Below are 54,162 nucleotides of genomic sequence, written 5' to 3' on the forward strand. Positions count from 1 at the left end.
CCTTGGACACGCCGGGCTGCGACGTGTGCAGGGCCTTCGCGGTCTCGGTGAGGTTCAGGCCGCGCCGCGCGGCCTCCTGGACGAAGCGGAACTGGTGCAGGTTCATGTGCGCACCATCGACAGGGCGTGCTCGGCCATTGCAGCCACCACGGCCGGGGCCTCGCCGGCGGCCGGATGCAGCCGCGTCTGCACCGACGGATGCCGATCCGTCACGGCCTGCACCATCGGCGGCAGGTCGCGCCGCAGGTGGCCGCCGGTGCCGAGGAACAGCGGCAGCACGTCGATGCGGGTGCAGCCGTCGGCCACCAGTGCGTCGGCGGCCTCGTCCAGGCCGGGCTGCATGAACTCCAGGAACGCCAGCCGCACCGGCAGCCCCGGGTCGCGCGCGGCCAGTGCGGCACGGACGGTCTCGAACGGCTCGGCCCAGCGCGGGTCGCGCGAGCCGTGGGCGAACAGGATCAGGCCGGTCTTCATCGGTACCTCACGAGCCAGGCAAAGGCGGCCATCGACAGCAGCAGGTAGATCAGGCTGGGCGCGGCCGCGGCGATCCAGGGTGTCCACTCGCGCAGCACGCCGAGGTGCCCGGCCACGTTGTTCAGCAGCACGAAGCTGCTGCCCAGCATGATGCCGCCGAAGACCTTGAAGCTGACGCCGCCGCGGCGCGACTGCAGGTAGGCGAACGGCAGGGCCAGCGCCACCATCACGATGCAGGCCAGCGGGTACAGGGCCTTCTTCCAGAACTGGATCGAGTGGCGCTGCGCCGCCTGCTCCTGGGCCGCCAGGTGGCGGCTGTAGCGCCACAGCTCGATCGTCGACATCGTCGATACCGGCAGCACCGCCGCGGCCACCACGCCGGCGTCCAGGCCGCTGGGCCAGCGCACCTGCGCATGCCGCTCCTCGCGCACCGAGGCCGACGGTGCCTGCGCGGCCGGGGACGCGCCCGACGGCCACTCGGTGATCACCGCGCCGTCGAGCAGCCAGAATCCGTCGCCCACGCGCGCGCTGCGCGCCGAGACGCGGGTGACGAGGCGGCTGTCGCTGTCCACCTCGAACAGGCGCACGTCCTCCAGCACGCCCTCGGGGGTGGTGCGGCGCACGTTGACCGAGACGCTGACCTCGGTGCCGTCGGCCCGCGTGCGGCGGTCCTTCAGCCAGGCGCCGGTGCGCCCGAGGGTGCGCCCGCCCTGCAGCCCGGACTTCAGCGCCACGCCCTCGCGCTCGCTCCAGGGGGCCACGTAGTCGCCGACCACGAAGTTCAGCGCCGCGAACGCCAGCGCCAGCATCGACAGCAGGCCGAGCGCGCGGCCCGGCCCGAGGCCGCCGGTGCGCAGGATGGTGAACTCCGAGGTCTGCGCCATGCGCGCCAGCGCGAAGATCGTGCCGATCAGCACCGTGATCGGGAACACCTCGTAGAAGCGCCCGGGCGTGTCCAGCAGCGACGCCAGCACGGCATGGACGACGGTGAAGCCGCCCTTGCCCACGTCCTCGAGCTCGTCGACGAAGTCGATGAAGAAGAACAGCGACAGGAACGCCAGCGTGACGAAGCCCACCGCGCCGGCGATGTCGCGGTAGAGCAGGCGGCGTACGGTCCTCATGCCGCGGCCCTGCGGCGCGGTCGCGGCAGACGCATCAGCGCCACCTGCGCATGGTCGCGCCACCAGATGAGGACGAGGGCCAGCGCCAGTGCGCCGCCATGCAGCGTCAGCAGCATGGTGCCGAGGCCGACCTTGCCGCTGGCCACCCAGGCCTGGCTCAGGTTGATGAGGTTGAAGTAGACGACGAAGCCGAGCAGGGCCAGCAGCAGGTTCCAGTTGCTGGCGCGACGCGGATTCGTCGCCGCCAGGCCGATGCCGATCAGCACCAGGTTGGCGGCGCCGAACAGCATGCCCAGCCGCCATGCGATCTCGCCCTGGTGACGTGCGGTCGGGTCGCGCAGCAGGTCGATCGTGCGCATGGCCTTGGGCGGCTGCGACGTCGCACGTCGCAGCGCCCGCTCGCCCGCCAGCACGCGGTAGGTATCGAAGCTCGACAGCAGCCGCTCTCCGTCGCTCGAGTCGATCTCGTTGCGCTGGCCGCGCTCGAGCACCAGCCAGCGCTCGTTGCCCACGTTCTGCAGCTGCCCGCCCCGGGCGGTGGTCACGGACTCGCGCGTGCCGTCCGTCGACAGGATGAAGACGTTGCGCGCGTTCACCGACTCGGGCGCCTCGCGCTCGACGAAGAACACCCGCGAGCCGTCACGCGAGGTCTGGAACACGCCGGGGGCCACGCGCGACAGGTCGGAGCGCTGCTCGTAGCGCTCGCGCAGGTTGGTGCTCTGGCGGTTGCCCCAGGGCCAGACGAACAGCACCAGCAGCGACACCACCAGCAGCACCGGCCAGCCCGTGCGCAGCACCGGCCGCACGAAGCGGCCGAGCGGCACGCCGCTGGCGAACCAGATCGCCATCTCGCTGTCGCGGTACATGCGGCCCAGGCACACCACCACCGCGATGAACAGCGACAGCGTCAGCATCGTCGGCAGGTGGCCGAGCGCGGTGTAGCCCAGCAGCAGCACCACGTCCTGGGGCGCGATCGCGCCGCCCGCCGCCTGTCCCAGCGTGCGGATCAGCATCATCGTCAGCACGATCGTCAGGATGACGACGAGCGTGCCGCCGAACGTGCGCGACAGGTCCTTCCGCAGCGTGGTATCGAATAACATCGGCAAATCACGAAACTGGTTTTCATTATGGACTTCCAATTCCAGGTTTCGCCCGCCCAAGGGCTGTCGTCCGTGGCCGCCGATGCGCTGCTGGTGGTGGTGACGGGCAGCACGCCGCCGGCCGGGCTCGACAAGGCGGTGGCCACCTTGCTGGCCGATGCCGTGGCCCAGGGCGACTTCGAGTTCAAGCCCGGGCGGGTGCTGTACGTGCATCGCCCGGCCGGGCTGAAGGCGGCACGGCTGGCCTTCGTCGGCGCAGCCAACGCGTCGCCCAAGGCGTTCAAGGCCGCCGTGGCCGCCGGCCTCGGCGCGCTCAAGGCGCTGGGCGTGACCACGCTGGCGGTCGCGCGCCCCGGCGCCGACGCCCTGGGCGACGGCCATGCCGAGGCGCTGGTGACGGCGGTGGCCGACGCGGTCTACGTGTATCGCCACACCAAGCCCAGCGCCCCGGCGGCACCCAAGCTGACGTCGGTGGCGCTGATGGGCGGCCGCAAGGAGGCTGCCGCCGCGTCGAAGGGCCTGGCCCGCGGACAGGCCCTGGCGGCCGGCGTGGCCCTGGCGCGCGAGTGCGGCAACCGCCCGGCCAACCATGCGACGCCGAGCCACCTGGCGTCGGAGGCGCGCAAGCTCGGCAAGCAGTTCGGCTTCGACGTCGACGTGCTGGACCGCAAGCAGATCGACAAGCTCGGCATGGGCTCGTTCCTCGCGGTGGCTCAGGGCTCGGCCGAGCCGCCGCGCTTCATCGTCATGCGCTACCAGGGCGCGGCCAAGTCCAAGGCACCGGTGGTGCTGGTGGGCAAGGGCATCACCTTCGACACCGGCGGCATCTCGCTCAAGCCCGGCGCCGAGATGGACGAGATGAAGTTCGACATGTGCGGCGCGGCCAGCGTGCTGGGCACGATGCGCGCCGTGGGCGAGCTCAAGCCCAAGGTCAATGTGGTCGGCCTGATCGCGGCCTGCGAGAACATGCCCGGCGGCCGCGCCGTGAAGCCCGGCGACGTGGTGACCAGCATGTCGGGGCAGACCATTGAGATCCTGAACACCGACGCCGAGGGCCGCCTGATCCTGTGCGACGCGCTCACCTATGCCGAGCGCTTCAAGCCCGCGGCCGTGGTCGACATCGCCACGCTCACCGGCGCTTGCGTCATCGCCCTGGGCAACCACCACTCGGGCCTGTTCGCCGCCGACGAGCGGCTCGGCGCCGACCTGCTGGCCGCGAGCCAGGCGGCACTGGACCCGGCCTGGCGCATGCCGCTCGACGACGAGTACGACGAGGGCCTGAAGAGCAACTTCGCCGACATGGCCAACATCGCCGGCCGCGCCGGTGGCGCCATCACCGCGGCGATGTTCCTCAGGCGCTTCGCCGGCAAGTTCCCCTGGGCGCACCTGGACATCGCCGGCACGGCTTGGAAGAGCGGGGCCGCCAAGGGCGCCACGGGTCGCCCGGTACCGCTGCTCACGCACTTCGTGCTGTCGCGCGCCGGCTGAGGCCAGAGGGCCGGGCCGGCTGCATCCGCGTCGAGGCGGCACCATGAAGGTCGAGTTCCACTCCGGCGTGCCCGACAAGCTGGAGCACGCCTGCCGCCTGCTGCGCAAGGCGCAGGCCGCCGGGGCCCGCGTGGTGGTCACGGGCGAGCCGGCCCTGCTGGACCGTCTCGACGTGGCCCTGTGGACCTTCGACGCGCTGGCCTTCGTGCCGCACGTGCGCCTGCGCGGGCAGGCCGAGCCGGGCCCGGTGGCCCGTCGCACGCCCGTGTGGCTGACCGACGCCCCGGCGCAGAGCGCCTGGCGCGACGTGCTGGTGAACCTGGGGCCGGACATGGCGGACGGCTGGCAGGACTTCGGCCGCGTCATCGAGGTGGTCCAGGAGGGCGACGCCGAGCGCGGCAGGGCGCGTCAGCGCTGGCGCACCTACGGGGGGCACGCCGGTGTCGAGCTGGTGCACCACGACCTGGGGGCGGCGCCATGACCGTTCCGCACGACAGCCTGCCGACCCTCACCGAGGTGATCGCGGTCGTGCCCGACGAGCCGACGCCGTCCGCGCCGGTGCCCCTGGCGCCCGACTCGGTGCCGCTGGATGTCGCGCCGACCGTGGCGCCGGCGCCGCCGCATGCCATCCCGCGCATGCGCCTGTGGGGCGAGCCGGACCCGGCGCAGGTGGTGGACGATGTCGTGGCGCGGCTGCAGCCGACGCTGGAGGCCTGGGTGCGCGACCGCCTGTCCGAAGGCCTGCAGCAGGCCCTGCAGGACACGGTGCGCCGGTCGGTCGAGGCGGCCCTGGCGCGGGCCGTCGCCGCCGCGGTGGACGACGCCGTGGCCCGCGCCGTGCAGGCCGGTGTCGACCAGGCCGGTGCCGACCTGGCACGCCGTTTGCGCTCAGAACTGCCGGCGCTGGCACGGGCTGCCTTCGAGTCGACGCGGTCCGATCCCCCCGCTCGCTGATACCGGTGGTTGCAGGTCATCCTGCGTCACCGGGACAGCGTTGTGGTCATTCCTGTCCAGGCGACGCAAGCCCTTACCGGGCGGCGTCCTTAGGCAGATACCCGATGCGGAATCGGCGGGCTTTTGCAGTATTGTGTCGGCCGCTGAGACAACTACCGTTTCCGCTCGCTTCTCAACATCCTCACTGGAGGCTCTCCTCATGCGAATCAAGATGCTCCCGATCGTTGCCGCCGTCGCGTTCCTCGCGGCGGGCACCGCCAGCGCCCAGGACATGGTCGTCAAGATCGGCCACGTCGGCCCCACCAGCGGCGCGATTGCCCACCTCGGCAAGGACAACGAGAACGGCGCCCGCATGGCCATCGACGAACTCAACGCCAAGGGCGTGACGATCGGCGGCAAGAAGGTGAAGTTCGAGCTGCTGGCCGAAGACGATGCGGCCGACCCGAAGCAGGGCACCGCCGCTGCGCAGAAGCTGGTCGACAGCAAGGTCAATGGCGTCATCGGCCACCTGAACTCCGGCACCTCGATCCCCGCGTCCAAGATCTACAGCGACGCCGGCATCCCCCAGATCAGCCCGTCGGCCACGAACCCCAAGTTCACCCGCAACGGCTACAAGACCACGTTCCGCGTGGTGGCTGACGACGTGCACCTGGGTGGCACACTCGGCAAGTACGCCGTCCAGAAGGTGAAGGGCAAGTCCATCGCCGTGATCGACGACCGCACCGCCTACGGCCAGGGCGTCGCCGACGAGTTCGAGAAGGGCGTCAAGGCCGCCGGCGGCAAGACCGTCGCGCGCGAGTTCACCAACGACAAGGCCACGGACTTCACCGCCATCCTGACCTCCATCAAGGCCAAGAAGCCCGACGTGGTCTTCTTCGGCGGCATGGACGCGGTGGCCGGCCCGATGCTGCGCCAGATGAAGCAGCTCGGCATCAACGCCAAGTTCATGGGCGGCGACGGCATCTGCTCCAGCGAGCTGCCCAAGCTGGCTGCGGGCACCATGGCCGACGGCCAGGTGGTGTGCGCCGAGGCCGGTGGCGTCGAAGGCGAAGCCAAGAAGTCGATGGACACCTTCTATGCGGCCTACAAGAAGAAGTACAACGATGACGTGAAGGTGTACGCGCCCTACGTGTACGACGCCGTCAACGTGATGGTGGCCGCCATGGTCAAGGCCGGTTCCGCCGACCCGAAGGTCTACCTGCCGGTGCTGGCCAAGACCTCCGGCTACAAGGGCGTGACCGGCACGATCTCCTTCGACGAGAAGGGCGACATCAAGAACGGCGCGCTGACGCTGTACACGTTCAAGGACGGCAAGCGCGACCAGATCGCCGTGGTGCGCTGATCGATCCGACGACACGGTTTACACCGTAACGAAACAAACGCCCGCATTCGCGGGCGTTTGTGTTTGGGGGCCGCGGTGCGTGGATGCGACGAACCCCCCGGGTCGTGGCGGTCCGCGACGGCGGCGACGTGGGGATCATGCAGACATCCCGATTCCGCACCGGATGTCACCATGCATACGATCAACGCGACCCGCACGCGCCAGCCCCACGAGGCCGGCGTGCTCAACGTGCCCGAGGGCTATGTGGGCCCGATGACGCTGCCCGGCAGCAACGGCCGCACGGTCTACTGGACCGGGCGCGTGGCCATCGGCCTGCGCCACCAGCCGTCACAGTCGCCCGCCGGCGCGACGCAGTCGGCGCTGTGGATCCAGGACCTGCTGCTGGCGGCCTGAGGCCGCGCAACTGGCGGAGGGAGCGGGATTCGAACCCGCGGTGGGCTGTTAACCCACACACGCTTTCCAGGCGTGCGACTTAAACCGCTCATCCATCCCTCCGGGGACAGAAGGCGGCAATTCTAGCCGCGGTCCCGGGCGCGCCCGGTCAGCGACCGGCGCCGCTGCCGCCCTGCTTGATGACGGCCATGGCGCTGGCGATCAGCGCCGACACCTCGGTCATGTTGCCCGGCACGATCATCGTGTTGTTCTTCTGTGCCAGCTGGCCGTAGGCTTCCACGGCCTTCTCGGCCACCTTGAGCTGCACCGCCTGCTCGCCGCCCGGCGACTGGATCGCCGCGGCGATCTTGCGGATGGCCTCCGCGCTGGCCTCGGCCACGGCGATGATGGCGGCGGCCTCGCCCTGGGCGGTGTTGATCTCGGCCTGCTTCTCGCCCTCGGACCGGGCGATGAAGGCCTCGCGCTCGCCCGTGGCGATGTTGATCTGCTCCTGGCGCCGGCCTTCGGACGCGGCGATCAGCGCGCGCTTCTCGCGCTCGGCGGTGATCTGCTGCTGCATCGCGTGCAGGATCGCCGCCGGAGGGGTGAGGTCCTTGATCTCGTAGCGCAGCACCTTGACGCCCCAGTTCTGCGCCGCCTCGTCGAGCGCCTGCACCACCGACGCATTGATCGCGTCGCGTTCCTCGAAGGTCTTGTCCAGTTCCATGCGGCCGATCACCGAGCGCAGCGTGGTCTGCGCCAGCTGCGTGATCGCCACGATGTAGTTCGACGAGCCGTAGCTCGCGCGCATCGGGTCGGTGACCTGGAAGTACAGGATGCCGTCCACCGTGAGCTGGGTGTTGTCCTTGGTGATGCAGACCTGGCTCGGCACGTCGAGCGGGATCTCCTTGAGCGAATGGCGGTAGGCCGCGCGGTCGACGAAGGGCACCAGGAAGTTCAGGCCCGGCGACAGCGTCGCGTGGTACTTGCCCAGTCGCTCGACGACCCAGGCGTTCTGCTGCGGCACCACCTTGACCGACCGGATCACGAAGATGATCGCGATGACAAGGATGACGATGGAGACGATTTCGCTCATGGCAGGAGGTCCGTTGAGGGGTCAGGGGGCGGTTTCGACGTGCAGGCGGTTGCCCTCGACACGGCGGATGACGTGCCAGCCGGGCGCCGGGGCGCCGGGGCCTTCGTGGCGCACCGACCAGCGGGCGCCCCGGTACATGGCGTGGCCGGTGCCGTCGGGGCGCCATTCGGTCACCTCGAGGCGCTCGCCGATGTCGAGGTTGACGTCGCGGTTCTGGTCGGCCGGGGGCGCGGCGGGTTCGCGCTGGCGCTTGAGGTGCCAGAACGTGACGGCGGCACCGCCGACGAGCGCCGCGGTGACGAGCTGCAGGCTGCCCGCGAGGCCGGCATGGGCGGCCAGCGCCGCGGCGGCGGCCCCCAGGGCCAGCATCAGCAGGTAGAACGTGCCGGTGGCCAGCTCGGCGGCCACGAGCACGCCGGTGACGATCCACCACCAGGTGGCCAGGCTCAGGTCCATCGTGTCGCTCCAGGGTCGGCGGACCAGTGTATCGGCTCTACACTGGGCGCCACATCTCCTTCTCGAGGGCACGGTTTCGATGCACAGGTTCCACTTTCCGATCGTCATCATCGACGAGGACTACCGCAGCGAGAACACCTCGGGGCTGGGCATCCGCGCGCTGGCGCAGGCCATCGAGAAGGAGGGCGTGGAGGTCGTGGGCACCACGAGCTACGGCGACCTCGCGTCCTTCGCCCAGCAGCAAAGCCGCGCCTCGGCCTTCATCCTGTCGATCGACGACGAGGAGTTCACGCCGGGGCCCGAGCTGGACCCGGCGGTGCTGAAGCTGCGCGAGTTCATCCGCGAGATCCGCTTCCGCAACGCCGACATCCCGATCTACCTGTATGGCGAGACGCGCACCAGCCAGCACATCCCGAACGACATCCTGCGCGAGCTGCACGGCTTCATCCACATGTTCGAGGACACGCCGGAGTTCGTGGCGCGTCACATCATCCGCGAGGCGCGCAGCTATCTCGACGGGCTGGCGCCGCCGTTCTTCAAGGCGCTGATGGAGTATGCGCGCGACGGCTCGTACTCCTGGCACTGCCCGGGGCATTCGGGCGGCGTGGCGTTCCTGAAGAGCCCGGTCGGGCACATGTTCCACCAGTTCTTCGGCGAGAACATGCTGCGCGCCGACGTGTGCAACTCGGTGGAGGAGCTGGGCCAGCTGCTCGACCACACCGGCCCGGTGGCGCAGAGCGAGCGCAATGCGGCGCGCATCTTCAATGCCGACCACTGCTTCTTCGTCACCAACGGCACCAGCACCAGCAACAAGATGGTGTGGCACCACACGGTGGCGCCGGGCGACGTGGTGGTGGTGGACCGCAACTGCCACAAGTCGATCCTGCACAGCATCATCATGACCGGCGCGGTGCCGGTGTTCCTGCCGCCCACGCGCAACCACCTGGGCATCATCGGGCCGATTCCCGAGTCGGAGTTCGCGCCCGAATCGATCCGGCGCAGGATCGCGGCCAACCCGCTGCTGGCCGGGATGGACCCCGACAAGGTGCGCCCGCGCATCATGACGCTGACGCAGAGCACCTACGACGGCGTGCTCTACAACACCGAGACCATCAAGGCCCGGCTCGACGGCTGGATCGACAACCTGCATTTCGACGAGGCCTGGCTGCCGCACGCGGCCTTCCACCCCTTCTACGCCCAGTTCCATGCGATGGGCAAGCACACGCAGCGGCCGAAGGACGCGGTGGTGTACTCGACGCAGAGCACGCACAAGCTGCTGGCGGGCATCAGCCAGGCCTCGCAGGTGCTGGTGCAGGACTCGCAGCGGGTGGCGCTGGACCGCCACCTGTTCAACGAGGCCTACCTGATGCACACGTCGACCTCGCCGCAGTACGCGATCATCGCCAGCTGCGACGTGGCCGCCGCCATGATGGAGCCGCCCGGCGGCACCGCGCTGGTGGAAGAGAGCCTGCGCGAGGCCCTGGACTTCCGCCGCGCCATGCGCAAGGTGGACAAGGAGTTCGGCCGCGACTGGTGGTTCAAGGTCTGGGGCCCGGACAAGCTGGCCGCCGACGGCATCGGCAGCCGCGACGCCTGGATGCTGGGTGCCAACGACAAGTGGCACGGCTTCGGCGATCTGGCGCCGGGCTTCAACCTGCTCGACCCGATCAAGAGCACGATCGTCACGCCGGGCCTGGACGTGACGGGCAAGTTCGCCAAGACCGGCATCCCGGCGTCGATCGTCACCAAGTTCCTCGCCGAGCATGGCGTGGTGGTCGAGAAGACCGGCCTGTACTCGCTGTTCGTGATGTTCACGATCGGCATCACCAAGGGCCGCTGGAACACGCTGCTCACCGCGCTGCAGCAGTTCAAGGACGACTACGACCGCAACCAGCCGATGTGGCGCATCCTCCCGGAGTTCTGCGCCGCGCATCCGACCTACGAGCGCATGGGCCTGCGCGACCTGTGCCAGTCGATCCACGAGATGTACGCCAAGTCCGACGTGGCGCGCCTGGTGACCGACATGTACCTGTCGGACCTGCACCCGGCGATGAAGCCGGCCGACGCCTATGCGCGCATCGCGCACCGCGACACCGAGCGCGTGCCGATCGACCAACTCGAAGGCCGCATCACCACGTCGCTGCTGACGCCGTATCCGCCGGGCATCCCGCTGCTGATCCCGGGGGAGCGGTTCAATCGCAAGATCGTCGACTACCTGCGCTTCACGCGCGAGTTCAACGCCCGCTTCCCGGGTTTCGACACCGACGTGCACGGCCTCGTCGAGGACGAGGCCCAGGGCTACTACGTCGACTGCGTCAAGGGTTGAGCGCCGGCAGGCTCAGGCCTGCGGCGCCATTGACCCGGCCTGCGAGAAGCCGCCGTCGACGTACATCACCTCGGCGCTGACGCCGGCGCTCAGGTCCGACAGCAGGAACGCGGCGGCGTTGCCCACGTCGTCGATGGTCACGTTGCGCCGGATCGGGGCCTGGGCGGCGAAGTCGGCCAGCAGCTTGCCGATGTCCTTGATGCCCGACGCGGCCAGCGTCTTGATCGGGCCGGCCGAGATGGCGTTGACCCGCACCCCGCGCGAGCCCAGGCTCTGCGCCAGGAAGCGCACGCTGGACTCCAGCGACGCCTTGGCCAGGCCCATGGTGTTGTAGTTGGGCACGTAGCGCACCGCGCCCAGGTAGCTCAGCGTCAGCAGCGCAGAGCCCGGGCGCAGCCGGGGCAGGGCGGCCTTGGCCATGGCGGGGAAGCTGTAGGCCGAGATCTCGTGCGCCGTGCGGAAGGCGTCCCGCGACAGCCCGTCGAGGAAGTCGCCGGCGATCGCCTCGCGTGGCGCGAAGGCGATGGCGTGCACGAAGCCGTCGAACTGGTCCCAGTGCTCGCCGAGCTGGGCGAACAGGCGCTCGATCTGGGCGTCCTCGCTGACGTCGCAGTCGAACACCAGGCTGGAGCCGAACTCGGCGGCGAACTCGACGATCCGCTCCCGGAAGCGCTCGCCCTGGTAGCTGAAGGCCAGTTCGGCGCCTTCGCGGTGGCAGGCGCGGGCGATGCCGTAGGCCAGGGAGCGGTTGTTCAGCACGCCCGTGATCAGGAGCCGCTTGCCGGCCAGGAATCCCATTTCTTGCTCCGTGCGAGGTTCGAGGCGGCAGATTCTGTCACGAGCCACGCAGGATATTGAAGGCACGCCTCTTGCAGGGTACAATCCGCGCTTCGCTGAAACCCCTGAATAACGTCATGGGCGGATTTCAACAATCCCGCCCATTTTTTTTGGCCGATCGCTTTTTCCCACGGATGACCTGGCAGCAAGCCGTCGAACGCACCGTCACCGGTCTCGGTTACGAGATGGTCGACCTCGAACGCTCGGGGGGCGGGCTGCTGCGCGTCTACATCGACCGGGTGCCTGGTCGGGCCTACCCGACCGGCGAGTCGGAGTTCGTCACCGTCGAGGATTGCGAGGCCGTGACGCGCCAGCTGCAGCACGTGCTCGAGGTGGAGCAGTGCGACTACGCCCGGCTCGAGGTGTCCTCGCCGGGGCTGGACCGCCCGCTCAAGCGCGAGGCCGACTACGCCCGCTTCGCCGGCAACGCCATCGACCTGACACTCAAGCTGCCGCTGGCCGGCCGCAAGAAGTTCAAGGGCGTGCTGGGTGCGCGCGACGGCGGCTGGCGCCTCGCGCTGGAGCCCGCGGCCAAGGGTGCGCCCGAGCAGGCGCTGGATTTCGTTTTCGACGAGGTGCGCGAAGCGCGCCTCGTGCCGGTGGTTGATTTCAAGGGTCGCAAGGGCCGGCAAGGCGCCGTGCAGCCGACCGACGGAGAGTGACAAAAAGATGAACCGCGAAATGCTCATGCTGGTGGACGCCATCTCGCGCGAGAAGAGCGTGCCCCGCGAAACCGTGTTCGGCGCCGTCGAGTCCGCGCTGGCCCAGGCCACCAAGAAGCTGCACGGCGGCGAGGTGGACATCCGGGTGGCGATCGACCGCGAGACGGGCGAGTACGAGACCTTCCGCCGCTGGCACGTCGTGGCCAACGAGGCCGGCCTGCAGATCCCGGACGCCGAGATCCTGCTGTTCGAGGCCCAGGAGCAGATCCCGGACATCGAGGTCGACGACCACATCGAGGAGCCGGTGGACTCGGTGCCGATCGGCCGCATCGGCGCCATGGCCGCCAAGCAGGTGATCCTGCAGAAGATCCGCGACGCCGAGCGCGAACAGCTGCTCAACGACTTCCTCTCGCGCGGCGAGAAGATCATGGTCGGCAGCGTCAAGCGGCTGGACAAGGGCGACCTGATCGTCGAGTCGGGCCGCGTCGAGGGCCGCCTCAAGCGCACCGAGATGATCCCGAAGGAGAACCTGCGCAGCGGCGATCGCGTGCGGGCCTACATCCTGGGCGTCGACCAGACCATCCGCGGCCCGCAGATCATGTTGTCGCGCAGCTCGCCCGAGTTCATGAAGGAGCTCTTCGCCCAGGAAGTGCCCGAGATGGAACAGGGCCTGCTGGAGATCAAGAGCTGCGCCCGCGACCCGGGCAGCCGCGCCAAGATCGCCGTGGTGTCGCACGACAAGCGGGTCGATCCAATCGGCACCTGCGTCGGCGTGCGCGGCTCGCGCGTCACCGCCGTCACCAACGAGCTCGCCGGCGAGCGCGTGGACATCGTGCTGTGGTCCGACGACCCGGCGCAGTTCGTCATCGGCGCGCTGGCCCCGGCCAACGTCTCGTCGATCGTGGTCGACGAGGAGCGTCACGCGATGGACGTGGTGGTGGACGAGGAGAATCTCGCCATCGCCATCGGCCGCGGCGGCCAGAACGTGCGCCTCGCGTCCGAGCTGACGGGCTGGCGCATCAACATCATGACGGCCGAGGAGTCCGAGGCCAAGCAGGCCAAGGAGAGCGAGTCGGTGCGGCGCCTGTTCGTCGACAAGCTCGACGTCGACGAGGAAGTGGCCGACATCCTGATCGCCGAGGGCTTCAACAGCCTCGAGGAAGTGGCCTACGTGCCGATGCAGGAGATGCTCGAGATCGAGGGCTTCGACGAGGACACCGTCAACGAGCTGCGCACCCGTGCCAAGGACGCGCTGCTGACGATGGAGATCGCCAAGGAAGAGGCCGTCGAGGAAGTCTCCCAGGACCTGCGTGACCTGGAGTTCCAGGGCCGCGGCCTCACCGCCGAGCTGATTGCCAAGCTGGCCGAAGGCGGCGTGCACACGCGCGACGACCTGGCGGACCTTGCCGTGGACGAGTTGACCGAGATGACGGGCATGGGCGAGGACGACGCCAAGGCCCTGATCATGAAGGCGCGCGAACACTGGTTCAACGACTGAGCGGAAGACAAGCACACATGGCCGTGACCACCGTCGCCCAATTCGCTGCCGAGCTCAATCGCCCGGCCACCACGCTGCTGGACCAGCTCAGCGCTGCCGGCGTGGCCAAGCAGTCGGCTGACGATCCGCTGTCCGACGCCGACAAGGCGCGGCTGCTCGATCACTTGCGCAGCTCGCACGGCGTGGCGCCGTCCGACCGCAAGAAGATCAGCATCACGCGCAAGAGCACCACCGAGATCAAGCAGGCCGACTCGTCCGGCAAGGCCCGCACGATCCAGGTCGAGGTGCGCAAGAAGCGCACCTTCGTCAAGCGCGACGACGCCCCGGCCGGTGCCGACGAGCCCGCGGCCCCGGCCGCGCCGGTGATCGACGAGGCCGAGCTCGAGCGCCGCGCCGAGGAAGCGCGTCGCCAGGCCGAGCTGCTGCGCCGCCAGGAAGAGGAACTGGCGGAGAAGCGCCGCCAGCGCGAGGAACAGGAGCAGCGTGAGCGCGAGGCCGCCGAGGCCCGTGCCCAGGCCGCCGCCGAGAAGGCTGCCAACGAGCTGGCGGCTGGCGCACCGCCGGCCGAACCGCCGGCCCCGGCGCCGGCACCTGCTGCCGACGCGCCCAAGCCCGCCGCGGTGCGCGTGGTCAAGGCGTCCGACGACGCCGCGGCCGAGAAGCAGCGCCTGGCCGACCTGGAAAAGCGCCGCAAGGCTGCCGAGGAAGAGGCCGCCGCCATCCGCGCCATGATGAGCGCGCCCAAGAAGGTGATGGTGGCCAAGAAGCCCGAGGAGCCGCCGAAGCCGGCGGTCGATCCGGCGGGCATCAAGGGCACCATCCACAAGGCGGCAGCGCGTCCGGGGGCTCCGGCGCCGGCCTCCACCGCGGCCAAGCCCGGCGAGAAGAAGTCGGTCAAGTCGGAAAAGCTGTCCTCCAGCTGGGCCGACGACGCCGCCAAGAAGCGCGCCCTCAAGACCCGTGGCGACACCGGTGGCGGCGCGCGGGCCGGCTGGCGCGCTCCGCGCGGCGGCGCGGGCCGTCGTGGCGACCGCGACAGCCATGGTGCGGACTCGGCGCCGATGTCCACCGAGTTCGTGCAGCAGGAAGTGCACGTGCCGGAGACCATCACGGTGGCCGACCTGGCGCACAAGATGAGCGTCAAGGCGGCCGAGGTGGTCAAGCAGCTGATGAAGCTGGGCCAGATGGTCACCATCAACCAGTCGCTCGACCAGGAAACCGCGATGATCCTGGTGGAGGACATGGGCCACAAGGCGGTGGCGGCCAAGCTGGACGATCCCGACGCGTTCACCGAGGAGGAGACCGCGGCGCAGACCGGCGAGCTGCTCTCGCGCGCGCCGGTGGTCACCGTCATGGGCCACGTCGACCACGGCAAGACTTCGCTGCTGGACTACATCCGCACCACCCGCGTCGCCGCGGGCGAGGCGGGCGGCATCACGCAGCACATCGGCGCGTACCACGTGCAGACGCCGCGCGGCATGATCACCTTCCTGGACACCCCGGGCCACGCCGCGTTCACGGCGATGCGCGCGCGCGGTGCCAAGGCGACGGACATCGTCATCCTGGTGGTGGCGGCCGACGACGGCGTGATGCCGCAGACCAAGGAAGCGATCCACCATGCCAAGGCGGCGGGCGTGCCCATCGTCGTGGCGATGAACAAGATCGACAAGCCCGAGGCCAACCCCGAGCGCGTCAAGAGCGAGCTGGTGGCCGAGCAGGTCGTGCCCGAGGACTTCGGCGGCGACTCGCCCTTCGTGCCCGTGTCCGCCAAGACCGGCCAGGGCATCGACGACCTGCTGGAGCAGGTGCTGCTGCAGGCCGAGGTGCTGGAGCTCAAGGCGCCCACCGAGGCGGCCGCCAAGGGTCTGGTGATCGAAGCCCAGCTCGACAAGGGCCGCGGCCCGGTGGCCACCGTGCTGGTGCAGTCCGGCACGCTGCGTCGTGGCGACGTGGTCCTGGCCGGGTCGAGCTACGGCCGCGTGCGTGCCATGCTCGACGAGAACGGCAAGGCCATCACCGAGGCCGGCCCGTCGATCCCGGTGGAGATCCAGGGCCTGACCGAGGTGCCGCAGGCCGGCGACGAGTTCATGGTGCTGGCCGACGAGCGCCGCGCGCGCGAGATCGCCACCTTCCGCCAGGGCAAGTACCGCGACGTGAAGCTGTCCAAGCAGCAGGCCGCCAAGCTCGAGAACATGTTCGACCAGATGGGCGTGGGCGCACAGACGCTGGGCCTGATCGTCAAGGCCGACGTGCAGGGCTCGCAGGAAGCACTGTCCAGTTCGCTGGCCAAGCTGTCCACCGACGAGGTCAAGGTGCAGGTGGTGCACGCGGCCGTGGGCGGCATCAGCGAGAGCGACGTCAACCTGGCCATCGCGTCCAAGGCGGTGATCATCGGCTTCAACGTGCGCGCCGATGCGCAGGCGCGCAAGCTGGCCGAGTCGTCGGGCGTCGACATCCGCTACTACAACATCATCTACGACGCGGTCGACGACGTGAAGGCGGCGATGGCCGGCATGCTGGCCCCCGAGCAGCGCGAGGAAGTCATCGGCACGGCCGAGATCCGCACCGTGTTCGTGGCCAGCAAGATCGGCACCGTGGCCGGCTCGATGGTCACCGCCGGGCGCGTCACGCGCAGCGCGCGCTTCCGCCTGCTGCGCGACAACGTCGTGATCTACACCGGCGAGGTCGATTCGCTCAAGCGCATGAAGGACGACGTCCGCGAGGTGGCCGAAGGCTTCGAGTGCGGCATCAAGCTCAAGAACGTCACCGACATCAAGGAAGGCGACCAGCTGGAGTTCTTCGAGGTCAAGGAAGTCGCCCGGACCTTGTGATTCCGGGAGGGGCGACGGCGGGCCGGCGCGTGCCGGCATCCGCCGCGTGCGCCGGTCGGACCGAAGCCTTGGAGCCCCGCCCTGCGGGGCTCCTTGCTTGAAAGAGGGCAACGTCGATGCGACACAAGAAAGCCATTCCCAACCGCAGCTTCCGCGTGGCCGACCAGATCCAGCGCGATCTGGCCGAGCTGATCCGCGAGCTGAAGGACCCCCGCGTGGGGCTGCTCACCGTCAATGGCGTGGACGTGTCGCCCGACTACGCCCATGCCAAGGTGCGCTTCTCGCTGCTCGTGGGCGACCCGCAGGACTGCGAGGACGCGCTCAACGAGGCCGCGGGCTGGCTGCGCAACGGCCTCTTCAAGCGCCTCGCGATCCACACCGTGCCGACCCTGCATTTCGAGTTCGACCGCACCACCGAGCGTGCCGCCGAACTCAACGCGCTGATCCGCCAGGCCAACGCCTCGCGCGCGAAGGACGAGTGATGGCCCGCCGCGCCCTGCATGGTGTGCTGCTGCTGGACAAGCCCCTGGGCCTGTCCAGCAACGACGCATTGCAGAAGGTGCGCCGCCTGCTCAATGCCGACAAGGCCGGCCACACCGGCACGCTCGATCCGCTGGCCACCGGGCTGCTGCCGCTGTGCTTCGGCGCGGCGACCAAGTTCTCCCAGGTGAGCCTGGACGCCGACAAGCGCTACACCGCCACGCTGGCGCTGGGCGTCACCACCACCACCGGCGACCGCGAGGGCGACGTGCTCGAGCGCCGGCCGGTGCAGGTGGACGGCGCCGCGCTGTCCGCGGTGCTGGCGCGTTTCACCGGGCCGATCGCGCAGGTGCCGCCGATGCATTCGGCGCTCAAGCACGAGGGCCGGGCGCTGTACGAGTACGCCCGCGAGGGCATCGCGGTGGACCGGCCGGCACGCCACGTCACGATTCACGCGCTCGACATGATGTCCTGGCAGGATGACCTGCTGACGCTGGACGTGCGTTGCAGCAAGGGCACCTACGTGCGCACCCTGGCCGAGGACATCGGTGCCGCGCTCGGCTGCGGCGCCCACCTGCAGGCGCTGCGCCGCACCGGCAGCGGCGCGCTGTCGGTGGACGACGCCGTCACGCTCGACGCGCTGGCCGCGATGCCCGAGGCCGCGCGCGACGCGCGCCTGCTGCCGCCCGACGTGCTGCTGGCCGACTGGCCCGAGTGGCGGCTGCCCGCGCACGAGGCGGCGCGCTTCCTGACTGGGCTGCGCCGCCGCGTGGCTGCGGCCGACTGCGAGCGCGTGCGCGTCTATGGCCCCGAGCCGCAGGCCCTGCTGGGCGCGGCCCACATCGCCGCCGGCGAACTGATCCCCGACCGACTTCTCTCGCCCGCCGAAGTGCAGGCGCTACTGCACTGAGTTACCGAGACCTTCCGCCATGAACACCCAGATCCGCAACATCGCCATCATCGCCCACGTCGATCATGGCAAGACCACGCTGGTCGACCAGCTCCTGCGCCAGAGCGGCACCTTCCGCGAGAACGAGAAGATCGCAGAGCGCGTGATGGACAACAACGACCTCGAGCGCGAGCGCGGCATCACCATCCTGGCCAAGAACTGCGCCGTCAAGTGGCAGGGCACGCACATCAACATCGTCGACACCCCGGGCCACGCCGACTTCGGCGGCGAGGTCGAGCGCGTGCTGTCGATGGTGGACAGCGTGCTGCTGCTGGTGGACGCGGTGGAAGGCCCGATGCCGCAGACCCGCTTCGTCACCAAGAAGGCGCTGGCGCTGGGCCTGAAGCCCATCGTCGTCGTCAACAAGGTGGACCGTCCGGGCGCGCGCCCCGACTACGTCATCAACGCGACCTTCGAGCTGTTCGACAAGCTCGGCGCCACCGAGGACCAGCTCGACTTCCCGGTCGTGTTCGCTTCGGGCCTGAACGGCTGGGCCTCGCGCACGCAGGGCGAGGTCGGCACCGACATGGCGCCGCTGTTCGACGCCGTGCTGGAGCACGTGCCGCCGCACGAGGGCAGCGAGGACGAGCCGCTGCAGCTGCAGATCTGCTCGCTCGACTACTCCAGCTACGTCGGCCGCATCGGCATCGGCCGCGTGCACAGCGGCGTGCTCAAGCCGGCGATGGACGTGGCCGTGTACGAGGGCCCGGACTCCACGCCGCGCAAGGCGCGCATCAACCAGGTGCTCAAGTTCGAGGGCCTGGCGCGCGTGCCCGCCGACAGCGCGGGCCCCGGCGACATCGTGCTGGTCAACGGCATCGAGGACATCGGTATCGGCATGACGCTGACCGACATCGACAACCCGCGCCCGCTGCCGATGCTCAAGGTGGACGAGCCGACGCTGACGATGAACTTCTGCGTCAACACCTCGCCGTTGGCCGGCCGCGAGGGCAAGTTCGTCACCAGCCGCCAGATCCGCGACCGCCTCGAGCGCGAGCTGCAGAGCAACGTGGCGCTGCGCGTGGTGGACACCGACGAGGACGGCATCTACGAGGTCAGCGGTCGCGGCGAGCTGCACCTGACCATCCTGCTGGAGAACATGCGTCGCGAGGGCTACGAGCTGGCCGTCAGCAAGCCGCGCGTGGTGTTCCACGAGGAGAACGGCGAGAAGCTCGAGCCGATCGAGATGGTGACCGTGGACGTGGAGGACAGCCACCAGGGCGGCGTGATGCAGGCCCTGGGCGAGCGCCGCGCCGAACTCGTCAACATGGAAGCCGACGGCATGGGTCGCGTGCGTCTGGAGTACCGCATCCCGGCCCGCGGCCTGATCGGCTTCCAGAACGAATTCATGAACCTCACCCGCGGCACCGGGCTCATCAGCAACATCTTCGACGGCTACGAGCCCTATCGCGGCGAGATCGGCGGGCGCAAGAACGGCGTGCTGATCAGCATGGACGACGGCGAGATCGTCACCTACGCGCTGGGCAAGCTCGACGACCGCGGCCGCATGTTCGTGCGCCCGGGCGACCCGGTGTACGAAGGCATGATCGTCGGGATCCACAGCCGCGACAACGACCTCGTGGTCAATGCCGTGCGCCAGAAGCAGCTGACGAACTTCCGCGTCTCCGGCAAGGAGGACGCGATCAAGATCACGCCGCCGATCGACCTCACGCTCGAATACGCGGTGGAGTTCATCGAGGACGACGAGCTGGTCGAGATCACGCCCAAGAGCATCCGCCTGCGCAAGCGCCACCTCAAGGAGCACGACCGCAAGCGCGCTTCGCGCGAAGCGGCGTGACGGCGCCGGGCTGGTCGCACGGCCGCGCAGTGGCCGTGATGCTGGCGGCCACGCTGATGTGGAGCATCGCCGGCGTGGTGACGCGCTGGCTCGACGGCACCGCCCCGTTCGAGATGACGTTCTGGCGCAGCGCGGCCAATGCGGTGGCGCTGGTGGTGCTGCTGTCGCTGTGGCGCGGGCCGGGCTGGCTGGTGCATCAGCTTCGCCAGGGCGGGCGCGCGCTGTGGCTGTCGGGCGCCTGCTGGTGCGTGATGTTCACCGCCTTCATGCTGGCGCTGACCCTCACCACCGTAGCCAATGTGCTGGTCACCATGGCGTTGGCGCCGCTGTTCACCGCGCTGGCCGCGCGTATCGCGCTCGGCCACCGGCTGGCGGCGCGCACCTGGGTCGCGATCGTGCTGGCCGGCGCGGGCATCGGCTGGATGTACGGACACGAACTTCAGGGCGGGCGCCACCTGCTGGGCACGGCGGTGGCGCTGGCCGTGCCCGTGGCCGCGGCCGTGAACTGGACGCTGATCCAGAGCCTGCGCGGCCGCGACGACGCGCCGGACATGCTGCCCGCCGTGCTGCTGGGCGCGCTGATGTCCGCGGCCGTGGCGCTGCCGCTGGCCTGGCCGCTGCAGGCCAGCGCGCACGACATCGGCTGGCTGTCGATGCTGGGCCTGGTACAGCTGGCCATTCCGTGCCTGCTGTCGGTGATGGTGGGCCGCGTGCTGTCGGCGCCCGAGATCTCGCTGCTGGGCCTGCTGGAGGTGCTGTTCGGCGTGGCCTGGGTCTGGCTCGGTGCCGGCGAGGCGCCCACGACGGCGGTGTTCGTGGGCGGCGCGCTCGTGCTGTTGGCCCTGGCAGGAAACGAAGCCCTGGCGCTGCGCGGCCGCTGAGCTTCCGGGCGCCCGCGGCGCCTAGGGTCTGCCCCCAACACGGGCGGCTGTCGCGCGGCCTAGCATGGCCGGCATGAAGCGACTGTCCGGCCTCGACGCCACCTTCCTGCACCTCGAATCGCCCGAGATGCCGATGCACGTGGGTGCGCTCCACGTGTTCGAGCTGCCCAAGGGGTTCCGGGGCCGGTTCGCGAACCGCCTGCGCCAGCATCTGGCCGAGCGGCTGCCTCTGACGCCGCCATTGCGTCGCCGCCTGTGGATGATGCCGCTGAACATCACCAACCCGGTGTGGGTGGACGCGGTGCCCGACATGAAGCTGCACGTGGTGGAGCATCGCCTGCCGGCGCGGCGCGCAGGCCGTGACACCGATCCCGACCGCGCGGCGCTTGAAGCCCTGGTCGGTCGCCTGCACGTCGAACTGCTCGACCGGCGCCGGCCGCTGTGGCGCTTCCACGTGATCGAGGGCCTGGCGCCCGGCCCGCAGGGCCAGCGCCGCGTGGCGATGTACACGCAGCTGCACCACGCGGCGGTGGACGGGCAGGCGGCCGTGGCCCTGGCCAATGCCATCCTGGACCTCGGCCCCGAGCCGCGCTCGCCCGAGATCAAGGCGTCCACGCGCGAGAAGCGCTTTCGCCTGTCGATGGTGGAGATGATCTCCGGCGCGGTGACGAGCGAGGTGCAGCAGGTGGCGCACCTGCTGCGCGCGCTGCCGGGCACGGCCGGGTCGCTGGGCGGGGCCGCGACGCAGATGGTGTCGCGCAGTGCGCTGGTGACCGGGCGCACCCGGGCCGGCAGCCTGGGCCTGGCGCCGCGCATGGCGCTCAACGTGCCGGTGACGGCCGGGCGGGCGTTCTCGGCGGTGAGCCTGCCGCTGCCCGAGCTCAAGGCCCTGGGTAAGGCCCATGACGCCACGCTCAACGACGTGGTGCTGTGGCTGGTGGGCACCGCGCTGCGCGAGCACTACCTGGCCCAGGGCGGCCTGCCGCGCAAGTCGCTGGTGGCCGCGGTGCCGGTGTCGCTGCGCGCCAAGGGCGACACCACGGCCGACAACCAGGCCTCGATGACGCTGGTGAGCCTGGGCACGCACGTGGCCGACCCGGCGCGGCGGCTGGCGCATGTGCGGGCCGCCACGCGCGCGATGAAGAGCACGCTGGCGAGCGTGAAGAACGTGCTGCCGACCGACTTTCCGTCGCTGGGCGTGTCGTGGCTCACCGAGGCCGCGTCGGCGATCTATCGCCGCGCCACCGAGTCCGAGCTGGTGCCGGCGGTGGCCAACGTGGCCATCTCCAACGTGCCCGGGCCGCCGGTGCCGCTGTACCTGGCGGGCGCGCGGATGCTGACCAACTACCCGTGCTCGATCGTCACCCATGGCATGGCGCTCAATGTCACGGTGCAGAGCTACGACCAGTCGCTCGACTTCGGCCTGATGGCCGATGCGAAGGCGCTGCCCGACGTGCGTCGCCTGGCCGACCGGCTGCCGCAGGCGCTCGAGCTGATGCGCGCGATGCCGCCCGATGCCGGCGACGACGAGGCGGTGGCGCCGGTCAAGGCCGCCAAGGGGGCGTCGGGCACAGCGACCAGGACAGTCAAAGCGAAGAAGGCGACGCAGGCGACCGTGGCGACTGCGGCGACGAAGGCGAAGAAAGCCGCCCCGCGCAAGGCCGCTGCGCGCGGCACGCTGTCGCCTGCGCGACAGTCGCGCCGCTAGGGCAAACGCCCCACGGCCGCACGGCGCGCAGCCGATACGATGCGGGCGATGAAACCGAGACGTCCCACCCGTCCCGCCCGACCCTCCGCCGCGCTGCCGCCGCTGTTCCACGAGGCCGACCTCAAGGCGCCGCACCCGCTGCTGGTGCTGCTGGAAGGCCGGGCGCCCTGGGAGGCCGCGGCGATGGTGGCGGCGATGCCGTGGCTGCGCCGCCTGCCGCGCGGCGACGGCCACCCGGTGATCGTCTACCCGGGCCTGGGTGCCACCGACCTGACCACCGCGCCGCTGCGCAGCTTCCTGCAGGACCTGGGCTACAGCGCCTACCCCTGGAAGCAGGGCTTCAACTTCGGCCCGCGGCGCGGCGTGCTGGAGGCCGTGCGCGACCACCTGCAGCGCATCGCCGCGCGCCACGACGACCAGGTCAGCCTGATCGGCTGGAGCCTGGGCGGCGTCTATGCGCGCGAGATGGCCAAGGAGTTCCCGCAGCTGGCGCGCTGCGTCATCACGCTGGGCTCGCCGTTCACTGGCCACCCGCGCGCCACCAATGCCTGGCGCTTCTACCAGTGGGTGAGCGGGCAGGACGTGCACGACCCCGAGCTGATCGAGCAGATCCGCGGCAACCCGCCGGTGCCCACCACGTCGATCTACTCGCGCACCGACGGCGTGGTGGCGTGGCAGTGCAGCCTCAACGAGGACTCGCCGCTGGCCGAGAACATCGAGGTGCACGCCAGCCATATCGGCATGGGCATGAACCCGCTGGCGCTGTACGCCATCGCCGACCGCCTGCGCCAGGATCCGGCGCGCTGGAAGCGCTTCGACGCGGCGGGCGCCCGGCGCTGGTTCTACCGCACCACCGGTATGGCGCCCTTTGCCGCGGCCCAGCCGCCGTAGGCGCCGCGCCGATGCAGATCCAGGCCAACGGCCTGCACATCGAGGTCGACGACCAGGGCCCGCCGGCCTCGCCAGGGGGCCCGCCGATCCTGATGCTGATGGGCCTGGGCATGCAGCTCACGTCATGGCCGCAGCCGCTGGTGGACCGGCTGGTGGCGCGCGGGCGCCGCGTGGTGCGCATCGACAACCGCGACGCCGGGCTGTCGCAGGGCTTCGACGCCCTTGGCGTGCCCAACCTGATGTGGGCCACCGCGCGCTACCTGATGCACCTGCCGGTGCATGCGCCCTACACCGTGGCCGACATGGCCGCCGACGCGCTCGGCGTGCTCGACGCGCTGCGCATCGAGCGGGCCGACGTGGTGGGCGCGTCGATGGGCGGCATGATCGCGCAGCACCTGGCCTGCGCGCAGCCACAGCGCGTGGCCCGCCTGACGCTGCTGATGACCACGAGCGGCGCGCGGCACCTGCCGCAGGCGTCGGCCCGCGTGCGCATGGCGCTGCTCGACGGTCGCCGCATCCCGGCCCACGACGAGGACGCACTCGTGGACCGCCTGGAGCGCGTCTTCGGCATCATCGGCAGCCCGGCCTACCGGCCGCAGCCGGGCCCCGAGCAGGACGCGCTGCGCCAGCGCCTGCGCGAATCGATCCGACGCGCCTACCGGCCGGCCGGCGTGGCGCGGCAGCTCGTGGCCATCGTGGCCGACGGCGACCGCACACCGATGCTGCGGCGCCTGACCGTGCCGACGCACATCGTGCATGGCGTGGACGACCCGCTGGTGCCCGTGGCCAGCGCGCACGACCTGCACGCGACCATCGCCGGGTCGACGCTGGAACTGATCGACGGTATGGGGCACGACCTCCCGCCGGCGCTGTGGCCCAGGCTGGCCGACGCGATGGTGGGTCCGGTGCGCTGAGCCGGCAGCCTCGCCGGGCCGCGCGAAGCCTGCGGCGACAATCGCATCCGATGTCGAGTCCCGCTGCCCTTTCGCCCTGGCGCCTGTCCGTCGCCCCGATGATGGACTGGACCGACCGCCACTGCCGGTACTTCCACCGCCTGATCACGCGCCGCACGCGGCTGTACACCGAGATGGTGACCACCGGCGCGCTGCTGCATGGCGACGTGCCGCGCCACCTGGACTTCGACGCGGCGGAGCACCCGCTGGCGCTGCAGCTCGGCGGCAGCGAGCCCGAGGACCTGGCGGCGTGCGCGAAGCTCGCGCTGCGCTGGAGCTACGACGAGGTCAACCTCAACTGCGGCTGCCCCAGCGCGCGCGTGCAGCGCGGCGCGTTCGGCGCCTGCCTGATGGCCGAGCCGGCGCTGGTGCGCGACTGCGTGGCGGCGATGCGCGACGCGGTCGGCGGCGCGCTGCCGGTGACGGTGAAGCACCGCATCGGCATCGACCGCGTCGAGAGCTACGACTTCGTGCGCGACTTCGTCGGCCGGGTGGCCGAGGCAGGTTGCACGGTGTTCGCCGTGCATGCCCGCAATGCCTGGCTCGAAGGCCTGTCGCCGAAGGAGAACCGCGAGGTGCCGCCGCTGCGCTACGGCTTCGCACACCGGCTCAAGGCCGATTTCCCGGCGCTGACGATCGTCGTCAACGGCGGCATCGCCAGCCCGGCGCAGATCGCCGAGCAGCTGGCGCAGGTGGACGGCGTGATGGTCGGCCGCGAGGCCTACCACCACCCGTGGTCGATGGCCGGCTGGGACGCCGGCTTCCTGGGCGCACCGGCGCAGCCGCTGGAGCGCGACGCGGTGGAGGACGCCCTGGTGGCCTACATGGAGCGCGAGCATGCGGCGCGCGGCACGCCATGGCACAGCGTGGCGCGGCACATGATGGGCCTGTGGAACGGCCTGCCCGGCGCGCGGCGCTGGCGACAGGTGTGGAGCGACCATCGGCTGAAGGCGCTGCCCGCGCGCGAGGTGTGGCAGCGCGCGCGCGCGGCGCGCCTGCAGACGGCCGAAATGGCCTAGCGTCTCAGGGCGTCGGTGCGCCCGTGGCTCGCTCGGGCCAGGTGGCCAACAGCAAGCCGGCCAGTGCCAGGCCGAGGGCCAGCACGTGCGCGCTGCCGAAGGTTTCGCCGAGGAACAGCACGCCCACCGCAGCGGCGGCCAGCGGCAGCATCACGGTGAACACGCCGGCCTGCGACGCCGGCACCTTCGCCAGGCCCCGCATCCACAGCCACACGCTCCACACGCTGGCGGCCAGCGCGTAGAACACGAGCAGGCCCCAGGTGCCGGGCGACACCGCGCCGAAGTCGAACGACAGCGCCTGCCACAGGCCCAGCGGCGTGACCAGCAGCAAGCCCCAAAGGTTGATCAGCGCGCTGATGCGGCGCGCCGACAGCTGGCCCGTGAGCCGCTTGCCGATCACCACGTAGCTCGCCTCGCAGAACACCGCGCCGAGCAGCAGTGCATAGCCCCACCAGGGGGCCGATGCGCCCGCGTCGCCGTGCCGCGCCAGCGCCAACCACGCGATGCCGGCCGCCGCGAAGGCGATGGCCAGCGCCACGCGCGGCCGGATGCGCTCGCCGAGGAACACGCGCGACAGCAGCGCCACCGCGGCGGGGATCGCCGCCATGACCACGCCCGCGGCCAATGCGGACGTGGCGGCGACGCCGAACAGCATGCAGATGGAGAACAGGAAGTTGCCGAGGAAGCTCTCCAGGAACACCAGCCCCCGGTCGTGCCTCGACAGCGGCGCGGCGCCGGGCTCGGCGCGCACCCAGTGCGCCATTGCCACCGCGGCGATGCCGAAGCGCATCCACGCCAGCAGGAACACCGGCAGCACCGCCACCAGCAGCTTGGACAACCCGACATAGCTGCCCACCAGCGCCATGCTGGCGGCCAGGCTGGCATAGGCCGCCAGGGGCGGTGCGGGCGGGCGCGACAACGTCAGAACGCCGTCGCGTAGCGTTCGAGTTCCCAGTCGCTCACGTGGCGGGCGTAGGCCAGGGCCTCGTCGCGCTTGAGGGCGCAGAACTCGTGCAGCAGCGAGGGGCCGAGCGCGCCGGCCACCACGGCGTCGGCCTCGAGCGCGTCCAGCGCTTCGGGCAGGCCTTGCGGCAGCAGGGCGATGCCGCGCTCGCGCACCTGCGCCAGCGTCAGCGCGAACAGGTCGTCGTCGCAGCCCGGGCCGGGGTCCAGGCCGCGATCGATGCCGTCCAGGCCGGCGGCGATGAGCCCGGCGAGCATCAGGTACGGGTTGGCCGACGCGTCGGGCGCGCGCCACTCGAAGCGCGAGTGCAGCGTGCGCACGAGCGCGGTGCGGTTGTTGAAGCCGTGCGCCACGTAGGCCGGCGCCCAGGTGGTGCCGGTGATCGACTCGCCCACCGTGAGCCGCTTGTAGGAATTGACGGTGGGCGCGGCCAGCGCGGTGAGCGCCGCCGCATGGGCCAGCACGCCGCCGACGAACTGGCGCCCGATCGGCGACAGCAGCGTGTCGGTGTCGAGCGCGCCGTCGGCGCGGTGCGGGGCAAACACGTTGCGCGCGTTGTCGCCGCGGCCTTCCCACAGGCTGGCGTGCACGTGCATGCCGCTGCCGGGCTGGTCGGCGAAGGGCTTGGCCATCATCGAGAACGCGTGACCGTGCGCCTCGGCCAGGGCATGGCCGGCCAGCTTGAACAGCATCAGGCGGTCGGCGCTGGTCAGCGCGTCGGCGTGGGCGAAGTTCACCTCGTACTGGCCGTGCGCGTCCTCGTGGTCGAGCTGCAGCACGTCCAGCCCGCAGCGCTGCAGCGCGTCGCCGAGCTGGGCCAGGAAGCCGACCTGCCGGCCCAGGCTCTTGAGGTCGTAGCTCGGGCGGGCGAGGGTGTCCTGCGGGTCGCAGGCGCGCCACCGCGTGCCGTCGCGCCGCAGCAGGAAGAACTCGGGCTCGATGCCCACCTGCAGCGTCCAGTGGCGCTCGGCCAGGCGCGCGGCCTGGCGCGCGAGCACCTGGCGCGGGCAGGCGTCGAAGGGCTGGCCGGCGACGAAGCCTTCGCCCACGATGCGCGCCACGCCGGGCATCCAGGGCAGGGCCTGGGCCGTGCTGGCGATGCCGCGGGCGTAGTACTCGGAGCGCGTGCCGGTGCGGGCCAGGCCCGTGCCCCAGATCGACGGCCCGGAGAAGCCGGCGCCGGTGGCCAGCACGTCGTCCAGGTGGGCCAGCGGCACCAGCTTGCCGCGCGCCACGCCGTGCAGGTCGGTGAACTGCACCAGCAGGCTGTGCACGCCCTGCGCAGCGAGCTGGTCGCGCAGCGCCTTCATGGCCCGGCCGCCGCCAGCAGCGACTGCGACAGGATGCCCATCGCCTCGTCGAACACCGGCTGCGGCGTCGTCAGCGGGAACAGGAACCGCACCACGTTGGCATTGACGCCGCAGGTCAGCAGGATGAGATGGCGCTTCAGCGCCTCGGCCTGCACGCGGCGGGTGAAGTCGGCGTCCGGGCTGCCGTCGGGGCGGGCGAACTCCACCGCCACCATGGCGCCCAGGCCGCGCACGTCGGCGATGGCGGGCACGCGCGGGCGCAGGCCTTCCAGCAGACCCTTGAGCTGCGCGCCGAGGGCCGCGCCGCGTTCGGGCAGGCGCTCGTCGGCCATCACGTCGATCACGGCATGGGCCGCGGCGATGGCCAGCGGATTGCCGGCGTAGGTGCCGCCGAGGCCGCCGGGGGCGGGCGCGTCCATGATCTCGGCGCGGCCGGTCACCGCCGACAGCGGCACGCCGGCAGCGAGGCTCTTGGCGATGGTCATCAGGTCGGGCACCACGCCGAAGTGCTCCATCGCGAACATGCGGCCGGTGCGGCCGAAGCCGGTCTGCACCTCGTCGGCGATCATCAGGATGCCGTGCTCGTCGCACAGCTCGCGCAGCCAGCGCACCGCCTCGGGCTGGATGACGTTGAAGCCGCCTTCGCCCTGCACCGGCTCGAAGATGATCGCGGCCACGCGCGACGGTTCGATGTCGGCCTTGAACAGGTGCTGCACGGCCTTCTGCACGTCGACCAGGCTGGCGCAGTGGCAGGGGTAGGGCGCGTGGTAGATCTCGGGCGGGAAGGGGCCGAAGCCGGCCTTGTAGGGCTGCACCTTGCCGGTCAGCGCCACCGCGAACATCGAACGGCCGTGGAACGCCCCGCCGAAGGCGATGACGCCGCTGCGACGCGTGTGGGCGCGGGCGATCTTGATGGCGTTTTCCACCGCCTCGGCGCCGGTGGAGAACAGCGCGGTCTTCTTGGCGTGGCTGCCGGGGGTGATCTGGTTGAGCTTCTCGGCCAGCGCGATGTAGCCCTCGTAGGGCACCACCTGGTAGCAGGTGTGGGTGAAGCGCTCGAGCTGGGCCTGGATCGCCGCTACCACCCTGGGGTGGCCGTGGCCGACGTTCATCACGGCGATGCCGCCGGCGAAGTCGATGAAGCGCTGGCCCTGCACGTCCCACAGTTCGGCGCCCTGGGCCCGGTCGGCGAAGAAGGTGCCCATCACGCCCACGCCGCGCGGCGTGGCCGCGGCCTTGCGGGCCATCAGTTGTTCGTTCCTCGAGTGGTTCATAGCCACTCCTTTCAGGGTGGGTTCAGGCGGCGTCGATGCGCAGCCAGGTGGTCTTGAGCTCGGTGTACTTGTCCAGCGCGTGCAGGCTCTTGTCGCGGCCGTTGCCGCTTTGCTTGTAGCCGCCGAAGGGCACCGTGATGTCGTCCTCGTCGTACTGGTTCACGTGCACGGTGCCGGCGCGCAGTGCCCGCGCCACGCGGTGGGCCCGGTTGATGTTGTCGCTCCAGACGCTGGCCTGCAGGCCATAGCTGGAGGCGTTGGCCATCGCCACGGCCTGGGCCTCGTCCTTGAAGCGGATGATGCTCATCACCGGGCCGAAGATCTCCTCGCGGGCGATCGTCATGCCGTTGTCCACGCGGTCGAAGACCGTGGGTTCGACGTAGAAGCCGCCGCTGGATTCGAGGGCACGGCCGCCGCCGGTGACGGTGCGGGCGCCCTCGGTGCGGCCGGCGTCGATGTAGCCGAGCACGGTGCGTAGCTGGGTCTCGTCGACCAGCGCGCCCATCTCGGTGCCGGCGTGCAGCGGGTCGGCCGCGGCGTACTTGGGCGCCTCGGCGGCGACGATCTCGACGAAGCGCTCGGCGATGCTCTCGTGCACCATCACGCGCGACGGCGCATTGCAGCTTTCGCCCTGGTTGAAGAACAGGCTGGCCGCGGCCGTGCGCGCGGCGCGCTCGACGTTGGAGAAGTCGTCGAACACGACGAAGGCACTCTTGCCGCCGAGCTCGTTGTACACGCGCTTGAGGTTGCTGCGCCCGGCGTAGTCGAGCATGCGGCGTCCGACGCGGGTGCTGCCGGTGAAGCCGATGGCGTCCACGTCCATGTGCAGCGCCAGGGCCTCGCCGGCCTCGTGGCCATAGCCCGGCACCACGTTGAACACGCCCGGCGGAATGCCGGCCTCCACTGCCAGTTCGGCCAGGCGCAGCGCCGTGAAGGGCGACTTCTCGCTCGGCTTGAGCACGACGGAATTGCCCGTGGCCAGGGCCGGCCCGAGCTTCCAGGCCGCCATGATCATCGGGTAGTTCCAGGGCACGATGCAGCCGATGACGCCCATCGGCTCGCGCGTGATCAGCGCCAGCGCCGAGGCCGGCGTCGGCGCGATCTCGTCGTAGACCTTGTCGATCGCCTCGGCATACCAGGCGATCGTGCGCGCGGTGGACGGCACGTCCACGGCGAGCGAGTACTGGATGGGTTTGCCCATGTCCAGCGTCTCGAGCAGGGCCAGCTCGTCCTTGGCGGCCAGGATGCGCTCGGCGAAGCGCTGCAGCGCTTTCTTGCGCGCGGCGGGCGCCTTGGCGGCCCAGCGGCCGTCGGCGAACGCCGCGCGAGCGCAGCGGACGGCCGCGTCGATGTCGGCTTCGCGGCCGCGGGCCACCGGCCCCAGGGGGCGGCCGTCGATGGGCGAGGCCTTGAGGAAGGTCTCGCCCGCCACGGCGTCCACCCGCTGGCCGTCGATCAGGGCACGGCCGTCGAAGGCCGCTTCGCGCGCCCGGGCGTGCCAGTCGACGGCGGCCATGGGTTCAGAACGCGACAACGACCGACGTGCCGAAGATCTGGTTGCTCTTGCGATAGCCACCGCTCTTCACGTCGTAGAACACCGGCAGGTTGGCGCGGTCGATGCGGTACTCGGCCTTGAAGGTCGTCTCGAGGTTGATCGCGTACGAGATGCCGAGCGACAGGGCGCTGCGGTTCGCACCCTTGTTCAGGTCGCCGTTGATGTCGGGGCCGATGCCGTTGCGGTCGTCGGCCGACGTGTAGCCCAGCAGGCCGCCGCCGTTCTTCTTGTTGTTCAGGTAGTCCACGCGCACGATGCCTTCGAGTCGCGGATCGAACTTGTAGGCCGCCAGGGCCGACAGACCCCACCAGCGGGAATCGCGCAGCGAGCCGTCGGCCGCCGGCGTGATGGACGCCTTCTTCTGCTGCCCCAGGCTCACCTGGCCCTGGACCGTGACGTCGCCGCGGATGAAGTACGCGTCGAACTCGAACAGGTCCAGGCGCGAGTTCGGCTGGCCGATGACCTCGCCCGTGCCCGGGTCGATCACGTTCTCGGTGAAGTTGGCCGCCTTGCCGTGCACGCCGGCGAAGCCGAAGCCCTGGAACTCGCCACGCGAGTAGTCCACGCGGTAAGCCAGCACGGGCGCCTTCTCGCCGGCCGCGTTCTTCGACGCGTTCATGTTGGCGATCATGGCCCGGTACCACCACTTGCCGCGCGTGATGTCGACGCCGGCGCCGGTGTAGGCGGTGGGCAGCGTGAAGTCGAACAGCAGGTTGTGGGTGATCAGCTTGTTCAGCGTGGGCTGCAGGTACTCGTAGCCGCTCCAGTCGGGCATGTGGCCGGCGATGAAGCGCGTCTGCAGGTCCGTCATCGGCACCGAGATCGTGGCCTCGTGGACGATGCCGCCGTTGCCGATCACGGAATCGGTGCCGCGGTTGGGCACCAGGGTCAGGCGGTAGCGGGTACCGGAATCGGTTTCCTTCTGGAAATCGAGTGCGACGGCGCCGAAGTACGAGTTGTCGTAGTTGTAGCCGTCGTCCGAGACGCTGTTGAGGAACTGAAAGCCGCCGCGGTTCTGGCGCCGGTTGAAGATGTAGGTCGGATCGGCGTAGCCGCTGATCGTGAGGTTCTTCATGCCCTGCGCGTCGCGCGAGTCCTCCAGCGCCTCGGCCTTGACGGTGACGCGGTTGAGCTCGCGGGCCTGTTCGGGCGTCATGCCCCACTGCCCGTCCTTCGGCTTGGCGGCTTCGGCCGCCTGCAGCTTGCGCTCGAGGTCGGCGACGCGATCCCGCAGCGCCTTGAGCTCGGCGAGCACCTCGGCATTGGTCTGCGCCAGCGCAGGGAACGCGCCGGCCAGGGCAGCGGCCAGGACGGTGAGTCGGAGGGTGCTCTTGTACATGGTGTGGGTCCTCGTGACTGGAGTGAAAGGGGTGGGCGAAGTCGGTGGGTTCCTGGCGCAGGCTGCGCTCAGCTTCGGAAGGCCGCCGCCATCTCGCGCTGTCGACGGCGCTCGGCGTTGGCAATGAGGTAGCTGGCCGCAATGACGCCGATGGCGACGATGACCACGGTGACGGTGGCTACCGCGTTGACGGTGGGATTCAGGCCGAGCTTGGCGCGCGAAAAGATCACCAGCGGCAGCGTGGTGGCGCCCGGCCCCGTGAGGAAGGCCGACAGCACCACGTCGTCGAGCGAGATCGTGAAGGTGAGCAGCCAGGCCGATGCCAGCGACTGGCCGATCATCGGCAGCGTGACGAGCCAGAACACCTGGTGCGGCCGGGCGCCGAGGTCGAGCGCGGCCTCCTCGAGCTGCGGGTTCAGGTCCTGCAGCCGGGCCTGCACCACCACGGTGGCGTAGGCCATGCCCAGCAGCAGATGGCCGATCCAGATCGTGAGCGCGCCTTTCTCGGGGATGCCGATCGCGTTCTGCACGCTCACCAGCATCAGCAGCAGCGACAGGCCCACCACCACCTCGGGCATCACCAGCGGCGCGTTGACCATGCCGGAGAACAGCGTGCGGCCGGAGAAGCGCCGGTACTTGACGAGCGCGAACGCGGCCAGCGTGCCCAGGACCACCGAGCCGCAGGCGGTGAAGAAGGCGATCTTCAGGCTGATCCAGAAGCCCTGCAGGATCTCGCGGTCCTCCAGCAGGGCGGCGTACCACTTGAGCGTGAAGCCGCGCCACACGTTGGGCAGCTGCGAGTCGTTGAACGAGAACAGCACCAGCGCCACGATGGGCAGGTACAGGAACACGAAGCCGGCCGCCAGCCAGGCCCGACCGAACCAGACACCCGACTTCATCGCCGTGTCTCCTGGGCCTCGGCCTGGTACTTGTTGAAGATCGCCAGCGGCACCAGGATCAGCAGGATCATCGACACCGCGAGCGACGACGCCAGCGGCCAGTCGTTGTTGGAGAAGAACTCGGTCCAGACCACGCTGCCGGTCATCAGCGTCTCGGGGCCGCCGAGCAGCTCGGGGATCACGTACTCGCCGACGCAGGGGATGAACACCAGCATCGAGCCGGCGATGATGCCGGCCTTGGACAGCGGCACGGTGACGGTCCAGAAGGCCACCCAGGGCGACGCGCCGAGGTCGCGCGCGGCCTCCAGCAGGCGCAGGTCCATCTTGGACAGGTTGCCGTACAGCGGCAGGATCATGAAGGGCAGGTAGGTGTAGGTCATGCCCAGCACCAGCGAGAACGGCGTGTTCATCAGCTTGCCGGGGGTGGAGATCAGGCCGGCGGCCAGCAGCAGCTGGTCCAGCCCGAGGCCGACGATCAGGTCGGACACCCAGCCGTCGGTGGTGAGCAGGCCCTTCCAGGCGTAGACGCGCAGCAGGAACGAGGTCCAGAAGGGCAGCATCACCGCCATCAGCAGCGCGGGCTGCAGCGATCGCCGCGCGCGTGCCATGAAGTAGGCGAAGGGGTAGCCGATCAGCAGGCACAGCAGGGTGGTCCACGCGGCGTACTTCAGGCTCGCCAGGTAGGACTTGTAGTACACCGCATCGGCCGCCAGGAACACGTAGTTGGCGAACTTCAGGCTGACCGTGACCACGCCGTCCTTGACGGCCACGAGGTCGTTCGGGCGCACGATGCCCATCTCGGACACGCTGATGTTCACCAGCACCAGGAACGGCGCCAGGAAGAACGCGAGCAGCCACACGTAGGGCACGCCGATGACGGCCGTGCGCCCGCGCAGGAGGGCTGCGATGCGCTTCATTGGGTCAGCACCACCTGGGCCCAGCCGTCCCAGTGGGCCCAGCACTCGTCGCCCCAGGACAGGCGCTCGGTGGGATGGCGGTCGACGTTGGCCTGGCTCACCTTGAGCGAGCCGCCGCCGGGCAGCGTGAGGTGGAACACCGTGAAGCTTCCGAAGTAGCTCATCTCGCGCACCGTGCAGCGCACCGCGTTGACGCGGGTGTCCTCGGGCGCCGCGCGCGACAGGCGGATCTTCTCGGGCCTCAGGGCCACCGTGACGGGCATGCCCTGCGTGCCGGTGATGCCGTGGCTGAGGTAGTGCCGCACGTCGGTGCAGGCGATCTCGCAGTGGTCCTCGGCATCGACGTCGAGCGTGCCGTCCATCAGGTTGACGTTGCCGATGAAGTCGGCCACGAACCGGGTGGCCGGCGTCTCGTACATGTCCGACGGCGCGCCCACCTGCAGGAAGCGGCCCTCGCTCATGACGGCGATGCGCGAGGCCATGGTCATGGCCTCTTCCTGGTCGTGCGTGACCATCACGCAGGTGACGCCCACCTGCTCGATGATGTTCACCAGCTCGATCTGGGTCTGTTCGCGCAGCTTCTTGTCGAGCGCGCCCAGCGGCTCGTCGAGCAGCAGCAGCTGCGGCCGCTTGGCCAGGCTGCGAGCCAGCGCCACGCGCTGCTGCTGGCCGCCCGACAGCTGGTGCGGCTTGCGCTTGGCGAACTTGCCGAGCTGCACCAGCTTGAGCATGGCCTCCACGCGCTCGTCGAGCTCGGGCCGGCGCACGCCTTCGCGGCGCAGGCCGAACGCGATGTTGTCCCACACCGTGAGGTGCGGGAACAGCGCGTAGCTCTGGAACATCATGTTGATCGGGCACTTGTACGACGGCACCTCGGCCAGGTCCTGCCCGTCGAGCACGATGCGGCCCGAGGTCGGCGTCTCGAAGCCGGCGAGCATGCGCAGCAAGGTGCTCTTGCCGCAGCCCGACGGCCCGAGCAGGGCGAAGATCTCGCCCTTGTCGATGTCGAGGCTGACGTTGTTGACGGCCTTGTAGCCGTCGAAGTCCTTCGTCAGCCCCTCGATGCGCAGGAAGCTCACAAGCCGGTCTTGAAGGAGGTGTAGGTGCGGGTCATCAGGCGGCGCAGGTCGTTGTTCAGCGCGTCGGGCGGCACCATCTTGGCCATCTCGGCCGCCGGCAGGAACACCGTCGGGTTGTTGGCCACTTCGGCACGGATGTGCTTGCGCGACTCCGGCACCGCGTTCGGGTAGAACACCTTGTTCGTGTTGGCCGCGGCGTTCTCCGGGCGCAGCATGAAGTTGATGAACTTGTGCGCGTTGCCGGGGCGCGCGGCGTCGGCCGGGATCACCATCGTGTCAAAGAACAGCAGGCCGCCGTTGGCCGGCACGAGGGCCTGGATGTTCTGGCCGGTCTTGCCGTCGATGGCGCGCTGGCGCGCGATGTTGATGTCGCCGGACCAGCCCAGAGCCAGGCAGATCGAGCCGTTGGCCATGTCGTTGATGTAGCCCGACGAGCTGAACAGCGTGACATGCGGCCGCACGGCCTTGAGCACGTTGGCCGCCGCGGTGTAGTCGCCCGGGTTCCTGGAGAACGGCGGCTTGCCCAGATAGTGCAGGGCGGCCGGCACCACCTCGGTGGCCGAGTCGAGGAAGGACACGCCGCAGCCCTTCATCTTGCTGATGTACTCGGGCTTGAAGACCAGGTCCCACACGTTGGCCGGCATCGGCATGCTGCCCAGCGCGGCCCTGACCTTGTCGACGTTGATGCCCACCGTGGTGAAGCCCCACAGCCAGTTGACGAGGTAGTCATTGCCCGGGTCCATCTTGGACAGCTGGGCATTGATCGCCGGGTCAACGTTGCGCAGGTTCGGGATCTTGGACTTGTCCAGCTTCTGCAGCAGGCCGCCGTCGATCTGCAGCTTGGCCCAGTTGGACGACGGCACGACGATGTCGTAGCCCGTCTTGCCGGCCACCAGCTTGGCATGGACGATCTCGTTGTTGTCGAAGTTGTCGTAGCGGACCTTGATGCCGGTCTCGGCCTCGAACTTCTTGATCAGGTCCTCGCCGATGTAGTCGGACCAGTTGTAGATGTTGAGCACCTTCTCCTCTTCCTGCGCCCGCGGGGCCGTGGCGGCGAGGGCAAGCGCCACGGCGGCGACAGCCGTGAGCAGGGACGAGAGCGGTTTGGCCATGATGCGAGGACCTCCGGGGCAGTGAAGTGGGGGAAGTGGATCGGTCAGTCGGACAGTCTAGGTGCGGGCAAGCGGCAAGCCATTGGGGGGAATGCTCAATCAGCGGTCCCAACCCTGGCGCCGGACGTCGGCCAGCGTCAGATCGAGGCAGCGGCGGATCAGTTCGACCATCTCGTCGATCTGGCTGCGCGTGATGATCAGCGGCGGGGCGATGATCATGCGGTCGCCCACGGCGCGCATGATCAGGCCTTCGCGGAAGCAGTGGCCGCGGCAGACCATGCCGATCTCCAGCGCCGGGTCGAACGGCGTGCCGCCGCGCGGTCCGGCCTTGTCCTTCACGAGCAGCAGCGCCCCCATCAGGCCGCAGGTCTGGGCCTGACCCACGAGGGGATGCTCGGCCAGCTGGGCATAGGCGTCGGCCAGATACGGGCCGACGTCGTCGTGGACGCGCTCGACGAGGCCGCGTTCACGGATCAGGCGGATGTTGGCCAGCGCCACCGCGCAGGCCACCGGATGGCCCGAATAGGTGTAGCCGTGGTTGAACTCGCCGCCCTGTTCGATCAGGACCTTGGCCACGCGGTCGCCGACCATCACGCCGCCGAGCGGGATGTAGCCGCTGGTGACGCCCTTGGCGAAGGTCATCAGGTCGGGGCGGGTGTCCATGGTCTCGCAGCCGAACCAGCGGCCGGTGCGGCCGAAACCGCAGATGACCTCGTCGCTGACCAGCAGCACGCCGTACTGGTCGCAGATGCGCTGGACTTCGGGCCAGTAGGTGGAAGGCGGCACGATCACGCCGCCCGCGCCCTGGATCGGCTCGCCGATGAAGGCGGCCACCTGGTCGGCGCCCAGTTCGAGGATCTTCGCCTCGAGCTGGCGCGCGCAGGCCAGGCCGAACTCCGCTTCGGTGAGGTCCGCACCATTTTCGAACCAGTAGGGCTGGTCGATGTGCACGATTCCGGGGATCGGCAGCCCGCCCTGGGCGTGCATGCCGGCCATGCCGCCGAGCGACGCACCGGCCATCGTGGAGCCGTGATAGGCGTTGCGGCGGCTGATGATCACCTGCCGCTGCGGCTGGCCGAGGATGTCCCAGTAGCGTCGCACCATCCGCACCACGGTGTCGTTGCCTTCCGAGCCGGACCCGGAGAAGAACACGTGCTGGAACTGCGGCGGCGTCACCTCGGCCAGCAGCTCGGCCAGCTCGATGGCCGGCGGCGTGGCGGTCTGGAAGAACGCGTTGTAGAAGGGCAGGGTCTCGAGCTGGCGCGTGGCGGCGTCGATCAGCGCGCGCTGGCCGTAGCCGACGTTGACGCACCACAGGCCACTCATCGCGTCGAGGATCTTCTTGCCCTCGGTGTCCCAGAGGTAGATGTCCTCGGCGCGGGCGATCACGCGCGAGCCCTTGCGGGCGAGCGACTGGAAGTCGGTGAAGGGGTGCAGGAAGTGGGCCGCGTCGGCGGCCTGCCACTGCTGGGTGGTGCGGCCGGTGGAGGGCAGGGGGACGGCGTTCATGGGTCGGTCCTCAGACGTGGAGCAAGAGGTGTTCCCGCTCCCAGGGCGAGATCACCTTCATGAATTCGGCGTACTCGATCTCCTTGATCTCGGTGTACACGGTGACGAACTCCTTGCCGAGCACCTCGGCCAGGTCGGTCTCGGCGCGCAGCAGGGCCAGTGCCTCGCCCAGGCTGCGCGGCAGCGCGTACTCGCCGAGGTAGGCGTCGCCCTTGCACTCGGGCGACGGATCGATGCGGTTCTGGATGCCGAGCCAGCCGCAGGCCAGCGTGGCGGCCAGCGCCACGTAGGGGTTGGCGTCGGCGCCGATGACGCGGTTCTCGATGCGGCGCGCGGCCGCGGACGCCACCGGCGAGCGGATGCCCACCGTGCGGTTGTCGGTGCCCCACTGGATGTTGATCGGCGCCGACGAGAAGCGCGCCAGGCGCCGGTAGGAGTTGACGTAGGGCGCGAACAGGGCCATGGCCGCCGGGATGTAGCGCTGCAGGCCGCCGATGTACCAGAAGAACTCCGGCGTCGGCGTGCCGTCCTCGTGGCTGAAGATGTTGCGGCCGGTGGCCTTCTCGACCACGCTCTGGTGGATGTGCATCGCGCTGCCCGGCTCGCCGGCGATCGGCTTGGCCATGAAGGTGGCGAACATGTCGTGCCGCATCGCGGCCTCGCGCACCGTGCGCTTGAACAGGAACACCTCGTCGGCCAGGCCCAGCGGATGGGCATGGAAGAAGTTGATCTCCATCTGGCCGGCACCGATCTCGTGGATCAGGGTGTCGACGTTGAGTTCCATCTTCTCGCAGTAGTCGTAGACGTCCTCGAACAGCGGGTCGAACTCGTTGACCGCGTCGATCGAGTAGGCCTGGCGCGAGGTCTCGCTGCGTCCGCTGCGGCCCACCGGCGGCTTGAGCGGCACGTCGGGGTCGGTGTTGCGGGCCACGAGATAGAACTCGAGCTCGGGCGCGACCACCGGGTCCCAGCCGCGCTTGTCGTAGAGGTCGCACACGCGGCGCAGCACCGAGCGCGGCGCGTAGGGCACCAGGCCGCCGTCGCGGTCGTAGCAGTCGTGGATGACCTGGGCGGTCGGGTCCACCGCCCAGGGCACGATGCGCACCGTGCTCGGGTCGGGCCGCAGGTGCATGTCGCGGTCGGTGGGCGAGATGACGTCGTAGTACGGCCCCTCCTCGGGGAATTCGCCGGTCACGCCCATCGCCACCACCACTTCGGGCAGGCGCATGCCGCGGTCTTCGGTGAACTTCTCGCGCGGCAGGATCTTGCCGCGTGCCACGCCGGTCAGGTCGGGCACGAGGCACTCGATCTCCGTGACGCGGCGCTGGTTGAGCCAGCTCTCGAGCTCGCTGAATGTGATCTGTTCTCTCTGGACCATGGGGTCACCTGTTCTTCTGGTTTCGGTACTCGGCACAGGCGGCGCCGAACGCGCCGAGCAGGGCCATCGAGACCGGGTTGCCCGCCGCCTGCCACTCCGGGTGCCATTGCACGGCGAGATTGAAGCCGGGCGCGCCCGGCCGGGAAAAGGCCTCCACCACGCCGTCGGGCGCCAGCGCCTCGACCTGCAGGCCGGGCGCGAGGCGGTCGACCGCCTGGCCGTGGAGCGAATTGATCTGGATGCGGCTTTGCTGCAGCAGGCGCGACAGCACGCCGCCGGGCACCACGTCGGCCGAATGGGCCGGCCCGTAGCGCACGTCCAGCGGCTGGTCGTGCGGGTCGCGATGGTCCAGGTGGCCCGCGACCTCGTGCACCGCCTGGTGCAGGCTGCCGCCCAGCGCGACATTGGTCTCCTGGGCGCCGCGGCAGATGGCCAGCAGCGGCACGCCGCGCTCCAGCACGCGCCGCACCAACGGCAGGGTCCAGGCGTCGCGGGCCTCGTCCAGGGGCAGCGACGGGTCGTGCACGTCCTGGCCGAAGTGGCCGGGATGCACGTTCGACGGCGAGCCGGTCAGCAGCACGCCGTCGGCCATGTCGAGCAGCGTGTCGATGTCGCCCACGTCGGCCCCGGGCACGACCAGCGGCAGGCCTCCCGCCAGGCGCACGGCGTCGACGTACTTGTGGCCGGCGACATGGAACGGGTGCCCGCCATGGACCCGGTTGCAGGCCGGTACCAGCACCACCGGCTTGGACGATTCGTCGTGCGACATCACAGCAGGTCCCTCAGTCGGTAGTACGCCATGCCCAGCACCAGGGCCGGCGTGCGCAGGGCCTGGCCGCCCGGGAACGGGCGGTGCTTCAGCCGCGCGAACACGTCGAAGCGCGACGCGTCGCCGGCCACCGCCTCGGCCACCAGCTGGCCCGCCAGGCCGGTGAGGGCCAGGCCGTGCCCCGAGAAGCCTTGCAAGTAGTAGACCCGGTCGCCGTGGCCGGGCAGGCGGCCGAAGTCCGGCGCCCGGCTCATCGAGATGTCGACGAAGCCGCCCCAGGCGTATTCCACCTCGCGCACGCCCAGCTGGGGGAAAGTCTCGGCCATGCGCCGGGCCATCGACCGGTCCAGGTCGTGCGGGGTGCGGGTGCTGTAGCTCACGCGGCCACCATAGAGCAGGCGGTGGTCCGGCGTGGTCCGGAAGTAATCGAGAACGAAGTTGTTGTCGCAGACGGCGGCGCCGCACGGAATGAGCGACCGCGCCAGGTCGGGCCCGAGCGGCTCGGAGCACACGATGTAGGTGCCGACCGGCATGATGCGCCCGCCCAGCGCCGGTGCCAGCGTGGGGCCGAACTCGCCGAGGTAGACGTTGCCCGCCAGCACCACGTGGCGCGCCCGCACCGTGGCGCCGCCATCGGTGGTCAGGCGCACGGCGTCCGGCTGAGACGACATCCGCGTCACGGCCGTGCCTTCATGGACGCGCACGCCGAGCGACGCGGCCGCCTGCGCCAGGCCCAGCGTGTACTTCAGCGGATGCAGATGGCCCGAGCGCGGATCGTGGACGCCGGCCACGTAGCGGGGGCTGTCGATCCAGTCACGCAGCGACCGGCCCTCGATCCAGCGCAGCTCGTGGCCATGGCGCGAGGACAGCAGATCGGCCTCGGCGCGCAGGTCGCGCGCCTTGCGCTCGCTCATCGCCACGCCCAGATAGCCGTCGCGCCATTCGCAGTCGATGCCGAAGCGCGCAATGCGCTGACGGACCAGGTCCAGCGCCTCGATCGACATGCCGAAGACCTGCTTCGCGGCGTCCTGGCCGAGCTGGGTCTCGATGGTGCCGATGTCGCAGGCCAGGCCGTAGATGGCCTGACCGCCGTTGCGGCCGCTGGCGCCGTGGCCCACCGCGTCGGCCTCGAGCAGCAGCACGTCGAAGCCGCGATCGCGCAGCTCGATCGCCGCCGACAGGCCGGCCAGCCCGGCGCCTACCACCGCCACGTCGCAGGCATGGTCGCCGGGCGCCAGCGGCGCATGGGCCGCGGCTCGGGGCGCGGTGGCGGCGTACCAGGAGCGCCGCGTCAGCTCGCGATCGGTGTCGAGGAGGGACATGCAGGTATGCGCTAGGCAGCGTCCTTCGGGTTCGGATCCGGCGGGCCTGGCCTCAGGCGTGCTTGCGGATCGCCGCGCCGAGCACGTCGATGATGCGCTCGATGTGGCCCTTCTCGATGATCAGCGGCGGCGACAGCGCCACCGTGTCGCCGGTCGTGCGCACCAGCACGCCCTGTTCCCAGCATTCGAGGAAGATGTTGAAGGCGCGCTTGGCCGGCTCGCCCGGCAGCGGCGCCAGCTCGATGCCGCCCACCAGGCCGAAGTTGCGCACGTCGATCACGTTGGGCAGGTTGCGCAGCGAGTGCACCGCGTCGGCGAAGGTGCCCGACAGTTGCTGCGCACGCGTCAGCAGCCCGAGGTCGGCATAGGTCTCCAGCGTGGCCAGGCCGGCTGCGCAGGCCAGCGGGTGGGCCGAGTAGGTGTAGCCGTGGAAGAACTCGATCAGGTGTTCCGGGCCCTGCATGAACGCGTCGTGGATGTGCTGGCGGCAGATCACCGCGCCCATCGGCACCGCGCCGTTGGTGATGCCCTTGGCGCAGGTGATCATGTCCGGCGTGACGCCGAAGGTCTGGGCCGCGAACGGGTTGCCCGTGCGGCCGAAGCCGGTGATGACCTCGTCGAAGATCAGCAGGATGCCGTGCTTGTCGCAGATGGCGCGCAGGCGCTCGAGGTAGCCCTTGGGCGGCAGCAGCACGCCGGTGGAGCCGGCGATGGGCTCGACGATGACCGCGGCGATGGTGCTCGCGTCGTGCAGCGCGACCAGGCGCTCGAGGTCGTCCGCGAACTCGGCGCCGTGCTCGGGCTGGCCCACGGTAAAGGCGTTGCGCGCCGGGTCGTGCGTGTGGCGGATATGGTCCACGCCGGCCAGCAGCGTGCCGAACATCTTGCGGTTGGCCACCATGCCGCCCACCGAGATGCCGCCGAAGTTGACGCCGTGGTAGCCGCGCTCGCGGCCGATGAGCCGCGTGCGCGACGCCTCGCCGCGCACGCGGTGGTAGGCGATGGCCATCTTCAGCGCCGTCTCCACCGCCTCGGAGCCCGAGTTGGTGAAGAACACCTTGTTCATGCCCGCGGGCGCCAGCCCGGCCACCTTCTCGGCCAGCGTGAACGCCTTGGGGTGGCCCATCTGGAACGGCGGCGCGTAGTCCAGTTCACCGGCCTGCTCGGCGATGGCCTTCACCACCTTGGACGGCGCATGGCCGGCGTTGACGCACCACAGGCCCGCCACGCCGTCGAGGATCTGGCGGCCCTCGGGCGTGTAGAAGTACATCCCTTCGCTGCGCGCCAGCAGGCGAGGTGCCTTCTTGAACTGCCGGTTGGCGGTGAAGGGCATCCAGTACGCGTCCATGCGCTCGGCCATGGGCTGTCTCCGAAGTTCGGTGGGCCGCAGTGTGCGGCGGTGGTTGGTGGTCAGTCTAGGCAACCGGATGCGCAATAGGGTTGCGCAATCGCGAGGGGCAAACCCTGTGCCATGCAATATGATGTCGAAAACAAGTCATTCGGCGGCATTTCATGCGAAACAAGAACAGGACTGCGCAACTCGATGCGATCGACGTGGCCATCCTCGAGGCGCTGCAGACCGATGGGCGGCTCTCCAACCTGGACCTGGCGCAGCGCGTGCACCTGTCGCCGTCGGCCTGCCTGCGGCGCGTGAAGCAGCTGGAGGAGTCGGGCGTCATCGCCCGTTACGTGGCGCTGCTCGATCCCAAGGCGGTGGGGCAGCCGGGCACGAGCTTCACCATCGTCAACCTCGAGACCCTGGCGGGCGATGCACTCGACGTGTTCGAGCAGGCCGTCAAGGCGCAGCCGCGCATCCTCGACTGCTACTACGTCGCCGGTGCCAACGACTACCTGATCCGCTTCACCTATCGCGACGCCGAGGACCTTGAGCGCTTTCACACCGACGTGCTGATGCGCCTGCCCGGCGTGGCGCGTTCGAACTCGATGCTGGTGCTGCGCACGGTGAAGCGCACCACCGCGATGTCGCTCGAGGACGCCTGAGGCGCGGCCGCGGCGCGGGGCGTCAGAGCGGCGCCTGGGTGCGCCGGCGCTGCGCGATCTCCGCCGCCGTCAGGCACAGGCGCGACGCGGGGTAGATCAGCGATTCCTCCAGCGCGATGTGCTCGACGTACAGCGCGGAAAACACGGTGGCCATCTGGCGCAGCGTCTGCGCGTCGTGCAGGTCGATGCCCTCGGCGATGGCCTCGAGCTGCGGGCGCAGCTCGCGCCAGTCCTCTTCCAGCCAGCTGTGGTCCTGCTGCAGGCGCCGCACGTGCTGGATCAGCTCGGCGTCGCTGCCCGACAGCAGGGGCGGAAACACCACGCGCTCCTCGTCCTCGTGATGGATGCGGGCGGTGCCGTCGAAGAACCCGCACAGCACGCGGGCCATGGCGCGCGCATCGGCATCGACATCGTCGGCATCCAGCCGGTCGAGCAGGCGTTCGAGTTCCCTCAGGGCCTGGATCACCTCGCCGTGCGTGCGATCGAGGGCTTCGAACTCGAGCAGGGTGACGGGGGCCAGGACTCGCGCCCGGTCGGCGCGCCGGACAGTGACTTGCGGCATGTGAGGCTCCTTCCTGGAGCCGCATTCTTGCCCTCGGCACCGCCGCGATGTTGCGGTGCATCAAGAGCGCCGCCGCGGATCAGGCCGGCGGCGCCAGCCGGCTGCACAGATAGGTCCAGGCGAACTGGGCCGCTGCGTAGCTGGTCAGCTCGGCGTGGTCGTAGGGCGGCGCCACCTCGACGCAGTCCATGCCGACGCAGGGCAGGCCGGCCAGCCCCTCCAGGATCGACGACACCTGGCCGGTGTTCAGGCCGCCCGGCTCGGGCGTGCCGGTGCCGGGGGCGAACGCCGGGTCGAGGCAGTCGATGTCCAGGCTGACGTACAGCGGCGGCATGCCGTGCCGTGCCATCCGGGCACGCAGGTCGTCCAGCAGCGGCGCCAGTTCGGAGGGATGGTCGCGCCCGCGCAGGTCGCGCGCGGTGTGGATGGCGCCGCCGCGCTCGCGCACGTACTCGCGCGCCGCCCGTTCGCCGGCCGAGCGGATGCCCACCTGCACGAAACACTCGTCCACGACCAGGCCTTCCTGCATCGCCTCGTAGACCCAGGTGCCGTGGCCGCTGGGCTCGCCGAAGTGGTCTTTCCAGGTGTCGCAATGGGCGTCGAAGTGCAGCACGGCCAGCGGCCGGCCGAGATGGCGGCGGTATTCGCGCAGCAACGGCAGGGTGATCGAGTGGTCGCCGCCCAGCCACACCATGTGGTGGCGCCGGATCAGCCCGGCCGCCAGCGGGCCCAGCGCCGCGCGCATCGTCTCGAGGCTGGTGTTGGGCAGGGCCAGGTCGCCGGCATCGCCGAGGTGGCCCAGCGGCGTCACGTCGAACCACGGGTGGGTGCCGTCGCACAGCATGTGGCTGGCCTCCCGGATCGCACGGGGGCCGAAGCGCGCGCCGGGACGGTTGGTCGTCGAGCCGTCCCAGGCAATGCCGGCCACGGCGAAGGGCTGGTCCGTGACAGCCGGCGCCTTGAGGAAGTGGCTGTCGGAGCGGTAGGCGAAGTCGGTCATGTCGGCGTCCGGAAAGCGGCGGCGCATCTTACGCACGCCGCTTTTGGCGCCGTGTTTTTCATGAACCCGGGCGGCTTTTCGGATGGTGGAACGGCTGCCGGGTCAGCCTGCCCGCCACGTTTTGTGCAGAGCAACACAATTCCGTATTGCGGCACAGAATGACTAACGCATTGATTTCATTGGAAAACATTTTTTGTCTTCTATAAGACATAAGTTAAAAGTTCGGGGCGACCTCCGTTAGGCTTGCGCCATTCCCAACCCCCTCAGGAGTGCACCCATGAGCCAACCCACCCGTGAACAACAGATCGCCGCCCTCGAGAAGGACTGGGCGGAGAACCCACGCTGGAAGGGCATCAAGCGCGGCTACACCGCGGCCGACGTGGTGCGCCTGCGAGGGTCGCTGCAGATCGAGCACACGCTGGCCAAGCGCGGTGCCGAGAAGCTGTGGAACCTCGTCAACACCGAGCCCTTCGTCAACACGCTCGGCGCGCTCACCGGCAACCAGGCGCTGCAACAGGTCAAGGCCGGCCTCAAGGCGATCTACCTGTCCGGCTGGCAGGTCGCGGGCGACGCCAACAGCAACGGCGAGATGTACCCCGACCAGAGCCTGTACTCGGTGGACTCGGTGCCCAAGGTCGTCAAGAAGATCAACAACACCTTCAAGCGAGCCGACGAAATCCAGTGGAGCGAGGGCAAGAACGACATCGACTTCTTCGCCCCGATCGTGGCCGACGCGGAAGCCGGCTTCGGCGGCGTGCTCAACGCGTTCGAGCTGATGAAGGCCATGATCGAGGCCGGCGCCGCCGGCGTGCACTTCGAGGACCAGCTCGCCTCGGTCAAGAAGTGCGGCCACATGGGTGGCAAGGTGCTGGTGCCGACGCGCGAGAACGTGGCCAAGCTGGTGGCGGCCCGCCTGGCCGCCGACGTGATGGGCGTGCCCACCGTGCTGCTGGCGCGCACCGACGCCGAGGCGGCCGACCTGGTCACCAGCGACGTCGACGAGAACGACCGCCCGTTCCTGACCGGCGAGCGCACCGTCGAAGGCTTCTACCGCACCCGCAAGGGCCTGGACCAGGCCGTGTCGCGTGGCCTGGCCTACGCGCCCTACGTCGACATGCTGTGGTGCGAGACCGGCACGCCCGACCTGGCCTTCGCCAAGGCCTACGCCGACGCGATCCACGCCAAGTTCCCCGGCAAGATGCTGGCCTACAACTGCTCGCCGTCGTTCAACTGGAAGAAGAACCTCGACGACGCGACGATCGCCAAGTTCCAGCGCGAGCTGGGCGCGATGGGCTACAAGTTCCAGTTCATCACGCTGGCCGGCTTCCACAGCCTGAACTACTCGATGTTCGACCTGGCCTACGGCTACGCCCGCAACAACATGTCGGCGTTCGTCGAGATGCAGGAGAAGGAGTTCGCCGCCGCCGAGCGGGGCTTCACCGCCGTGAAGCACCAGCGCGAGGTCGGCACCGGCTACTTCGACGCCGTCACCACCACGATCGAGCGCGACGCGTCGACCGCGGCGCTGAAGGGCTCGACGGAAGACGAGCAGTTCTTCGAGGCCAAGCACGGCTGAACCCGACCACGCCTGACAAGGGGGCCCGGCACTGCCGGGCCCTTTTTCGTCAGACGCTGGTGCGGCCCTCGGGGCCCTGCGCTACAGCGACTGTTCCAGCAGCGCCCGGTAGTCGTCGCGCGACGCCTCGCGCGGATTGGTCTTGTGGCAGTGATCGGCCAGCGCGCCGTCGATGACGCGATCGAACAGGTCGCGCCCGACGCCCATCGCCGCCAGCCCCGCGGGCAGGCCGAGGCGCGCGTTGAGCGCCTTCAGGGCGTCGGCCAGCTCGCGGCCGTCGTGGCCGCAGCCGGGCAGGCCGACGGCCTGCGCCATGCGCTGCAGCCGATCGTCCTGCTGAACCGACGCGGCCTGTGCGTTGAAGCGCACCACGGCGGGCAGGAACACGGCGTTGAGCGTGCCGTGGTGCAGCCCCGGGTTCACGCCGCCCAGGCTGTGCGACAGCGAATGGACGCAGCCCAGGCCCTTCTGGAAGGCCATCGCGCCCTGCATGCTGGCGCTCATCATGTTCCAGCGCGCCGTGAGGTCGTCGCCGCGGCGCGTGGCCTGCTCGATGTGCTTCCAGCCGCGCGCCAGGCCGTCCAGCGCGATCCCGTCGGCCGGCGGGTTGACGGCGGGCGCCATGAACGTCTCCATGCAGTGCGCGATCGCGTCCATGCCGGTGGCCGCCGTCAGCAGCGGCGGCAGGCCGAGCGTGAGTTCGGGGTCGAGCAGCGCGGTGCGCGGCACGAGGTGCCAGCTGTGGAAGCCGAGCTTGCGGCCGTCGTCGACGATCAGGATCGCGCCGCGGGCCACTTCGCTGCCGGTGCCGGCCGTGGTGGGCACGGCGATCAGCGGCAGCACGGCCGGGGTGATGCGCGGGCTGCCGCCCTCGATGGTGGCGTAGGTCTTCAGTGCGCCGGCGTGCGTGGCCGCGATGGCCACGCCCTTGGCCAGGTCGATGCTCGAGCCGCCGCCCACGGCCACGAGGCCGTCGCAGCGTTCGGATTCGGCCACGCGGCAAGCGGCGCGCACGGCGGCCTCGGTCGGGTTGGACGGCGTGCCGTCGAACACCGCATGGGGCAGGTCGCCGAGCGCGGCGAGGGCCTTGTCCAGCACGCCGGCGGCGCGCACGCCGGCATCGGACACCACCAGCGGTCGCGTGATGCCGCTGCGTTCGCACTCGGCGCGCAGCAACCGGACAACACCGGGGTCGAGGTGGATCTGCGTCAGGTACTGGATGTGGGCCATGGCGTGAGTATGCTTCGCGCCCGATGAGTCCCCAACGACTGCTCACGCCGGCCATGCAGGGCGTGCTCGACCGCATCCAGCGCGCGCGCCGCCCGCCGTTCCACACGCTGTCGGCGCGGGCGGCCAAGCTGGCCTACAGCAGCGGCGCCGAGGTGCTGGACCTGCCTCGGGCGGCGCTGCCCCGCGTCGAGGATCTGCAATTGCCCGGTCCGGGCGGCCCGATGGCGGCGCGGCTGTATGCCGCGGGCGCGGGCCGCCTGCCGGTGCTGCTGTACCTGCACGGCGGCGGCTTCGTCGTGGGGGGCTTGGATACGCACGACAGCCTGTGCCGCCAGCTGGCCCTGCGCAGCGACGCCGCGGTGCTGGCGCTGGACTACCGGCTCGGCCCCGAGCACCGCTTCCCCGCCGCGCAGGACGACGCCTGGGCGGCGCTGCGCTGGCTGGCCGGGCCGGGCGCGCAGGCCCTGGGCCTGGACCCGGGACGCCTCGCCGTCGGCGGCGACAGCGCGGGCGGCACGCTGGCGGCGGTGTGCGCCCTGCACGCGCGCGATGCGGGGCTGCCGCTGGCCGCGCAGCTGCTCATCACGCCCGGCACCGCGGCCGACGACTCGCATCCGTCGCGCCACCTGTTCGGCAACGGCTTCCTGCTGGACTCGGTGACGATCGACTGGTTCTTCGACCAGGTGATCGACCGCGACCAGCGCCACGACTGGCGCTTCGCGCCGTTGCTTGCCGACGATCTTTGCGGCGTGGCGCCGGCCTGCGTGGTCCTCGCCGAGTGCGACCCGGTGGCCGACGAGGGCCTGGCCTACGCCGACCGGCTGCGCATGGCGGGCGTGCCGGTCGAGCTCGACCTGGTGCGCGGCGTGACGCACGACTTCATCAAGATGGGGCGCGCGCTGCCGCAGGCCGGCGCCGCCCAGCAATTCGCCGCCGACTGGCTGCGGCAGGCCTGGAAGGACTTCGCATGAACGCACCCGCCGCTTCGACCGCAACCGCACCGGCGCCCACGCGCCGGGACTTCCGCTTCGTCGAGCGCTCGCGCGTGCGATGGGCCGAGGTGGACCTGCAGGGCATCGTCTTCAACGGCCACTACCTGATGTACTTCGACACCGCGGTGGCCGGCTACTGGCGGGCGCTGGCCATGCCGTACCACGACACGATGCAGGCGCTGGGCGGCGACCTCTACGTGCGCAAGGCCACGCTCGAGTACGAGGCGTCGGCGCGCTACGACGAGCAGCTCGAGGTGGGCGTGCGCTGCGCGTCGATCGGGCGCAGCTCGATGCGGCTGCACTGCGCGGTGTTCCGCGGCGACCGCCGGCTCGTGCACGGCGAACTGGTCTACGTGTTCGCCGACCCGGCGACGCAGACCTCGCGCCCGGTGCCGCCAGCGCTGCGCGAGTGGTTCGAAGCCTACGAGACCGGCGCGCCGATGGTGGACGTGCAGGTCGGCACCTGGGCCGCGCTGGGCGACGCGGCATCGGCCGTGCGCCACGCGGTGTTCACGCAGGAGCAGGGCATCGACGCGGCCCTCGACCACGACGGCGCCGACGCCGACGCGGTGCATGTGCTGGCGCGCAATCGGGCCGGTACGGCACTGGGCACGGGCCGGCTGCTGTGCCATGCGCCGGGGGTCGGGCGCATCGGGCGCCTCGCGGTGGTGGCGTCGATGCGCGGCACGTCGATCGGCCGGCGCCTGCTGGAGTCGCTGGTGGCTGCGGCGCGCGAGCGTGGCGACCGCGAGGCGATGCTGCACGCGCAGGTGAGCGCGCTCGACTTCTATCGCCGCCAGGGCTGGAAGCCGCGCGGCGACGTGTTCACCGAAGCGGGCATCGAACACCAGGAAATGGTGCTGCCGCTGGGCTGAGGCGGCGCACCTGCACCGCAGGGCGCGGGCCGTCGGCCGGCACCGGGACCGGCGTGTCGCCGCGCAGCGGCAGGACGACCACGACGTGGCGCTCGGTGTGCGCCTGGCCGCCGGGGTCGAAGCTGCGTTCGGTCATCGCGAGTCGCCATCCCTGCGCCCGGCGCTCGCCGAGCAGCACCGTGCTGCAGCGCGTGCCGTAGTGGCCGTCGTCCGAGCGGATGAACGCGGGCGAAAGCATCCGCTCGCGGGCCAGCCCCACGCCGGTGTCGGGCAGCTGATCGTCGGGGGCGCCGGTGCGGTCGGCGAGGGCCGCGAACAGCCGGTCGGTCAGCCCCCGGGCCTCGTCGGCGGCCTCGAGCGCGCCAGCCAGGGCCTGCCGCAGCCGCTGTACCTTGGGCCACGGCGTGCCCAGCGACGCGTTGGACACGGCATGCAGCCCCGGGGCCAGAGGCGTCGGCGCGTCCGCCCGGTCGTCGGCCCACCACCAGTGGCCCGAAAGCAGGTCGCCGCCGATCAGGTTGAACGGGTTGCAGCCCCGCGCCGCGAGCGTCGGCCAGAGCGTGTGCGCCGATCCGGACGCCTGCAGCCACTGCACCGGCAACGCGCCGCGCGAGGCGGCGTCGGGCCGGTGACGCGCCGGGTCGCGCACGTTGGTCAGCATCGCCACGCGGCCCTGCTCGGACAGCGCCATCCACGTGCCGCCGCCGTCCAGGTCGCGGCCCCCCAGCAGCCAGGGCGCCGCATCGTGCGGGCGCCACCAGTCGATACCCTCGGCCGGACGGCGGAAGTACTCGTCCCGATTCGCTGCGATCACCAGCCCGTAGCGCGGATGCGCGTCCAGGGCCAGCCCGATCAGGCACATGGCTCGAACACCTCCACGTGGCGCGAGCCGGCCAGCCACGGCGCCAGCGCGGCCGCGGCCTCGTCCTCGATGCGGCGTCGGGCCGTCACATCGAAGCCGGCGTCGCGGCGGTAGGTTTCCATCAGCGTCACGTCGGTGCCGCCGTCGTCGGTGCGGCGCAGCAGCTCGCAGCGCAGCGAGCCGTCCTGGGCCTGCCAGCGGGCCTGCAGGGCGCGCACTGCCGCCACCGCGTCGGCAAGATGCCCGCGCTGCACCCGGTAGTAGATGAACAGGCCCGGCGACGATGCGGGCAGGGATGGCGTCACGCCGCCGTGTCCAGCGGCAGGTCGTAGGGCAGCGACTCGCGCTGCAGCACGGGGCCGTCCGGCGCGCCCAGATGCAACGCGCCCTGTCCGAGGGCGGCGAGCTTCACCTCCGCCAGCAGCCGGTGGCGGTCGCCCCAGCGAGCCGCGTTGGCCACCATGCCGGCCGGCTGCCCGGGGTCGGCGTCGTGGAACACCTCCTGTCCGGGGGCCGCAGCCACCGGCGCCGTGAACAGCTGGGCGCGGCGCTTGAGCGTGCCGCGGTACTGGCTGCGCGCCACGACCTCCTGGCCCGGGTAGCAGCCCTTCTGGAAGTTGACCCCGCCCACCAGCTCGAGGTTGACCATCTGTGGCACGAACTGGTCGGCAGTGGCGGCCACGATGCGCGGCGCGCCGCTGCCTACCTCCAGCCAGGCCCAGGCGCCCGGGTCCAGCGGGGGCAGGGCCGGATCGCCCACGGCCAGCGCGCGCGCCACGCCGTCGGCGTCGGGCAGGCGGATGCGCGGGCCGGTCGGCGACTCGGCCCAGCGCCAGGCCACCGGCGGCAGGGCGGCGGCGGGCCCGGCCACGCCGAACAGCGGCAGTTCGGCGCTGGCGTCGCTGAGCTTGCACTGGGCGCGCAGCACGAACATCGACAGGCGCTTGAGCGTGGCCGGCAGCAGGTCGGCACTGCAGGCGAGCAGCACTTCGTCGCGCGAGGGCCGCCACACGACGAAGCTGGCCAGCAGCCGTCCCTTGGCCGAGCAGTAGCCGGCCATCCGTGCCACGCCGGGGTCGAGACCGACGATGTCCTGCGTGAGCTGACCGTGCAGGAAGCTGGCGGCGTCGGCGCCGGCGGCGCGGATCACGCCCCAGTCGGCCAGACGCACGGCCCCGTCGAAGGAAGCGGTAACGAGCGCGTTCATGGCCTGATTATCATGAGCCGCGATGAACCCCGAGCCTTCCAGGTGATGCCGTGATGCGCCTGCTGCGCAACCTGCTGTTGATCGTGCTGCTGGCGGGCGTGGCCGCGGGTGCGCTGGCCTGGTGGTGGCTGCAGCGGCCCCTGCCGCTGGCGTCGGCCACGGTGGAGCTGACCGTCGAGCCCGGCACGTCGCCGCGCGCCGTCGCCGAGCAATGGGCCGCTGCCGGCGTGCAGGTGGACCCCACGCTGCTGTGGCTGTGGTTCCGTGCCTCGGGCCGGGCGCACCAGATGCGCGCCGGCACCTATGCCATCGAGCAGGGCACGACGGCGCGCCAGCTGCTCGACCGCATGCTGCGCGGCGAGCAGCAGATGGAGACGGTGCGCATCATCGAGGGCTGGACCTTCGCCCAGATGCGCGAGGCCCTGGCCAAGGCGCCGGGTCTGAAGCCGGCGACGCAAGGCAAGAGCGACGCCGAGGTGATGGCGATGCTGGGCCGGCCGGGCGTGCCGGCCGAGGGGCGCTTCTTCCCCGACACCTACCACTACAGCAAGGGCGCCAGCGACTTCATCGTGCTGCGCACCGCGATGCGCACGATGCAGGCCCGGCTGGAAGCGGCCTGGGCCGAGCGCGCGCCGGACCTGCCGATCGCCACGATGGACGAGGCGCTGATCCTGGCGTCGATCATCGAGAAGGAAACCGGCATCGAGGCCGACCGGACCAAGGTCGCCGGCGTGTTCGCCAACCGGCTGCGCATCGGCATGCCGCTGCAGACTGACCCGACCGTGATCTACGGGCTGGGCAGCGCATTCGACGGCAACCTGCGCAAGCGCGACCTGCTGGCCGACACGCCCTTCAACACCTACACGCGCAAGGGCCTGCCGCCCACGCCGATCGCGCTGCCCGGCGCAGCGTCGCTGAAGGCGGCGGTGCAGCCGGAGAAGGGCAGGGCGCTGTACTTCGTGGCCCGCGGCGACGGGTCGAGCGTCTTCTCCGACAACCTGGCCGACCATAATCGCGCGGTGAACAAGTACCAGCGCGGCGGCCAGTGATCCCGCACGGCCGCTTCATCACCTTCGAAGGCATCGACGGTGCCGGCAAGTCGTCGCACATCGAGGCGCTGGCCGCCTGGCTGCGCCAGCGGGGCCATGCCGTCACGGTGACCCGCGAGCCCGGCGGCACGCCGCTGGCGGAGTCGCTGCGCGAGATGGTGCTGCAGCGCCCGATGGACGCGCTGACCGAGTCGCTGCTGGTGTTCGCGGCACGCCGCGACCACCTCGTCGGCGTGATCGAGCCGGCCCTGGCCGCCGGCGGTGTGGTGCTGTGCGACCGTTTCACCGACGCCACCTTCGCCTACCAGGGGGCGGGGCGGGGCTTCGACCTCGGCGTGCTGGCCCAGCTCGAATCCTGGGTGCAGCAGGGCCGCCAACCCGACCTGACCTGCTGGTTCGACCTGCCCGCGGCCGTGGCCGCGCAGCGGCGCGCCGCCGCGAGGGCGCCGGACCGCTTCGAGTCCGAGGACGTTGCCTTCTTTGAGCGCGTGCGCGCCGGCTATGCGCAGCGGGCCCAGGCCCGCCCGGAGCGCTTCGCCCGGCTCGACGCCGACCAGCCGCCTGACCGGGTCTGGGCCCAGGTGGTGGCGGCCGTCGAACGCCTCGTGCCTGCCGCATGAGCGACGGGCCGGCTTCGCTGCCGCCGTGGCTCGCGCCCGCGCTCGAGCGCGGGCTGTCGATGCGCTCGCATGCGCTGCTGCTGCACGGCCCCGGCCCGCTGGGCCAGCTCGAACTGGCCCTGGCCCTGGCCCATGCCGCGCTGTGCGAATCGCCCACCGGCGAAGGCCATGCCTGTGGCCGCTGCGCCGCCTGCCAGTTGCTGGCCGCCCGGGCGCACCCGGACCTGCGGCTGCTGCTGCCGGAGGCGCTGGCGGTCCGGCTCGGCTGGCTGACGATGGAGGAGGGGGCCGACGGCACGTCCAAGTCCAAGGCCAAGCCCAGCCGCGACATCAAGGTGGACGCGGTGCGCGCGGCGATCGACTGGGCCCATGTGAGCAGCTCGCGCGCCCGGGCCAAGGTGCTGGTGATCCATCCGGCCGAGGCGATGAACGACGTGGCCGCGAACGCCCTGCTCAAGACGCTGGAGGAGCCGCCGGGCTTGTTGCGCCTGCTGCTCACCGCCAGCGAACCCGACGCACTGCTGCCCACGGTACGCAGCCGCTGTCAGCGCCTGCCGATCGGCTGGCCGCGGCCCGACGAGGCGGCGGCCTGGCTCGACGCCAGCGGCGCAGGAGGTGCCGCCGGGCTGCTGCGCGCGGCCGGTGGGCTGCCGCACGCGGCCCTGGGCCTGCACCAGGACGGCATCGACGCTGCCACCTGGGCCCGGGTGCCGGCCTGGGTGCGCCGCGGCGACGCGTCGACGCTGTCCGGCTGGCCGGTGGCCCGCGTGGTCGAGGCGCTGCACAAGCTGTGTCACGACCTCATGCGCCTGGCTGCCGGCGACGAGCCGGCGTACTTCGACCCGAAGGATCTGGCGCCGGCGAGCGCCGCGCCGGCCGGCCTGCCGTCGATGGCGGCGCTGGCCGACTGGCAGCGCGAGCTGGTGCGTGCGGCGCGCCACGACGAGCATCCGTGGCACGCGCCGCTGCGGGTGGAGGCGCTGGTGGCGCAGGCCAGGGCGCTGTGGCAAACGGCACGGCCGCCGGCTCCCACCCGGGGCGGCTCCGTGGATACACTCGGCGCACGATGAGCGAAGCCACCGCGCGCCCTGCCGCCCAGACGCCCGCGACCCCCGCGGCGCCGGGAGGCCGGCCGAGCGTCATCCAGCTGGTGTTCCGCGAGAAGGGCGCGCTCTACGCGGCCTACATCCCGCTGTTCGCCGACGGCGGCCTGTTCGTGCCGACCACGCGCGACTACAAGCTCGGCGAGGACATCTACCTGCTGCTGTCGCTGCCGGACGATCCGCAGCGCTATCCGGTGGCGGGCAAGGTGGGCTGGATCACCCCGGCCAATGCCTCCGGCGGGCGCACCCAGGGCGTCGGCGTCCGCTTCCCCACGGACGAGAAGACGCGCGTGCTCAAGCAGCGCATCGAAGAGCTGCTGGGCACCAGCATCCAGTCGGCCAAGCCCACGCAGACGATCTAGGCGCCGCAGCGCACTAGACTCGCGGCGCCTTCCCGCGCGCCGCCACGATGTTCGTCGACT

At 70.6% G+C, this 54,162-nt stretch carries 53 protein-coding genes and 1 tRNA gene (2 of these 54 cut by a window edge); 26 read left to right on the forward strand and 28 right to left on the reverse strand.

The features are described from left to right. The 4 genes in view from AC2EAQ_RS01275 to lptF are tightly spaced (each overlapping or abutting the next) and all read right to left on the reverse strand, a layout consistent with a single transcriptional unit that may run on beyond the window. A protein-coding gene (locus AC2EAQ_RS01275) for a CysB family HTH-type transcriptional regulator (protein WP_484639871.1) crosses the window boundary here: on the reverse strand, nucleotides 1-106 show its start. The gene continues 848 nt to the left of window position 1, outside the view; 106 of the gene's 954 nt are visible here — the first part of the coding sequence; its start codon is at nucleotides 104-106; the stop codon falls past the left edge of the window. Next, nucleotides 103-474: a sirohydrochlorin chelatase gene (locus AC2EAQ_RS01280; protein WP_484639872.1), complete on the reverse strand. Its 372-nt coding sequence runs from the start codon at nucleotides 472-474 to the stop codon at nucleotides 103-105. The genes AC2EAQ_RS01275 and AC2EAQ_RS01280 overlap by 4 nt, the downstream gene beginning before the upstream one ends. Next, on the reverse strand, nucleotides 471-1,595 hold the full coding sequence (gene lptG / locus AC2EAQ_RS01285; RefSeq protein ID WP_484639874.1) for an LPS export ABC transporter permease LptG: 1,125 nt from the start codon (nucleotides 1,593-1,595) through the stop codon (nucleotides 471-473). The genes AC2EAQ_RS01280 and lptG overlap by 4 nt, the downstream gene beginning before the upstream one ends. Next, the gene (gene lptF, locus AC2EAQ_RS01290) at nucleotides 1,592-2,695 is read right to left on the reverse strand and encodes an LPS export ABC transporter permease LptF (protein ID WP_484639876.1); all 1,104 of its coding nucleotides are present in this window, start codon (nucleotides 2,693-2,695) and stop codon (nucleotides 1,592-1,594) included. The genes lptG and lptF overlap by 4 nt, the downstream gene beginning before the upstream one ends. 27 nt (nucleotides 2,696-2,722) lie before the next feature. Between lptF and AC2EAQ_RS01295 the strand changes: the two genes are divergently transcribed. From AC2EAQ_RS01295 to AC2EAQ_RS01315, 5 genes are all read left to right on the forward strand, one after another. After that, nucleotides 2,723-4,183 carry a leucyl aminopeptidase gene (locus tag AC2EAQ_RS01295; protein ID WP_484639877.1) on the forward strand — a complete coding sequence of 487 codons (1,461 nt, stop codon included), beginning with the start codon at nucleotides 2,723-2,725 and terminating at the stop codon, nucleotides 4,181-4,183. 43 nt (nucleotides 4,184-4,226) lie between these two features. Next, complete coding sequence (locus AC2EAQ_RS01300) at nucleotides 4,227-4,664, forward strand: DNA polymerase III subunit chi (RefSeq protein ID WP_484639878.1); 438 nt, start codon at nucleotides 4,227-4,229, stop codon at nucleotides 4,662-4,664. After that, nucleotides 4,661-5,137, forward strand: a complete 477-nt coding sequence (locus tag AC2EAQ_RS01305) for a hypothetical protein (protein ID WP_484639879.1) — start codon at nucleotides 4,661-4,663, stop codon at nucleotides 5,135-5,137. The genes AC2EAQ_RS01300 and AC2EAQ_RS01305 overlap by 4 nt, the downstream gene beginning before the upstream one ends. A 211-nt stretch (nucleotides 5,138-5,348) precedes the next feature. Further along, nucleotides 5,349-6,479 carry a branched-chain amino acid ABC transporter substrate-binding protein gene (locus AC2EAQ_RS01310; RefSeq protein ID WP_484639880.1) on the forward strand — a complete coding sequence of 377 codons (1,131 nt, stop codon included), beginning with the start codon at nucleotides 5,349-5,351 and terminating at the stop codon, nucleotides 6,477-6,479. Between the two features lie 171 nt (nucleotides 6,480-6,650). Further along, nucleotides 6,651-6,872 (forward strand): hypothetical protein, encoded by a 222-nt coding sequence (locus AC2EAQ_RS01315; RefSeq protein ID WP_484639881.1) that lies wholly within the window; start codon nucleotides 6,651-6,653, stop codon nucleotides 6,870-6,872. A gap of 11 nt (nucleotides 6,873-6,883) precedes the next feature. Here AC2EAQ_RS01315 and AC2EAQ_RS01320 read toward each other — a convergent pair. The 3 genes from AC2EAQ_RS01320 to AC2EAQ_RS01330 form a co-directional block, all read right to left on the reverse strand. After that, nucleotides 6,884-6,974 (reverse strand) — tRNA-Ser (locus AC2EAQ_RS01320). 46 nt (nucleotides 6,975-7,020) lie between these two features. Then, nucleotides 7,021-7,947 (reverse strand): SPFH domain-containing protein, encoded by a 927-nt coding sequence (locus AC2EAQ_RS01325; protein WP_484639882.1) that lies wholly within the window; start codon nucleotides 7,945-7,947, stop codon nucleotides 7,021-7,023. A gap of 21 nt (nucleotides 7,948-7,968) precedes the next feature. Then, complete coding sequence (locus tag AC2EAQ_RS01330) at nucleotides 7,969-8,403, reverse strand: NfeD family protein (RefSeq protein ID WP_484639884.1); 435 nt, start codon at nucleotides 8,401-8,403, stop codon at nucleotides 7,969-7,971. Nucleotides 8,404-8,482: 79 nt separating this feature from the next. Here AC2EAQ_RS01330 and AC2EAQ_RS01335 point away from each other — a divergent pair, with 79 nt between their 5' ends. Further along, nucleotides 8,483-10,729 carry an Orn/Lys/Arg family decarboxylase gene (locus tag AC2EAQ_RS01335; RefSeq protein ID WP_484639885.1) on the forward strand — a complete coding sequence of 749 codons (2,247 nt, stop codon included), beginning with the start codon at nucleotides 8,483-8,485 and terminating at the stop codon, nucleotides 10,727-10,729. A gap of 12 nt (nucleotides 10,730-10,741) precedes the next feature. Here AC2EAQ_RS01335 and fabI read toward each other — a convergent pair whose 3' ends face one another. Beyond that, on the reverse strand, nucleotides 10,742-11,527 hold the full coding sequence (gene fabI / locus AC2EAQ_RS01340) for an enoyl-ACP reductase FabI (protein WP_484639886.1): 786 nt from the start codon (nucleotides 11,525-11,527) through the stop codon (nucleotides 10,742-10,744). Nucleotides 11,528-11,700: 173 nt separating this feature from the next. Here fabI and rimP point away from each other — a divergent pair, with 173 nt between their 5' ends. From rimP to dusA, 11 genes are all read left to right on the forward strand, one after another. Next, the gene (gene rimP, locus AC2EAQ_RS01345; protein WP_484639887.1) at nucleotides 11,701-12,228 is read left to right on the forward strand and encodes a ribosome maturation factor RimP; all 528 of its coding nucleotides are present in this window, start codon (nucleotides 11,701-11,703) and stop codon (nucleotides 12,226-12,228) included. A 7-nt stretch (nucleotides 12,229-12,235) separates the two neighbouring features. Further along, nucleotides 12,236-13,726 (forward strand): transcription termination factor NusA, encoded by a 1,491-nt coding sequence (gene nusA, locus AC2EAQ_RS01350; protein ID WP_484639888.1) that lies wholly within the window; start codon nucleotides 12,236-12,238, stop codon nucleotides 13,724-13,726. 17 nt (nucleotides 13,727-13,743) lie between these two features. Beyond that, nucleotides 13,744-16,557: a translation initiation factor IF-2 gene (gene infB, locus AC2EAQ_RS01355; RefSeq protein WP_484639890.1), complete on the forward strand. Its 2,814-nt coding sequence runs from the start codon at nucleotides 13,744-13,746 to the stop codon at nucleotides 16,555-16,557. 116 nt (nucleotides 16,558-16,673) lie between these two features. Further along, nucleotides 16,674-17,039 carry a 30S ribosome-binding factor RbfA gene (gene rbfA, locus AC2EAQ_RS01360; RefSeq protein ID WP_484639891.1) on the forward strand — a complete coding sequence of 122 codons (366 nt, stop codon included), beginning with the start codon at nucleotides 16,674-16,676 and terminating at the stop codon, nucleotides 17,037-17,039. Next, the gene (truB, locus tag AC2EAQ_RS01365; RefSeq protein ID WP_484639892.1) at nucleotides 17,039-17,947 is read left to right on the forward strand and encodes a tRNA pseudouridine(55) synthase TruB; all 909 of its coding nucleotides are present in this window, start codon (nucleotides 17,039-17,041) and stop codon (nucleotides 17,945-17,947) included. The genes rbfA and truB overlap by 1 nt, the downstream gene beginning before the upstream one ends. A gap of 19 nt (nucleotides 17,948-17,966) precedes the next feature. Then, nucleotides 17,967-19,784: a translational GTPase TypA gene (gene typA / locus AC2EAQ_RS01370; protein WP_484639893.1), complete on the forward strand. Its 1,818-nt coding sequence runs from the start codon at nucleotides 17,967-17,969 to the stop codon at nucleotides 19,782-19,784. A gap of 38 nt (nucleotides 19,785-19,822) precedes the next feature. Continuing rightward, nucleotides 19,823-20,665: a DMT family transporter gene (locus AC2EAQ_RS01375; protein WP_484641129.1), complete on the forward strand. Its 843-nt coding sequence runs from the start codon at nucleotides 19,823-19,825 to the stop codon at nucleotides 20,663-20,665. Nucleotides 20,666-20,738: 73 nt separating this feature from the next. Then, complete coding sequence (locus AC2EAQ_RS01380; protein WP_484639894.1) at nucleotides 20,739-22,373, forward strand: wax ester/triacylglycerol synthase family O-acyltransferase; 1,635 nt, start codon at nucleotides 20,739-20,741, stop codon at nucleotides 22,371-22,373. Nucleotides 22,374-22,421: 48 nt separating this feature from the next. Beyond that, nucleotides 22,422-23,264, forward strand: coding sequence for an esterase/lipase family protein (locus AC2EAQ_RS01385; protein WP_484639895.1), 843 nt, complete (start codon nucleotides 22,422-22,424; stop codon nucleotides 23,262-23,264). 11 nt (nucleotides 23,265-23,275) lie between these two features. Then, nucleotides 23,276-24,178: an alpha/beta fold hydrolase gene (locus AC2EAQ_RS01390; RefSeq protein ID WP_484639896.1), complete on the forward strand. Its 903-nt coding sequence runs from the start codon at nucleotides 23,276-23,278 to the stop codon at nucleotides 24,176-24,178. A gap of 50 nt (nucleotides 24,179-24,228) precedes the next feature. Then, entirely contained in the window at nucleotides 24,229-25,236 is a 1,008-nt protein-coding gene (gene dusA / locus AC2EAQ_RS01395) for a tRNA dihydrouridine(20/20a) synthase DusA (protein WP_484639897.1), read from the forward strand. Nucleotides 25,237-25,240: 4 nt separating this feature from the next. On the opposite strand, the gene AC2EAQ_RS01400 is transcribed toward dusA, so the two are convergent. The 14 genes from AC2EAQ_RS01400 to aptA form a co-directional block, all read right to left on the reverse strand. After that, nucleotides 25,241-26,155: a DMT family transporter gene (locus tag AC2EAQ_RS01400; protein ID WP_484639898.1), complete on the reverse strand. Its 915-nt coding sequence runs from the start codon at nucleotides 26,153-26,155 to the stop codon at nucleotides 25,241-25,243. A gap of 2 nt (nucleotides 26,156-26,157) precedes the next feature. Beyond that, the gene (locus AC2EAQ_RS01405) at nucleotides 26,158-27,510 is read right to left on the reverse strand and encodes a type III glutamate--ammonia ligase (protein WP_484639899.1); all 1,353 of its coding nucleotides are present in this window, start codon (nucleotides 27,508-27,510) and stop codon (nucleotides 26,158-26,160) included. Continuing rightward, nucleotides 27,507-28,784, reverse strand: a complete 1,278-nt coding sequence (gene gabT, locus AC2EAQ_RS01410) for a 4-aminobutyrate--2-oxoglutarate transaminase (RefSeq protein WP_484639900.1) — start codon at nucleotides 28,782-28,784, stop codon at nucleotides 27,507-27,509. The genes AC2EAQ_RS01405 and gabT overlap by 4 nt, the downstream gene beginning before the upstream one ends. A 22-nt stretch (nucleotides 28,785-28,806) precedes the next feature. Continuing rightward, nucleotides 28,807-30,300: an aldehyde dehydrogenase gene (locus AC2EAQ_RS01415; protein WP_484639901.1), complete on the reverse strand. Its 1,494-nt coding sequence runs from the start codon at nucleotides 30,298-30,300 to the stop codon at nucleotides 28,807-28,809. A 4-nt stretch (nucleotides 30,301-30,304) separates the two neighbouring features. Beyond that, complete coding sequence (locus AC2EAQ_RS01420) at nucleotides 30,305-31,678, reverse strand: DUF3138 family protein (RefSeq protein WP_484639902.1); 1,374 nt, start codon at nucleotides 31,676-31,678, stop codon at nucleotides 30,305-30,307. A 68-nt stretch (nucleotides 31,679-31,746) separates the two neighbouring features. Next, nucleotides 31,747-32,577, reverse strand: a complete 831-nt coding sequence (locus tag AC2EAQ_RS01425; protein WP_484639903.1) for an ABC transporter permease — start codon at nucleotides 32,575-32,577, stop codon at nucleotides 31,747-31,749. Beyond that, the gene (locus tag AC2EAQ_RS01430) at nucleotides 32,574-33,494 is read right to left on the reverse strand and encodes an ABC transporter permease (RefSeq protein WP_484639904.1); all 921 of its coding nucleotides are present in this window, start codon (nucleotides 33,492-33,494) and stop codon (nucleotides 32,574-32,576) included. The genes AC2EAQ_RS01425 and AC2EAQ_RS01430 overlap by 4 nt, the downstream gene beginning before the upstream one ends. Further along, nucleotides 33,491-34,573, reverse strand: coding sequence for an ABC transporter ATP-binding protein (locus AC2EAQ_RS01435; protein ID WP_484639905.1), 1,083 nt, complete (start codon nucleotides 34,571-34,573; stop codon nucleotides 33,491-33,493). Before AC2EAQ_RS01435 ends, AC2EAQ_RS01430 begins: the two co-directional genes overlap by 4 nt. Further along, entirely contained in the window at nucleotides 34,570-35,685 is a 1,116-nt protein-coding gene (locus tag AC2EAQ_RS01440) for a polyamine ABC transporter substrate-binding protein (RefSeq protein WP_484639906.1), read from the reverse strand. Before AC2EAQ_RS01440 ends, AC2EAQ_RS01435 begins: the two co-directional genes overlap by 4 nt. A 99-nt stretch (nucleotides 35,686-35,784) precedes the next feature. Then, nucleotides 35,785-37,194: an aspartate aminotransferase family protein gene (locus AC2EAQ_RS01445; RefSeq protein ID WP_484639907.1), complete on the reverse strand. Its 1,410-nt coding sequence runs from the start codon at nucleotides 37,192-37,194 to the stop codon at nucleotides 35,785-35,787. Between the two features lie 10 nt (nucleotides 37,195-37,204). After that, nucleotides 37,205-38,572 carry a glutamine synthetase family protein gene (locus tag AC2EAQ_RS01450; RefSeq protein ID WP_484639908.1) on the reverse strand — a complete coding sequence of 456 codons (1,368 nt, stop codon included), beginning with the start codon at nucleotides 38,570-38,572 and terminating at the stop codon, nucleotides 37,205-37,207. 4 nt (nucleotides 38,573-38,576) lie between these two features. Beyond that, the gene (locus AC2EAQ_RS01455) at nucleotides 38,577-39,341 is read right to left on the reverse strand and encodes a gamma-glutamyl-gamma-aminobutyrate hydrolase family protein (RefSeq protein WP_484639909.1); all 765 of its coding nucleotides are present in this window, start codon (nucleotides 39,339-39,341) and stop codon (nucleotides 38,577-38,579) included. After that, nucleotides 39,341-40,663, reverse strand: coding sequence for an NAD(P)/FAD-dependent oxidoreductase (locus tag AC2EAQ_RS01460; RefSeq protein WP_484639910.1), 1,323 nt, complete (start codon nucleotides 40,661-40,663; stop codon nucleotides 39,341-39,343). The genes AC2EAQ_RS01455 and AC2EAQ_RS01460 overlap by 1 nt, the downstream gene beginning before the upstream one ends. Nucleotides 40,664-40,715: 52 nt before the next feature. Beyond that, a complete protein-coding gene (aptA, locus tag AC2EAQ_RS01465) occupies nucleotides 40,716-42,023 on the reverse strand; it encodes an omega-aminotransferase AptA (RefSeq protein ID WP_484639911.1) in 1,308 nt (435 codons plus the stop codon). Between the two features lie 152 nt (nucleotides 42,024-42,175). Between aptA and AC2EAQ_RS01470 the strand changes: the two genes are divergently transcribed. After that, on the forward strand, nucleotides 42,176-42,664 hold the full coding sequence (locus AC2EAQ_RS01470; protein ID WP_484639913.1) for an Lrp/AsnC family transcriptional regulator: 489 nt from the start codon (nucleotides 42,176-42,178) through the stop codon (nucleotides 42,662-42,664). A gap of 22 nt (nucleotides 42,665-42,686) precedes the next feature. On the opposite strand, the gene AC2EAQ_RS01475 is transcribed toward AC2EAQ_RS01470, so the two are convergent. Both AC2EAQ_RS01475 and AC2EAQ_RS01480 read right to left on the reverse strand, forming a co-directional pair. Continuing rightward, the gene (locus tag AC2EAQ_RS01475) at nucleotides 42,687-43,226 is read right to left on the reverse strand and encodes a hemerythrin domain-containing protein (protein ID WP_484639915.1); all 540 of its coding nucleotides are present in this window, start codon (nucleotides 43,224-43,226) and stop codon (nucleotides 42,687-42,689) included. A 79-nt stretch (nucleotides 43,227-43,305) separates the two neighbouring features. After that, nucleotides 43,306-44,253 (reverse strand): agmatinase, encoded by a 948-nt coding sequence (locus AC2EAQ_RS01480; protein ID WP_484641130.1) that lies wholly within the window; start codon nucleotides 44,251-44,253, stop codon nucleotides 43,306-43,308. Nucleotides 44,254-44,503: 250 nt separating this feature from the next. On the opposite strand from AC2EAQ_RS01480, the gene aceA reads away from it, so the two are divergent. Further along, entirely contained in the window at nucleotides 44,504-45,802 is a 1,299-nt protein-coding gene (gene aceA, locus AC2EAQ_RS01485) for an isocitrate lyase (protein ID WP_484639917.1), read from the forward strand. 81 nt (nucleotides 45,803-45,883) lie between these two features. Here aceA and gbd read toward each other — a convergent pair whose 3' ends face one another. Then, nucleotides 45,884-47,032 (reverse strand): 4-hydroxybutyrate dehydrogenase, encoded by a 1,149-nt coding sequence (gene gbd / locus AC2EAQ_RS01490; RefSeq protein ID WP_484639919.1) that lies wholly within the window; start codon nucleotides 47,030-47,032, stop codon nucleotides 45,884-45,886. A gap of 23 nt (nucleotides 47,033-47,055) precedes the next feature. Between gbd and AC2EAQ_RS01495 the strand changes: the two genes are divergently transcribed. Together AC2EAQ_RS01495 and AC2EAQ_RS01500 are read left to right on the forward strand one after the other, a co-directional pair. Beyond that, a complete protein-coding gene (locus AC2EAQ_RS01495; RefSeq protein WP_484639920.1) occupies nucleotides 47,056-48,003 on the forward strand; it encodes an alpha/beta hydrolase in 948 nt (315 codons plus the stop codon). Next, nucleotides 48,000-48,899: a YbgC/FadM family acyl-CoA thioesterase gene (locus AC2EAQ_RS01500; RefSeq protein WP_484639921.1), complete on the forward strand. Its 900-nt coding sequence runs from the start codon at nucleotides 48,000-48,002 to the stop codon at nucleotides 48,897-48,899. Before AC2EAQ_RS01495 ends, AC2EAQ_RS01500 begins: the two co-directional genes overlap by 4 nt. Here AC2EAQ_RS01500 and AC2EAQ_RS01505 read toward each other — a convergent pair. The 3 genes from AC2EAQ_RS01505 to ygfZ are packed head-to-tail and all read right to left on the reverse strand — an operon-like array spanning nucleotide 48,850 to nucleotide 50,968. Further along, nucleotides 48,850-49,761 carry an NRDE family protein gene (locus AC2EAQ_RS01505; RefSeq protein ID WP_484639923.1) on the reverse strand — a complete coding sequence of 304 codons (912 nt, stop codon included), beginning with the start codon at nucleotides 49,759-49,761 and terminating at the stop codon, nucleotides 48,850-48,852. The two genes, AC2EAQ_RS01500 and AC2EAQ_RS01505, sit on opposite strands and share 50 nt — an antisense overlap. Then, complete coding sequence (locus AC2EAQ_RS01510; protein ID WP_484639924.1) at nucleotides 49,752-50,066, reverse strand: DUF4936 family protein; 315 nt, start codon at nucleotides 50,064-50,066, stop codon at nucleotides 49,752-49,754. The genes AC2EAQ_RS01505 and AC2EAQ_RS01510 overlap by 10 nt, the downstream gene beginning before the upstream one ends. Then, nucleotides 50,063-50,968 (reverse strand): CAF17-like 4Fe-4S cluster assembly/insertion protein YgfZ, encoded by a 906-nt coding sequence (gene ygfZ / locus AC2EAQ_RS01515; protein ID WP_484639926.1) that lies wholly within the window; start codon nucleotides 50,966-50,968, stop codon nucleotides 50,063-50,065. Before ygfZ ends, AC2EAQ_RS01510 begins: the two co-directional genes overlap by 4 nt. 53 nt (nucleotides 50,969-51,021) lie before the next feature. Between ygfZ and mltG the strand changes: the two genes are divergently transcribed. The 5 genes in view from mltG to AC2EAQ_RS01540 are tightly spaced (at most 47 nt apart) and all read left to right on the forward strand, a layout consistent with a single transcriptional unit that may run on beyond the window. Then, nucleotides 51,022-52,017 carry an endolytic transglycosylase MltG gene (gene mltG, locus AC2EAQ_RS01520; RefSeq protein ID WP_484639927.1) on the forward strand — a complete coding sequence of 332 codons (996 nt, stop codon included), beginning with the start codon at nucleotides 51,022-51,024 and terminating at the stop codon, nucleotides 52,015-52,017. Then, a complete protein-coding gene (gene tmk / locus AC2EAQ_RS01525) occupies nucleotides 52,017-52,637 on the forward strand; it encodes a dTMP kinase (RefSeq protein WP_484641131.1) in 621 nt (206 codons plus the stop codon). Before mltG ends, tmk begins: the two co-directional genes overlap by 1 nt. After that, nucleotides 52,634-53,707 carry a DNA polymerase III delta subunit-related protein gene (locus AC2EAQ_RS01530; protein ID WP_484639928.1) on the forward strand — a complete coding sequence of 358 codons (1,074 nt, stop codon included), beginning with the start codon at nucleotides 52,634-52,636 and terminating at the stop codon, nucleotides 53,705-53,707. Before tmk ends, AC2EAQ_RS01530 begins: the two co-directional genes overlap by 4 nt. Then, a complete protein-coding gene (locus AC2EAQ_RS01535) occupies nucleotides 53,704-54,102 on the forward strand; it encodes a PilZ domain-containing protein (protein WP_484639929.1) in 399 nt (132 codons plus the stop codon). Before AC2EAQ_RS01530 ends, AC2EAQ_RS01535 begins: the two co-directional genes overlap by 4 nt. A 47-nt stretch (nucleotides 54,103-54,149) precedes the next feature. Then, nucleotides 54,150-54,162: the beginning of a TatD family hydrolase gene (locus tag AC2EAQ_RS01540; protein WP_484639930.1), read on the forward strand. Its footprint extends 770 nt past the window's final position; only the first 13 of its 783 coding nucleotides appear in the window; the start codon lies at nucleotides 54,150-54,152; its stop codon lies off the right edge, out of view.

Source organism: Aquabacterium sp. T101 (assembly GCF_057219775.1).

Excerpts from the sequence above, each read along its gene's own strand:
- AC2EAQ_RS01300 (WP_484639878.1), top strand. The coding sequence starts at position 4,227 with ATGAAGGTCGAGTTCCACTCCGGCGTGCCCGACAAGCTGGAGCACGCC.
- nusA (WP_484639888.1), top strand. The coding sequence starts at position 12,236 with ATGAACCGCGAAATGCTCATGCTGGTGGACGCCATCTCGCGCGAGAAG.
- truB (WP_484639892.1), top strand. The coding sequence starts at position 17,039 with ATGGCCCGCCGCGCCCTGCATGGTGTGCTGCTGCTGGACAAGCCCCTG.
- AC2EAQ_RS01380 (WP_484639894.1), top strand. The coding sequence starts at position 20,739 with ATGAAGCGACTGTCCGGCCTCGACGCCACCTTCCTGCACCTCGAATCG.
- fabI (WP_484639886.1), bottom strand. The coding sequence starts at position 11,527 with ATGGGATTCCTGGCCGGCAAGCGGCTCCTGATCACGGGCGTGCTGAAC.
- AC2EAQ_RS01390 (WP_484639896.1), top strand. The coding sequence starts at position 23,276 with ATGCAGATCCAGGCCAACGGCCTGCACATCGAGGTCGACGACCAGGGC.
- AC2EAQ_RS01455 (WP_484639909.1), bottom strand. The coding sequence starts at position 39,341 with ATGTCGCACGACGAATCGTCCAAGCCGGTGGTGCTGGTACCGGCCTGC.
- AC2EAQ_RS01310 (WP_484639880.1), top strand. The coding sequence starts at position 5,349 with ATGCTCCCGATCGTTGCCGCCGTCGCGTTCCTCGCGGCGGGCACCGCC.
- AC2EAQ_RS01450 (WP_484639908.1), bottom strand. The coding sequence starts at position 38,572 with ATGGTCCAGAGAGAACAGATCACATTCAGCGAGCTCGAGAGCTGGCTC.
- aceA (WP_484639917.1), top strand. The coding sequence starts at position 44,504 with ATGAGCCAACCCACCCGTGAACAACAGATCGCCGCCCTCGAGAAGGAC.
- AC2EAQ_RS01440 (WP_484639906.1), bottom strand. The coding sequence starts at position 35,685 with ATGGCCAAACCGCTCTCGTCCCTGCTCACGGCTGTCGCCGCCGTGGCG.
- AC2EAQ_RS01405 (WP_484639899.1), bottom strand. The coding sequence starts at position 27,510 with ATGAAGGCGCTGCGCGACCAGCTCGCTGCGCAGGGCGTGCACAGCCTG.
- lptF (WP_484639876.1), bottom strand. The coding sequence starts at position 2,695 with ATGTTATTCGATACCACGCTGCGGAAGGACCTGTCGCGCACGTTCGGC.
- AC2EAQ_RS01430 (WP_484639904.1), bottom strand. The coding sequence starts at position 33,494 with ATGAAGCGCATCGCAGCCCTCCTGCGCGGGCGCACGGCCGTCATCGGC.
- AC2EAQ_RS01530 (WP_484639928.1), top strand. The coding sequence starts at position 52,634 with ATGAGCGACGGGCCGGCTTCGCTGCCGCCGTGGCTCGCGCCCGCGCTC.
- infB (WP_484639890.1), top strand. The coding sequence starts at position 13,744 with ATGGCCGTGACCACCGTCGCCCAATTCGCTGCCGAGCTCAATCGCCCG.
- gbd (WP_484639919.1), bottom strand. The coding sequence starts at position 47,032 with ATGGCCCACATCCAGTACCTGACGCAGATCCACCTCGACCCCGGTGTT.
- AC2EAQ_RS01280 (WP_484639872.1), bottom strand. The coding sequence starts at position 474 with ATGAAGACCGGCCTGATCCTGTTCGCCCACGGCTCGCGCGACCCGCGC.
- AC2EAQ_RS01295 (WP_484639877.1), top strand. The coding sequence starts at position 2,723 with ATGGACTTCCAATTCCAGGTTTCGCCCGCCCAAGGGCTGTCGTCCGTG.
- AC2EAQ_RS01470 (WP_484639913.1), top strand. The coding sequence starts at position 42,176 with ATGCGAAACAAGAACAGGACTGCGCAACTCGATGCGATCGACGTGGCC.
- AC2EAQ_RS01415 (WP_484639901.1), bottom strand. The coding sequence starts at position 30,300 with ATGGCCGCCGTCGACTGGCACGCCCGGGCGCGCGAAGCGGCCTTCGAC.
- AC2EAQ_RS01420 (WP_484639902.1), bottom strand. The coding sequence starts at position 31,678 with ATGTACAAGAGCACCCTCCGACTCACCGTCCTGGCCGCTGCCCTGGCC.
- AC2EAQ_RS01425 (WP_484639903.1), bottom strand. The coding sequence starts at position 32,577 with ATGAAGTCGGGTGTCTGGTTCGGTCGGGCCTGGCTGGCGGCCGGCTTC.
- typA (WP_484639893.1), top strand. The coding sequence starts at position 17,967 with ATGAACACCCAGATCCGCAACATCGCCATCATCGCCCACGTCGATCAT.
- gabT (WP_484639900.1), bottom strand. The coding sequence starts at position 28,784 with ATGAACCACTCGAGGAACGAACAACTGATGGCCCGCAAGGCCGCGGCC.
- AC2EAQ_RS01335 (WP_484639885.1), top strand. The coding sequence starts at position 8,483 with ATGCACAGGTTCCACTTTCCGATCGTCATCATCGACGAGGACTACCGC.
- AC2EAQ_RS01535 (WP_484639929.1), top strand. The coding sequence starts at position 53,704 with ATGAGCGAAGCCACCGCGCGCCCTGCCGCCCAGACGCCCGCGACCCCC.
- AC2EAQ_RS01475 (WP_484639915.1), bottom strand. The coding sequence starts at position 43,226 with ATGCCGCAAGTCACTGTCCGGCGCGCCGACCGGGCGCGAGTCCTGGCC.
- AC2EAQ_RS01500 (WP_484639921.1), top strand. The coding sequence starts at position 48,000 with ATGAACGCACCCGCCGCTTCGACCGCAACCGCACCGGCGCCCACGCGC.
- AC2EAQ_RS01480 (WP_484641130.1), bottom strand. The coding sequence starts at position 44,253 with ATGCGCCGCCGCTTTCCGGACGCCGACATGACCGACTTCGCCTACCGC.
- AC2EAQ_RS01325 (WP_484639882.1), bottom strand. The coding sequence starts at position 7,947 with ATGAGCGAAATCGTCTCCATCGTCATCCTTGTCATCGCGATCATCTTC.
- AC2EAQ_RS01330 (WP_484639884.1), bottom strand. The coding sequence starts at position 8,403 with ATGGACCTGAGCCTGGCCACCTGGTGGTGGATCGTCACCGGCGTGCTC.
- AC2EAQ_RS01460 (WP_484639910.1), bottom strand. The coding sequence starts at position 40,663 with ATGTCCCTCCTCGACACCGATCGCGAGCTGACGCGGCGCTCCTGGTAC.
- dusA (WP_484639897.1), top strand. The coding sequence starts at position 24,229 with ATGTCGAGTCCCGCTGCCCTTTCGCCCTGGCGCCTGTCCGTCGCCCCG.
- AC2EAQ_RS01505 (WP_484639923.1), bottom strand. The coding sequence starts at position 49,761 with ATGTGCCTGATCGGGCTGGCCCTGGACGCGCATCCGCGCTACGGGCTG.
- aptA (WP_484639911.1), bottom strand. The coding sequence starts at position 42,023 with ATGGCCGAGCGCATGGACGCGTACTGGATGCCCTTCACCGCCAACCGG.
- AC2EAQ_RS01385 (WP_484639895.1), top strand. The coding sequence starts at position 22,422 with ATGAAACCGAGACGTCCCACCCGTCCCGCCCGACCCTCCGCCGCGCTG.
- AC2EAQ_RS01375 (WP_484641129.1), top strand. The coding sequence starts at position 19,823 with ATGCTGGCGGCCACGCTGATGTGGAGCATCGCCGGCGTGGTGACGCGC.
- AC2EAQ_RS01495 (WP_484639920.1), top strand. The coding sequence starts at position 47,056 with ATGAGTCCCCAACGACTGCTCACGCCGGCCATGCAGGGCGTGCTCGAC.
- rbfA (WP_484639891.1), top strand. The coding sequence starts at position 16,674 with ATGCGACACAAGAAAGCCATTCCCAACCGCAGCTTCCGCGTGGCCGAC.
- AC2EAQ_RS01445 (WP_484639907.1), bottom strand. The coding sequence starts at position 37,194 with ATGAACGCCGTCCCCCTGCCCTCCACCGGCCGCACCACCCAGCAGTGG.
- AC2EAQ_RS01315 (WP_484639881.1), top strand. The coding sequence starts at position 6,651 with ATGCATACGATCAACGCGACCCGCACGCGCCAGCCCCACGAGGCCGGC.
- lptG (WP_484639874.1), bottom strand. The coding sequence starts at position 1,595 with ATGAGGACCGTACGCCGCCTGCTCTACCGCGACATCGCCGGCGCGGTG.
- mltG (WP_484639927.1), top strand. The coding sequence starts at position 51,022 with ATGCGCCTGCTGCGCAACCTGCTGTTGATCGTGCTGCTGGCGGGCGTG.
- ygfZ (WP_484639926.1), bottom strand. The coding sequence starts at position 50,968 with ATGAACGCGCTCGTTACCGCTTCCTTCGACGGGGCCGTGCGTCTGGCC.
- rimP (WP_484639887.1), top strand. The coding sequence starts at position 11,701 with ATGACCTGGCAGCAAGCCGTCGAACGCACCGTCACCGGTCTCGGTTAC.
- AC2EAQ_RS01305 (WP_484639879.1), top strand. The coding sequence starts at position 4,661 with ATGACCGTTCCGCACGACAGCCTGCCGACCCTCACCGAGGTGATCGCG.